44 protein-coding genes and 2 riboswitches (1 of these 46 cut by a window edge) are annotated in these 57,671 nt (G+C 39.5%); of the genes, 23 read left to right on the top strand and 21 right to left on the bottom strand.

The genetic code is table 11. The annotated features are described in order from the left end of the window. Both lysC and nhaD read right to left on the bottom strand, forming a co-directional pair. Nucleotides 1-403, bottom strand: partial view of a lysine-sensitive aspartokinase 3 gene (gene lysC / locus GQR52_RS09520; protein ID WP_165728260.1) — the 5' end (the start) only. Its footprint begins 1,001 nt before the window's first position; 403 of the gene's 1,404 nt are visible here — the first part of the coding sequence; its start codon is at nt 401-403; its stop codon lies beyond the left edge, outside the window. Nucleotides 404-478: 75 nt separating this feature from the next. Next, a riboswitch (Lysine riboswitch) is annotated at nt 479-651 on the bottom strand. A 101-nt stretch (nt 652-752) separates the two neighbouring features. Further along, nucleotides 753-2,000 carry a sodium:proton antiporter NhaD gene (nhaD, locus tag GQR52_RS09515; RefSeq protein WP_007375803.1) on the bottom strand — a complete coding sequence of 416 codons (1,248 nt, stop codon included), beginning with the start codon at nt 1,998-2,000 and terminating at the stop codon, nt 753-755. 222 nt (nt 2,001-2,222) lie between these two features. Between nhaD and GQR52_RS09510 the strand changes: the two genes are divergently transcribed. From GQR52_RS09510 to GQR52_RS09495, 4 genes are all read left to right on the top strand, one after another. Next, the gene (locus GQR52_RS09510) at nt 2,223-3,494 is read left to right on the top strand and encodes a hypothetical protein (protein ID WP_165728259.1); all 1,272 of its coding nucleotides are present in this window, start codon (nt 2,223-2,225) and stop codon (nt 3,492-3,494) included. A 3-nt stretch (nt 3,495-3,497) separates the two neighbouring features. After that, entirely contained in the window at nt 3,498-4,046 is a 549-nt protein-coding gene (locus GQR52_RS09505) for a hypothetical protein (RefSeq protein ID WP_165728258.1), read from the top strand. Next, the gene (locus tag GQR52_RS09500; RefSeq protein WP_165728257.1) at nt 4,043-6,820 is read left to right on the top strand and encodes an ATPase; all 2,778 of its coding nucleotides are present in this window, start codon (nt 4,043-4,045) and stop codon (nt 6,818-6,820) included. The genes GQR52_RS09505 and GQR52_RS09500 overlap by 4 nt, the downstream gene beginning before the upstream one ends. 108 nt (nt 6,821-6,928) lie before the next feature. Then, nucleotides 6,929-7,480, top strand: a complete 552-nt coding sequence (locus GQR52_RS09495) for a DUF4136 domain-containing protein (RefSeq protein WP_007581899.1) — start codon at nt 6,929-6,931, stop codon at nt 7,478-7,480. A 236-nt stretch (nt 7,481-7,716) separates the two neighbouring features. On the opposite strand, the gene GQR52_RS09490 is transcribed toward GQR52_RS09495, so the two are convergent. After that, nucleotides 7,717-8,205 carry a peptide-methionine (S)-S-oxide reductase gene (locus GQR52_RS09490; protein WP_165728256.1) on the bottom strand — a complete coding sequence of 163 codons (489 nt, stop codon included), beginning with the start codon at nt 8,203-8,205 and terminating at the stop codon, nt 7,717-7,719. A gap of 187 nt (nt 8,206-8,392) precedes the next feature. Here GQR52_RS09490 and GQR52_RS09485 point away from each other — a divergent pair, with 187 nt between their 5' ends. Then, a complete protein-coding gene (locus GQR52_RS09485) occupies nt 8,393-10,258 on the top strand; it encodes a TonB-dependent receptor (protein WP_165728255.1) in 1,866 nt (621 codons plus the stop codon). Between the two features lie 108 nt (nt 10,259-10,366). On the opposite strand, the gene GQR52_RS09480 is transcribed toward GQR52_RS09485, so the two are convergent. Continuing rightward, a complete protein-coding gene (locus tag GQR52_RS09480; RefSeq protein WP_165728254.1) occupies nt 10,367-10,837 on the bottom strand; it encodes a hypothetical protein in 471 nt (156 codons plus the stop codon). Between the two features lie 204 nt (nt 10,838-11,041). Further along, nucleotides 11,042-11,305, bottom strand: coding sequence for a YkgJ family cysteine cluster protein (locus GQR52_RS09475; RefSeq protein ID WP_007581895.1), 264 nt, complete (start codon nt 11,303-11,305; stop codon nt 11,042-11,044). A 169-nt stretch (nt 11,306-11,474) separates the two neighbouring features. On the opposite strand from GQR52_RS09475, the gene GQR52_RS09470 reads away from it, so the two are divergent. From GQR52_RS09470 to GQR52_RS09460, 3 genes are all read left to right on the top strand, one after another. Beyond that, nucleotides 11,475-12,653, top strand: coding sequence for an efflux RND transporter periplasmic adaptor subunit (locus GQR52_RS09470; protein WP_165728253.1), 1,179 nt, complete (start codon nt 11,475-11,477; stop codon nt 12,651-12,653). A 2-nt stretch (nt 12,654-12,655) separates the two neighbouring features. Further along, entirely contained in the window at nt 12,656-15,805 is a 3,150-nt protein-coding gene (locus GQR52_RS09465) for an efflux RND transporter permease subunit (RefSeq protein ID WP_165728252.1), read from the top strand. A gap of 230 nt (nt 15,806-16,035) precedes the next feature. Beyond that, nucleotides 16,036-16,926 carry a dienelactone hydrolase family protein gene (locus tag GQR52_RS09460; protein ID WP_165728251.1) on the top strand — a complete coding sequence of 297 codons (891 nt, stop codon included), beginning with the start codon at nt 16,036-16,038 and terminating at the stop codon, nt 16,924-16,926. An 81-nt stretch (nt 16,927-17,007) separates the two neighbouring features. Here GQR52_RS09460 and rhlP read toward each other — a convergent pair whose 3' ends face one another. Both rhlP and GQR52_RS09450 read right to left on the bottom strand, forming a co-directional pair. Further along, entirely contained in the window at nt 17,008-17,832 is an 825-nt protein-coding gene (rhlP, locus tag GQR52_RS09455) for a rhombotarget lipoprotein (RefSeq protein ID WP_165728250.1), read from the bottom strand. Nucleotides 17,833-17,916: 84 nt separating this feature from the next. Further along, on the bottom strand, nt 17,917-18,852 hold the full coding sequence (locus tag GQR52_RS09450; protein WP_165728249.1) for a LysR family transcriptional regulator: 936 nt from the start codon (nt 18,850-18,852) through the stop codon (nt 17,917-17,919). Between the two features lie 175 nt (nt 18,853-19,027). Between GQR52_RS09450 and GQR52_RS09445 the strand changes: the two genes are divergently transcribed. Next, nucleotides 19,028-19,681, top strand: a complete 654-nt coding sequence (locus GQR52_RS09445; protein WP_165728248.1) for a nitroreductase family protein — start codon at nt 19,028-19,030, stop codon at nt 19,679-19,681. Nucleotides 19,682-19,804: 123 nt separating this feature from the next. On the opposite strand, the gene GQR52_RS09440 is transcribed toward GQR52_RS09445, so the two are convergent. From GQR52_RS09440 to dapB, 7 genes are all read right to left on the bottom strand, one after another. Beyond that, complete coding sequence (locus GQR52_RS09440; protein ID WP_165728247.1) at nt 19,805-20,191, bottom strand: hypothetical protein; 387 nt, start codon at nt 20,189-20,191, stop codon at nt 19,805-19,807. A 279-nt stretch (nt 20,192-20,470) separates the two neighbouring features. After that, entirely contained in the window at nt 20,471-21,124 is a 654-nt protein-coding gene (ribB, locus tag GQR52_RS09435; protein ID WP_165728274.1) for a 3,4-dihydroxy-2-butanone-4-phosphate synthase, read from the bottom strand. A 140-nt stretch (nt 21,125-21,264) separates the two neighbouring features. After that, nucleotides 21,265-21,450: riboswitch (FMN riboswitch) on the bottom strand. Nucleotides 21,451-21,526: 76 nt separating this feature from the next. Further along, nucleotides 21,527-22,585 (bottom strand): S66 peptidase family protein, encoded by a 1,059-nt coding sequence (locus GQR52_RS09430; RefSeq protein WP_165728246.1) that lies wholly within the window; start codon nt 22,583-22,585, stop codon nt 21,527-21,529. Nucleotides 22,586-22,921: 336 nt separating this feature from the next. Then, a complete protein-coding gene (greA, locus tag GQR52_RS09425) occupies nt 22,922-23,398 on the bottom strand; it encodes a transcription elongation factor GreA (RefSeq protein WP_165728245.1) in 477 nt (158 codons plus the stop codon). Between the two features lie 48 nt (nt 23,399-23,446). Then, nucleotides 23,447-26,665 (bottom strand): carbamoyl-phosphate synthase large subunit, encoded by a 3,219-nt coding sequence (gene carB, locus GQR52_RS09420; protein WP_165728244.1) that lies wholly within the window; start codon nt 26,663-26,665, stop codon nt 23,447-23,449. Nucleotides 26,666-26,681: 16 nt separating this feature from the next. Continuing rightward, nucleotides 26,682-27,818 (bottom strand): glutamine-hydrolyzing carbamoyl-phosphate synthase small subunit, encoded by a 1,137-nt coding sequence (gene carA / locus GQR52_RS09415; protein WP_007375827.1) that lies wholly within the window; start codon nt 27,816-27,818, stop codon nt 26,682-26,684. A 362-nt stretch (nt 27,819-28,180) separates the two neighbouring features. Then, on the bottom strand, nt 28,181-28,984 hold the full coding sequence (gene dapB / locus GQR52_RS09410; protein WP_165728243.1) for a 4-hydroxy-tetrahydrodipicolinate reductase: 804 nt from the start codon (nt 28,982-28,984) through the stop codon (nt 28,181-28,183). Nucleotides 28,985-29,347: 363 nt separating this feature from the next. Between dapB and GQR52_RS09405 the strand changes: the two genes are divergently transcribed. From GQR52_RS09405 to GQR52_RS09395, 3 genes are all read left to right on the top strand, one after another. Then, the gene (locus GQR52_RS09405; RefSeq protein WP_165728273.1) at nt 29,348-30,661 is read left to right on the top strand and encodes a Na+/H+ antiporter NhaC family protein; all 1,314 of its coding nucleotides are present in this window, start codon (nt 29,348-29,350) and stop codon (nt 30,659-30,661) included. A 133-nt stretch (nt 30,662-30,794) separates the two neighbouring features. After that, nucleotides 30,795-31,583 (top strand): nucleoside-binding protein, encoded by a 789-nt coding sequence (locus GQR52_RS09400; RefSeq protein WP_165728242.1) that lies wholly within the window; start codon nt 30,795-30,797, stop codon nt 31,581-31,583. Nucleotides 31,584-31,757: 174 nt separating this feature from the next. Continuing rightward, complete coding sequence (locus GQR52_RS09395) at nt 31,758-32,774, top strand: alpha/beta hydrolase (protein ID WP_165728241.1); 1,017 nt, start codon at nt 31,758-31,760, stop codon at nt 32,772-32,774. 67 nt (nt 32,775-32,841) lie between these two features. Here GQR52_RS09395 and GQR52_RS09390 read toward each other — a convergent pair whose 3' ends face one another. Beyond that, nucleotides 32,842-33,639 (bottom strand): M48 family metallopeptidase, encoded by a 798-nt coding sequence (locus GQR52_RS09390; RefSeq protein WP_165728240.1) that lies wholly within the window; start codon nt 33,637-33,639, stop codon nt 32,842-32,844. A gap of 196 nt (nt 33,640-33,835) precedes the next feature. Here GQR52_RS09390 and GQR52_RS09385 point away from each other — a divergent pair, with 196 nt between their 5' ends. Further along, nucleotides 33,836-35,038, top strand: coding sequence for a Bcr/CflA family efflux MFS transporter (locus GQR52_RS09385; RefSeq protein WP_165728239.1), 1,203 nt, complete (start codon nt 33,836-33,838; stop codon nt 35,036-35,038). Between the two features lie 34 nt (nt 35,039-35,072). On the opposite strand, the gene grpE is transcribed toward GQR52_RS09385, so the two are convergent. Continuing rightward, a complete protein-coding gene (grpE, locus tag GQR52_RS09380) occupies nt 35,073-35,684 on the bottom strand; it encodes a nucleotide exchange factor GrpE (protein ID WP_007375833.1) in 612 nt (203 codons plus the stop codon). A 58-nt stretch (nt 35,685-35,742) separates the two neighbouring features. Then, nucleotides 35,743-36,708, bottom strand: a complete 966-nt coding sequence (locus tag GQR52_RS09375; protein WP_165728238.1) for an HrcA family transcriptional regulator — start codon at nt 36,706-36,708, stop codon at nt 35,743-35,745. Between the two features lie 154 nt (nt 36,709-36,862). On the opposite strand from GQR52_RS09375, the gene nadK reads away from it, so the two are divergent. The 3 genes from nadK to recN all read left to right on the top strand — a co-directional run bounded on the left by nadK (nt 36,863) and on the right by recN (nt 40,131). Then, nucleotides 36,863-37,747, top strand: a complete 885-nt coding sequence (gene nadK, locus GQR52_RS09370) for an NAD(+) kinase (RefSeq protein ID WP_004335384.1) — start codon at nt 36,863-36,865, stop codon at nt 37,745-37,747. Nucleotides 37,748-37,824: 77 nt separating this feature from the next. Further along, a complete protein-coding gene (locus GQR52_RS09365) occupies nt 37,825-38,382 on the top strand; it encodes a hypothetical protein (protein WP_007584558.1) in 558 nt (185 codons plus the stop codon). A gap of 75 nt (nt 38,383-38,457) precedes the next feature. Beyond that, on the top strand, nt 38,458-40,131 hold the full coding sequence (recN, locus tag GQR52_RS09360; RefSeq protein ID WP_007584560.1) for a DNA repair protein RecN: 1,674 nt from the start codon (nt 38,458-38,460) through the stop codon (nt 40,129-40,131). A gap of 371 nt (nt 40,132-40,502) precedes the next feature. Here the strand turns inward: recN and GQR52_RS09355 are convergent, their stop codons facing one another. The 3 genes from GQR52_RS09355 to gltB form a co-directional block, all read right to left on the bottom strand. Further along, entirely contained in the window at nt 40,503-41,525 is a 1,023-nt protein-coding gene (locus GQR52_RS09355; RefSeq protein ID WP_240914467.1) for a GGDEF domain-containing protein, read from the bottom strand. A gap of 921 nt (nt 41,526-42,446) precedes the next feature. Continuing rightward, the gene (locus tag GQR52_RS09350; protein WP_007584567.1) at nt 42,447-43,862 is read right to left on the bottom strand and encodes an FAD-dependent oxidoreductase; all 1,416 of its coding nucleotides are present in this window, start codon (nt 43,860-43,862) and stop codon (nt 42,447-42,449) included. Nucleotides 43,863-43,871: 9 nt separating this feature from the next. Next, entirely contained in the window at nt 43,872-48,329 is a 4,458-nt protein-coding gene (gltB, locus tag GQR52_RS09345) for a glutamate synthase large subunit (protein WP_165728237.1), read from the bottom strand. A 698-nt stretch (nt 48,330-49,027) separates the two neighbouring features. On the opposite strand from gltB, the gene GQR52_RS09340 reads away from it, so the two are divergent. From GQR52_RS09340 to GQR52_RS09315, 6 genes are all read left to right on the top strand, one after another. Continuing rightward, nucleotides 49,028-50,281: an HlyD family efflux transporter periplasmic adaptor subunit gene (locus GQR52_RS09340; protein ID WP_165728236.1), complete on the top strand. Its 1,254-nt coding sequence runs from the start codon at nt 49,028-49,030 to the stop codon at nt 50,279-50,281. 42 nt (nt 50,282-50,323) lie between these two features. Next, complete coding sequence (locus GQR52_RS09335; protein WP_165728235.1) at nt 50,324-51,034, top strand: ABC transporter ATP-binding protein; 711 nt, start codon at nt 50,324-50,326, stop codon at nt 51,032-51,034. Nucleotides 51,035-51,037: 3 nt separating this feature from the next. Then, nucleotides 51,038-52,351: an ABC transporter permease gene (locus tag GQR52_RS09330; RefSeq protein WP_165728234.1), complete on the top strand. Its 1,314-nt coding sequence runs from the start codon at nt 51,038-51,040 to the stop codon at nt 52,349-52,351. An 11-nt stretch (nt 52,352-52,362) separates the two neighbouring features. Further along, a complete protein-coding gene (locus tag GQR52_RS09325) occupies nt 52,363-53,571 on the top strand; it encodes an FtsX-like permease family protein (protein ID WP_165728233.1) in 1,209 nt (402 codons plus the stop codon). A 121-nt stretch (nt 53,572-53,692) separates the two neighbouring features. Beyond that, a complete protein-coding gene (locus GQR52_RS09320) occupies nt 53,693-55,024 on the top strand; it encodes a sigma-54 dependent transcriptional regulator (protein WP_024590831.1) in 1,332 nt (443 codons plus the stop codon). Next, on the top strand, nt 55,024-56,337 hold the full coding sequence (locus GQR52_RS09315; RefSeq protein WP_024607682.1) for an ATP-binding protein: 1,314 nt from the start codon (nt 55,024-55,026) through the stop codon (nt 56,335-56,337). Before GQR52_RS09320 ends, GQR52_RS09315 begins: the two co-directional genes overlap by 1 nt. Before the next feature lie 90 nt (nt 56,338-56,427). Here GQR52_RS09315 and GQR52_RS09310 read toward each other — a convergent pair whose 3' ends face one another. Continuing rightward, nucleotides 56,428-56,766 carry a Grx4 family monothiol glutaredoxin gene (locus tag GQR52_RS09310; RefSeq protein ID WP_004335359.1) on the bottom strand — a complete coding sequence of 113 codons (339 nt, stop codon included), beginning with the start codon at nt 56,764-56,766 and terminating at the stop codon, nt 56,428-56,430. A 266-nt stretch (nt 56,767-57,032) separates the two neighbouring features. On the opposite strand from GQR52_RS09310, the gene GQR52_RS09305 reads away from it, so the two are divergent. Further along, entirely contained in the window at nt 57,033-57,614 is a 582-nt protein-coding gene (locus GQR52_RS09305) for a Fe-Mn family superoxide dismutase (RefSeq protein ID WP_002960323.1), read from the top strand. Nucleotides 57,615-57,671: the final 57 nt, after the last annotated feature.

The raw sequence follows: 57,671 nt of genomic DNA, 5'->3' as shown, positions 1-57,671 counted from the left end.
CACCAAAGCTAAGTAGCTCGTCGTGTTGCTGATCGGTTGTTAGTGACTCTTGAGCCAATGTTTGAAATGCTTTTAGGGTTTCGTTAAAGCCAACCGCTAAATCGGCATCTAGCGATAACTCATCTAAAATAATGTGTTGAATAGCAAGCACGCCGTTTATATGCTCTTGGCGCTCACTTGAGGTAATACTTGGTTTGCACAGTGCAACTAAGTGGTTAGTTACGCCGGCACTAGCGCTCACGGCAACAATACGTACGCTTTTATCTGCAACAATAATTTCGCTACAGCGACTCATCGCTTCAAAGTTGGCAACACTTGTTCCGCCAAATTTGGCAACGATGTAATCTGATTTTGCGCTTAACTCTGTTTGAGGCACTGTTTGTGGCGCTGATTGGGTAGTCATTTAGTCTCCTTTCGCGATATCCAAATCGCAATAAAACAAGAAGAACTTGGCAAAGGAATGCTTGAAGATAAGTCCACTGCCAGAAGCTCTCCACCTATATTGGTGACAGTTTTGAGGATTCAGCCCCATAAACCGAAAAACAATGACGACGTACCATTATTTTCCTCGGCGAGTACTTCCCTCCTTAATGATCATCGGCATTCGTCGCCTAACATTAAGTACCTAAGTATCGCACCTCTTCTGAATGCTTTATTAACCAGTGGCTAATAAAACAAAACCCCACTAAGTAGCGGGGCTTTGAAAGTTATCGTTTAGACGTCTAGCTGTCAAGCATTTAATAATTTATGCATCAAATAAAACTGCCCATGTAATACGAGCCTGCATAACCTACGGTGTAGCAAATTAATAAATGCAGCGATAAACGCAAGTAGCTCATAAAGGTAAGCGCTTTAACTTTGCTCATGGCAATAATGCCCGCAGCCGACCCAATGATAAGCATTGAACCGCCCACGCCCGTTGCATACGTAAACGACAACCAGTGTTGTTGGCTCATTACTATATCGGCTTTTAATAAAGCAGCAGTAAGCGGTACGTTATCGACCCCTGCTGATAATATGCCCATTAAGTAGTTTGCGTACTCGGGTGCCATTACCGTATATAGGTCGGTAAATTTACTCAACATACCAATTTCTTTAAGTGCGCCTACAAGTAAAAGTACACCTACAAAAAACAATAATGTGTCGTATTCTATATCGCGAACAAAGTCGATTATGTCTTTGTTAATGTCTTTTTTGCGCATTAAAAATTGCGCGACTAAAAACATCACTGATAAGCCAAACAAAAAGGTGAGTAAAGGCGGTACGCTGTAAACTACACTCAGCATAAGTGTGCTCACTACGGTAGATAAAAATATAACAGCAATGGTAATGTCGGTTTTTTCGATGCGGGTTTTACCTGCACCAGCAAACTCAACACGCCCTTTCATACCGATAGATAGTAACGCGGCTAGCAACATAACGCTTGCAAGAGCTGGCGCTATAAGTAGTAATAAATGAGCAATGGTTACTTTGCCGTCTAAAAATATCATCAGTGTGGTTACGTCACCTGTTATTAGCGATACCCCACCTGAGTTAACCCCAAACACAATAAGCGTGGCGTATTTAATGAGCTTTTTAGGTTCAAGTTTTAACGACATAACAACCGCGAGCGATATAAGCGTAGCTGTTACGTTGTCTGAAATCGACGAAAACAAAAATGCAAAACCACCCACCAAAAACATGAGCTTTTTTTCGCTAATACTTTTTGGCATAACACGGTGCACAATATTTTCTATAAACCCCTTTGAATTTAAATACGCTACAAAGGTCATCGCAGCCATTAAAAATAGCCATAACGAGGCGATTTCTAAAATATTTTCATTTAAAAGGTGTTGAATCGTATCGGGGCTTTGCCCGTGTAGAGGGTATATAAAAAGAAGAATCCAGCAAAGCGTACCAAAAAACAGCGTGGTTTTAGCTTTATTAACATGGATTATATCTTCTATAACGATCAGTAAAAATGCAATCGCTATCAGGGTTAGAATAATCGAGGAAACCATGGTAGTTAAACAACCTTTGATATAGTTTTAAAGAACACACAAATAACATTCCATTTCATGTGCCTATTTTCGGCGCGAATTTTAGCACTGCCTCTATGCAAAAACTATTATTAAATGGTCTTAAAAACGAATACTATATACAGACAAGGTTAATTAAAAATACGTAATAATGAGTCTTCTAAAAGAACTCAATAATAAAATACTAGGATGTTGTAACCTCTTATGATCCCAGCTAAAAAGCTACTAAACACCATAACTGAACATTGGGGTGTACTAGAGCTATTATTTAAACGTTTTAAAATGGCTGACTTTAGCCTGAAAGACGTACAAAACGCCATTAAACAAAAACAGCCTACTTGGTCAAACGAGCGTATTTATAAAGAAACAAATCGTTTGTTAAACCAAGATATTTTAATTCCACTGGCTAAATCATCGCAGCTTGAAATAAATCGTGCTATTGCCGACTTTGCTACGTTTTTACTGCAAGAAGAACATTTAGGCTTAGCGCAAGAAATTAGCGTATTAGTCGACGACCTTGCACGTTTAGGTAATCGCCTAGATAACGCTGGCGAAATAGAAGACTTTGACGATTTACGCCGCTATAGCCGTATTATGGATGATCGGGTGCGTAAAATAATGAAGCTCTATGCGCACAACGAAAACGCCATTTTAAATATTGTTGAACAAGCTAAATCTAATAATGCGGTGCAATCGCTGCAAAAGCGTTATAAAGCGGTAATAGAAGCCTTTGACGAATACATAGAGCCAATGCTTGAAATGGTTGATATTCGTGGTGAGTTTCATGCATGTTTTACCCTCATTGAAGAGCAAATAAGTAAACAAATACTGCACATTGAGCGCTCAGGTAAAGCCTACAACGACAAACGCATGCTGGAGCAATTACGTACACGCATATTAGAAATGCATTTAGTGGGCCGAGAAAGCTTACGTAAAAGTGCCGATATGCTTATGCCGCTGCGCGAAGAGTTACGCCGTAATAACTTAATTACTCGCCAAGCAGCCAAAGTACTTGGGCTTGTGCGTAAAAATGGCGTAGACAACATGCTAAGTGCTGTGCAGCCACATTTTGTAAGCGACGCACAGCGATATTCGCTTGGTCAGCAACGCCATATTGTGGCTTACATGGCAAGCTTGGTTGAATTTGAACACGAAGAATACCAATTGCCTGACCAGCAAGACGTGCCTGCATTTGTTACGCCTAATATTCCTGACTACAACGATGTTAAAACCAGCTTTGCTAAGCGCTTTAATAAAAAACGCAAAAAACCGCAGCCCTTGCTGCAATTTTTAGACGAAAGCTACCCAAATCTCGATGCCGACGAAATGCTATTTTTGTATCAAAAATTAGTCAGCGACAGCGATATTAAAATAATTCAAAGCGATGAAAAAGCCCGCGTAAAAATTGCCGGTCAGCACTTTTCTTTATATCCATTTAATTCAGAGCCTCAGCCAGATTCAAAGGCAGGTAAATAAACCATGACACACATAAACTTAGACGAGCTAACCCATCTACAAACCATTAATAAAAAATTAGTAGCGGGTTATCACATTTGCGAGCAAGACAACGTAATGTGGCAAGAGCTTGACCAACACATAGAAGACTACACCGCCCTATTTACAGCCCTAGGTAACGATTTAAAACGCGACAGCCGTGGATTTTATTATTTTGGTAGCGACGAAAGCACACCAAATATGGGCAAGATATCTCGCGCTATCGCGCTCACTATTTACATTTTAATTGAACACTACGCCAATACGGGTAAAGACCCAATGCGCGCATTGTTTGACGACGTAAACGATTTAGAACTTATGCAAACGCTGGTGCAAATTAACAAACATTTGTTTGATCAGCTTGAGATATTTTCGGGATCGGACCTGCGTAAAGACGTATACCTGCGCATGGTGCGCTTAGGTTTAGCCCGTGAAGTAGAAGGCGGCTTTATGCTACAAGCGCCAATTCACCGCTACATAGATGCACTCATGGAAGTAAACGAAGAAACCTATATTACAGAGGACGAGGAATGAAAAATCTATACGGACTAAGTAAACTCGCCCTACTTAACACCGCAGGCTATGCAAAATGTGTGATCCCGCTTGATAAAAGCAGCTCTATTTGCGCGCCAAATAACACAGGTAAAAGCTCGGTTATTAACGCCCTGCAGTTTCCACTTATTAACGATTTACGCTTAACAGAATGGGACGGACACGATTTAGATGAAACCCGAAAGTTTTATTTTTCATCCGATCAGTCGTACATTTTACTAGAAGCTAACTTGCCTCATGGCTCGGTAGTAATAGGCGTTGCGGGACTTGGTAAAATTGCCGGTTACGCGCATCAGTACTTTTGTTATCAAGGAAAGCTTGATTTAGAGCAGTACACGCAAGGTAAAACTATTATTAAATTTACCAAGCTGTTCAACCATTTAAAATCGCTTAATTACAATCCTATTGAGCTTAAAGCACAAGAGCTCAACGCGCTATTGACTGGCGGCGCAACGCCTTTTGACGGCGACATAAACCTAAAAATGATCCCGCTTAATAATGTGCAAGACTCTTCTATTTATAAAGAAATATTTAGACGTATTCTTAACTTACACAAATTAGGCGCAAGCGACGTAAAACGCTTTATGCTACGCGTGTTTGAACGCCATATGTCGAACTCTAAGGTCGACTTTTATGAAGTATGGCGCCGCTCGTTTGATAAAGTAAATCGCTCAAAACGCGAACTAAAAGCCCTTGAGTCAATGCAAGAGCCAATAGCCGCGCTTGAATCAATGCTTGAAAACCAAACCGTGCTTAAAGGTAAATTAGCGGCGTATGCACCTAAAATTGACCAAGCACTGATTGATTTTGATACCTATCAAGAGTCGCAACTTAATGAGCTGGGTATAGCGCTTGAAGATATAGAGCACGAAAAACACGAGTTTGAGCAAAAGCAAAGCCTATACGTACAGCAATCGCGCGACATAGAGCGCAGACAAACACAAATTGAGCAGTGGTTTTTAGATTACGATGCGCTTAAAAGCGAATTTGAACTGGTAAATAAAGCCACCCTTAAAACCAGCCTGACTCAGTTAAAGCAAGATTACGAGTCGCTTTCGCACTCTATAACCAGCGCACAAGGGCAAAGCCTACACACGCTTGACTACCGCATTAGCGAAACACAAAAACAAATTAAGAGCTTAAAGCTGCAACTTAAAAACCTTGAGTTTAATTTGTTTACCCGTATGCGCGAAGATCTCTCGTTAAAAGAAGTAGAAGAAATATCGCGGATTTTAAACCCTGATATTCTCTCATTTGCGACCACCACTAATGGCGATATAACCATTGATGACGAAGATGCGTTTGGTGAATTTTTATCGCTACTTAGCGAAAACGTTAAAGGCGGTGTACTAACTCTGCCAGGTGCGAGCATTAAGCTTAAAAAGCTCTCGCCTGTGCAAATGCAAAGCGGCGAAAACAAAGAGCAATTAACCGCTCAGCTCAGTGCACTTGAGCATTCACTTAAAGAGTTTAAGCAACAGCGCGATGTTGCAGCAAACGTTGCCGACAAGCAAAAAGAAAAAGACGCGCTATACGATGAGCTTATGAGCGCAGAGAGCGCCCTAAAACGCTTAGAACAGTTTGATATAATGCAGCAGTCGGTTGAAGCGCAAGCCATGCTAAAAGAGCAGTTATTAGCTGAGCGCGAACAAGTTGACGACTACCTGCAAGATATTCAAAAAAATAGTGGCTCAATTGCCGATCGCCGCTCGTTAATTAAATCGAAACAAGAGCAAATTAATCGCCAAACTGAGCGCTTACGCCAAGTTAAGAGCGAGCGAATTGATCACACGCTTGATTTATACAGCGGTAAAGTAACTCCATACATGATTGATATTACAGTCGACTTTGATAACTTAAGCGATCTTGTTCATCATTTTAATAAAGACTGCCAAGAGCTGCGTAATTTTGACATAAACGTGCGCAACACCTATTTGCATGTATATAACGCGGGTATTACTAAATTCGACAACGAAAACGACGAATATACTAAGTACCAAAAGCTAATAAGCGCCTTTCATAATATTGATAACGAACGCGATGCGGTTGAACGCCAAGCACGCGTTGCGCTTACCGAAGTGGCTGCGACCATTAAAGGCTTGCGAGAAGATTTAGACCGACTTCGCCGCGAAATGAACAGCTTTAATAAAGGCATAAGCCAGCACCGTATTTCAAATCTGCAAGCGTTTAAAATTAACGTCATACCGCGCAAAATGCTGGTTGATAGTATAGATACCATTATCAGCACGTCGCATCAGTTTGAGCAAGGTGACACACTTGATTTACTGAGCCAAGAACCGTACAGCGAAAGTGCGGTAAACGAAGCGAAAGATCACTTAATTAAACTCGCCTCAGATAAAGCGGGTTTAACGCTTACCGATTTATTTGATATTCGATTTGAAGTGGTTAACCGCGCAGGTGAAACAGAACACTTTGAAAAAATAGATTCGGCGGGTTCAAACGGCACACGTATTACGATTAAGTTATTGTGTGGCATGTTGTTTATTCGTTACTTATTGAGTGACCAGGAACAAAACCTATACCGTATACCTATTTACATAGATGAAGCGGCCGACATTGACCCACAAAATCAAAAAGCAATTATAGAAACCGCACTAAGCTTTGGTTTTGTGCCTATATTTGCCTCAGTTAAGCCACAAATAAGTTGTGACTACATTGTGCCTATTCGTTCAGTAAAAGACGGTGCACAAAACTGGGTAGATGAAAAAGATTGGATTGAAGTTGAACACAATTAATTGGCCGTTAAGGCAAACCAACTAAACTAAAATATAGGACGTTTAAATAATACACATTTAAACTATGTGTGTTATTTTAAATTAATGCATTTTATTGGAGCAAACGTAATGAAAAATATACTTATTGTTGCAGCGCTAGCACTTCTTACAGCCTGTACACAAACCCCAGATTGGGATTACGATAAATCAGCTAACTTTAGTAATTTTAAAACATTTGCTTGGGTAGAAAACGCCAGCCTAACTAAAGACACAAATAACTATCAAATTAATGGCCTGATGGAAAAGCGTGTTCGCACTGCCGTTAACGCAGAGCTGAGCCAAACATTAGGTATGAGCTTAGTTGATGCAGCGCAAGCTGATGTACTTGTTAACTATCATGCATCGGTAGACAAAGAGCTTGAAGTAGACAACTTCAATATAAACTACCGCCCGCATTGGGGTTATTGGGGTACTGGTTTTCAACGCGATACAACTGCGCGTGAATACGAAGTGGGTACACTGATTATTGATATTGTAGATCGTGAATCTAACCAGCTAGTATGGCGCGGCGCAAAAGAAGGTCGATTAAAGAAAAATCAATCGCCAGAAAAGCGTGAAGCATCAATTAATAAAACAGTCAGCGAAATATTAAGTAACTTCCCGCCACAAAAGCAGCAGTAAGTTAAAATTAGCTACAAGTAAGTTTTAAAAGAGCTCACAGTACGTGAGCTTTTTTGTGGGTGTGTATTTTTGGAACTTTTAAAATAAAGTAATTACGAGCTACGCCCGTCACGTCAGCAAGCTGCACGTCTACAAAATAAACACCGGATTAAACTTTACCTGTAGGCGCTAAGCTTGCTTGCGCGAGAAGCGATAGCTTCTAATTATTTATCTTTGTGCGCTTACCCTACTCTAAGTTACGATTTATACTTATGCAGTAACTCAAGCGGTATATGGCAATAGTCATCAGGATGATTAGTTAACCGGTCTTGATGCTCAGGATCGCTTGGCACGTAGTTAGTTAGCAGCTCTACCCCTACCACAATTTTATCGGCATCACTTCGCTGGCTTATATAATTGCTAGCAACCTTTAAATGATCTTGGCTTTTGCTATAAATGGCAGTGCGATATTTAGGGCCTACGTCATCCCCTTGTTTGTTAACGCTATACGGATCAATAATCTCAAAAAAGAAGCCAAACAGCTCGTTTAAGCTAACCGATTTTGTACTAAATATTACTTTTACACACTCAGCATAACCGTCGTATTCGCCTTGTGTATTATCATTTGTTCCATTAGCCCGCCCTGCTTCAGTACTTATTACACCAGGTAAGTGCTTTAAAAACTCTTGCACACCCCACAGGCAGCCACCTGCAAAGTAAATAGTATCTTGCTGTTTTATATTCATAATAAATGTGACCAAATTTGTTAGATGCATTAACTTTGCAAATGATTATCAAATGCAGTTTTTAATGAATTAATGTACAATCGCGCCAAAATCGCAGTTGTTTAATTGAATTATTTTATCACGCCTTAAAAGTGTGTTCTGAATTTAATTGTTACCGTAATTGCATATAAAAAATGAGACACACAACATGAAATGGTCACCGCACTTTATACTCCCTGCACTGCTATGCAGCGCGAGCAGTTTTGCCTACGGCGAAGCTATAACTGATAAAACTGAAGCATCACCGGCAATCGAGAAAATAACGGTTGAGGCATCGCCCACTGCAAACACATTACCTGTAGGTACATTTGACTCTCCAGTATCTAATTTAGAGTATGACCCACGTGTTGATTTACAATCACGTAATATGGCTGAAGCGCAAGCCGATGTAACTATACGCGGTGGTATTTTTGAAAATACCGGCTTTAGAGTTGGTAGTGCTACTTTACTTGACCCACAGTCTGGGCATTACTTTGCTGAAATTCCTATTGCACCGCAAATGCTTACCGGCCCTTATATTTTAACAGGCGCAGACAATGCACTTAATGGTGCTAATAGCTCTGTAGGCACTGTATCGTTTGGCTGGAAACCAATTAGCACGGGCGGCAGTGTATCGGTAGGTACTGGCACAAACGATTTTAACTTACAAAGCTTACATGCAGGTGTAAGTATGCCCCTTGAAGGCGCAAAGGATTGGAAGCTTGGTTTTGAAGGCGAGATTTCTCACTCACAAAGCGATGGCACTATTGATAACGGCGATCACGACTTTACGCGTGCATCGGGTCGCGTTCAATTAGCTGGCGCTGATTCTCAAACCGATTTGTTTTTTGGCTCACAAGATAAGTTTTTTGGCTGGCCAAATTTGTACACACCATTTGGCGTTAACGAAACAGAAGAGCTAGAAACCCGCTTATTAATGCTAAACCATAAGCAAAATTATGCGCAGGATAGTAACTTTGAAGTATCGGCTTATTACCGCACACACGACGATCATTATATTTACTCTCGCGAAAATCCAAGCGCTTTTGAAGCGTTCCACAAAAGTGAAGTTAAGTCGTTAGCGCTATCGGGGCATCATGCTCAAAGCGATGTATTTGCTGTAAATTATTCAGCACAGTTTATTGACGACTCAATTGAATCTACCACGCTTGAAAACAACTTTACCTCTCGTAAGTATTATAAATTAAGCGTATTGCCTGAATACAAAATGGCGCTTGAGGATAATAAACAACTTACATTTCGTTTAGGTGCTGCGTTTGACGATACAAATAGAGACGACTCTGAACTGTCACTTATTGGTGATATAACGCTTAATACACAAAACAGCAAAGGTTTTGAGCGCACGTTTTATTTATCGTACGCAGAGGCAAGCCAAGTGGCAGGCTATACCGCCATTGGCGGAAGTGATTCAGGCGGGTTATTTAGAAGTAATTACACCCTTGAGCGCGAAACGACTAAAAGCCTAGAGCTGGGTTTATTAGTTGATGAGCAAACTTGGCAACTTAATTCGGCTATTTTTTATCGCAAAGATGACAACTTAACCGATTGGACGTTTAATTTTGATTCAAGCTCTGCGCGCTTTGCAAACCCTGTAGATATAAATACGACGGGCATTGAGTTCTTAGCAACTAAACACTTTGAAACCACCGAAATTGTAGCGAGTTACACCTACCTTCATAAATCAGAAAACTACGGTGCGGCAGATATTGACGCTAGTTTTTACGCATTAAACTTCCCTGATCACCGCCTAACACTCGGCGCAGTGTGGAATCCTACTGATATATTGCAGTTTAGAATAGATAACGAGTGGCGCAAACAGCACGAAAATGCGCTACGCGGTAGTGACGACGATGCTTTATTTACTCATTTAACGTTAAAAATTACACCACCTATGGTGAAAAACTTATTTATTACGTTAGCAGCAGATAATTTATGGGGTGAATCGTTTGAAGAGATACCTGGTACACCAGGGCGAGGTGAGCAATATACGTTAAGCGCAACGTATAGTTGGTAGAATTGAGCTATCACATTCAAAGACCTGTTTATTTAAAACAGGTCTTTGAATAAATATTTAGCAAAGAATAAACGACATACTAAATATTAAGAGCTTTGATTACTCAGCTTATATTGAACCAGAACGACATTGTCTTTTTCTTAGTTCATTATCAATTTGTAAAGGGCGACTAAGCTCATCTGTAAGAACCTGCGAAACAACCGTACCGGTTTCAACTTCTTGTATCCAGATTGATATTTTATCCCCTTCCCTTTTTCTATTTAGCATGTAGCTTTTATCAGAATCTAAATTAACGTTAAAATTAACAAAAGCTTCTTTTTGACTATTTAAAACATCAGGGTTTGAAACACTCGCCTTTACCCATAAATCATGCTCACCACTGATATACTGCTTTGGTTCAGCCCATTGTGTAGGTTTTTTGTTAAAGCACATCAAGTGGACATATTCTAGATCTACTCCCTGCTCTCTTTTAAAGTTTTCGAGTCTAAAATGGTCTTCTTTAATATCGGTTTTAATGGGTAAGTTTGAACAACCTAATAAAGTCACACCTAATGTAAATGCTGTAATTAAATTTTTCATTTTTCTTTCCTTTTAAAAATTAAGATTGAACGAAATCACCTATAAATGAGATTTATAAAAAGTATCTTACAATTTCCTATATTAGCAACAAAATTAAATATGTCTAATATTTCGCCATTAAATAAATTAACGACTGCTTTTAATAACCTTGTGAAGATTTTTATTAATAATATATTGTAAATAGATGTGTATTAAAAACGAGGATTAAGTTAGCTCTTCAAGCTCTGTAATAAGTGCTAAAGCTTGTGCATTTGTTGACCCGCACACATCAAGCGTGGCGCTAAAATCACTGCATACTTTAGGTCGGCTTGAATCACCAAATAACTTACATAAATTACGTTCGTCCAGCTGAATACAGCGCTCTCCGGCCTTTTTACCATTTGGCATACCTGGAATAGGCGAACTAATACTTGGCGCGATACAACATGCGCCGCAGCCTAGCCTGCAACTCATCGATTCGGTTTTCATAATATCCTCTGAATAAAACACACTTACTTTAATCCCTTTTTAGGAACGTAATTAGCCGCATGTTGAGTTGTAATGTACATATGTAATGCTTTGTTACATCTTAAAACGCCTTGTAAACACTTTATTGCGTATTATTGCTCTGTCACCACCAATTATGAAGGAATGCCTTGTGGCTACTACAAAACAAATAATACTCCCAATTGCTGTTTTAGCAGGCGGTATTGCTTTAGCTTTCGCCTTTATGGCAATGAAAAAACCACCCGAAGAAAAGCCAGAGCAAGATTTACGCCCTTTAGTTGCAACACAAAGCATACTTTTAGATTCTATAACGCTCGATGTTAAATCGTACGGCATTGTTAAACCAAAGGACCGTACCGAGCTGATAGCACAAGTTAGTGGGCAAGTTATTTCAGTATCAGATCAATTTGTTGAAGGCGCGTTTGTAAAGCAAGGCGATATTTTAGCACGAATTGATGCAAATGATTACGAGGCAGACTTTATTGAAGCGCAAGCAGGTTTAGCACAAGCAAGCTCAGCACTTGAAATAGAACGCGCACAAGCACATGTAGCAAAAGCTGAATGGGAGCGTATTAAATCGGACTCAAGCGAAGCTATTGCCTCAGAACTTTATTTACGTAAACCACAACTGGCCGAAAAACTAGCGCGTTACCGCTCTGCTCAAGCAAGTGTTAAACGTGCTAGCCGCAATCTTGAACGTACTTATATTAAAGCCCCATACGATGCCATTATTAATGAACGCACAATTAGCTTGGGTTCAGTAGTAAACCCAGGTAATAGTTTTGGTGCATTGAGTGCAACCTCAGTTGCAGAGGTACGTTTACCCGTTGCCGACCAAGAACTACAATATTTAAAAAATGGCGGCTTAGGCTCAAATGTTACATTTAACGCAGAATACGCGGGTAAGCAAACAATGTGGCAAGCCAAAGTAATTCGCACCGAAGGTGTGGTTGATCAAACAAGCCGTATGAGCTACTTGGTAGCACAACTTGCAATACCTTATGGCGATAAAACACGCCCACTTCGTTTTGGGTCATACATTAACGCTACAATTGAAGGTCGCCCGCTTGATAACGCGATTATTGTTGCGCACCATTTAGTTAAAGATAATAAAATTGTAATTTTAAATGACGATTTAACATTGTCGTTTAAAACCCTCAATATTATACGCGAACAAAACGGCATGATTATAGCCAGCCAAGGGTTAAAAAATGGCGAGCAAATTGTTACCTCAGCACTTGAGTATCCTACTGAAGGTATGGCAGTAAAAGTTGAAGATATTGTGCCAAATAAAACTGATGTAACTCAACTTGCGCTGAAAGAGGAATAATCATGAGCACTCGTGAAACAGGGTTAATAGCATGGTTTGCCCGAAATCCCGTTGCTGCCAACCTACTAATGATATTTATATTAGTGGGCGGTATTTTAATGGCGATGACCATTCGCAAACAAATGTTCCCACAGTTTGAAAGTAACTGGATAAGCGTACAAGCAGTTTACCCAGGAGCTGCCCCGCAAGAGGTTGAAGAAGGAATAACCATAAAAGTTGAGGAAAACCTCGAAGGTATTGAAGGTATTAAACGCCTAATTACTTACTCTAACCGTGGTTTTTCACAAGCGTGGATTGAAATAGAAGAACAATACAATCCACAAGAAGTACTTGATGAAATTAAAGTACAAGTTGATTCAATAAATACCTTTCCTGCTGGAATGGAACGCCCTGTTGTTCGCCGTGATAAGTTTGAGCAAGAAGTAATGATACTCGCGCTTTATGGGGACATGAGTAACTACCAGTTAAAAGAGCTTGGCAACGATATAAAAGATGAACTGCAAGCGCTGCCTCACGTTAACCTTGTTAATTTTAACGGCGGCTTAGAGTACGAAATTGGCATAGAAGTTAGCCCCGATAAACTGCGCGAATATGGCTTAACATTTAGAGATATTGCAGGCGCGGTGCAAAACTTTTCGGCCAATATGTCGGCGGGACAAATACGATCTGAAAACGGTTATATTTCGATGCGTGTTGAAAAACAAGCCTACCGTGGCTTTGAGTTTGAAAAACTCCCCCTTATTACCCTTGCTGATGGCGCACAAATTTATTTAGGCGATGTAGCAACCATTAACGATGGCTTTGAAGAAGGCCTGCAGTATTCAAAATATAATGGTAAAAACTCATTATCGTTTGAAGTTAATGCATCAAAAGATCAAGATATTACCGATGTAGCAAAAGTTCTTAAAAGCTACATGGCCGCTAAAGAGCCACTTTTACCTGCAGGCGTTAAGCTATCTCCTATTGTTGATTTAACTTACTACCTTGAAGGTCGACTCGATATGATGGTCGATAACATGATTTGGGGTGGCTTGTTAGTAATGATAGTGCTGGCACTATTTTTACCACTACGCTTGGCATTTTGGGTAATGATGGGTTTACCGGTGTCTTTTCTAGGTGCCTTTTTGTTTATGCCCATTGGCTTTTTAGATGTAACAATTAACCTAGCCTCACTTTTTGCCTTTATACTTGTGCTCGGGATTGTTGTTGATGACGCCATAGTTGTTGGCGAATCAGCCAGTGCCGAAATAGAAAAATACGGTCATACACTTGATAACGTAGTACGCGGTGTTAAACGTGTTGCGATGCCAGCAACCTTTGGTGTACTAACTACCATTGCTGCATTTTTACCACAAACACTCGCAACCGGCCCTGGTGCTGCTTTTTCTAAGGCCATTGGTGGCGTTATTATTTTATGTTTGATTTTTTCACTCATTGAATCAAAACTTATTTTACCTGCACACATTGCAGCAATGAACCCGCGTAAACCAAACCCTAAAAATCCATTACATCGCTTACGTATGGTAATTGATAGTGGCTTAAAAGGCTTTGTGAATAACTACTACCTTCCTTTTGTTAGCCGCTGTATTCACTACCGCTATACAGTAATTGTTGGCTTTATGTGTTTGCTTATTGTAAGCGCAGGTATGTTTGCAGGTGGTTTAGTTAAGTTTGTACCAAACCCAAAAATACCGCACGACTTTCCACGTATTGATATAGAGATGAACCTTGCCTCATCTGAGCAAGCAACGCTTGAAACCGCACGTAAAATAGAAAGCGTGTTGTTAAAGGTCGATCAGCAATTACAAGAGCAATACGGTAAACCGATGATCCGCGATTTATCGGTAAGCCTGCGCGGACGAACTGAAGCAAATATTATGGCCATTTTGGTAGAGCCTGATTTACGCCCTATCGACACCTTTGCCCTAAGTGCATTATGGCGTGAGCAAATGCCCGCCCTACCAGGCATTAAAACCATGACGATTCAAGACAGTATAATGAATGGCGGTCGAGATGATGGCGACGTTAGCTTTAAACTTGAAGGCAAAAATGCTGACGAACTAAAAGAAGTGGCTGGTAAATTAAAAGCCAAATTACAAACAATGGAAGGCGTTGGCGACGTAAACGATTCAATGCAAAGCGCTACCGACGAAGTGCAACTTGATTTAAAACCACTCGCTTACAGCATGGGTTTAACGCTTGCTGATGTCGCATCGCAAGTTAGCTTTAGTTACTACGGCTTAGAAGCGCAGCGAATATTGCGTGAAGGCGAAGAAATTAAAGTTATGATCCGCTATCCAGAAGACGAACGTAACTCAATTAGTGACATAGCAAGTGTGCGTATTATCACGCCTACTGGCGCTGAAGTACCGCTAAGTGAAGTAGCCGAAGTTAAGCTGGTTGACGGTGTAAACCGTATTCGCCGCGAAAACTCTAAACGTACTGTAAACGTATGGGCTGCGGTAAATACCGACCAAGCCGAACCATTTGCAATTGCAGAAGAAATTCGTGATGAATACTTACCAACATTACTTAAAAGCTACCCTGGCGTTACAAGTGATGTAGCTGGGCGCATTCAAGAAGAGATGGATAGCGCTTCAGAACAGCTTCGTGACTTTGGTATATCAATGATGATTATATTTGCTTTATTAGCGATTCCACTTCGCTCTTACTCGCAGCCACTTATTATTATGTCGGTTATTCCGTTTGGTGTAGTGGGCGCTATGTTTGGCCATATGATTTTAGGTATGACCATGAGTAGCTTATCGATGTTTGGCATTATTGCTGTAGCGGGTGTGGTCGTAAATGATTCCCTCGTTATGGTTGATTTTGTAAACAAAGCCCGCGCTGAAGGTGTTTCGATTAAGGATGCTGTAATGCAAGCCGGTGCTCGTCGCTTTAGAGCAATATTACTCACCTCAATCACTACCTTTATTGGTGTAATGCCAATTATTTTTGAAACGAGTTTACAAGCTAAAATTGTTATCCCGATGGCTGTATCACTTGCTTTTGGTGTGTTATTTGCCACAGTAATTACACTGATACTTATACCGTGCCAGTATGTTGCACTAGAAGATGCTAAACGATTAGTACGTAAAATGCGTGGCAAGCCACCACTAGTAGATGCCCAACCAGCGCCTACTAATAGCTAAATTAAGTAACATCCCAACCAAAAAAGCTCGGCATACTATATGCCGAGCTTTTTATTTTTATCTTAAAAATGATATTCAACTATTTACTAATATTACTTCTACTACTCATTTTTTAACACATAGACTCCATCAACAGTCCTAATAATTGAAAGAAATATTGCTCGTTTTTCATTTCGAATACGTTATGGTATTTAAATAATAAATAAACATAATAAAATTAAGGAGCAGCCATGAATACCTCACAATCAAATCACATCCCGCAAGAAGCCTTTGATTGGTATGACGAATACGCACACGGTTTAATGGACCGCCGTACGTTTATGAAAAAACTCGGTGGTTTAGCTGCACTTGGTTTTTCGATGGCTGTACTTACATCAGCGCTATTACCTAATTACGCGTTTGCTGAGCAAGTCTCGTTTAATGATGACGATATTACGGCAACGTACGAAGAATTCGATTCGCCAGACGGGCACGGTAAAGGCAAAGGTTACTTAGCAACCCCTAAAAACATAGAAGGTAAGCTTCCTGTTGTTCTTGTGATACACGAAAACCGTGGATTAAACCCATACGTAAAGGATGTAGCAAGACGCTTAGCGAAGGTAGGCTTTATTGCATTTGCACCCGATGCGCTATTTCCACTGGGTGGCTACCCTGGTAATGATGATGAAGGACGCGCTATGCAAAAAACCATGGATCGCGCTAAAATTCAAAACGATTTTGTAGCCGCAGCACACTTTTTAAAATCGCATGCTAACAGTAACGGTAAGTTAGGCGCTGTCGGTTTTTGTTTTGGCGGCTACATTGTTAATTATTTAGCGGCAGTAGATAGCAACTTAATTAGCGCCGGAGTGCCTTTTTACGGTACTCCAGCCAGCGAAAGTTTACGTAAAAATATTAAAGCACCATTAATGATTCAATTGGGCGAGCTAGATAAACGTGTAAACGCGTCTTGGCCACAGTACGAACAAGACTTAAAAGCCAATAACGTTGAATACACTATGCATATGTATAAAGGAGCTAATCACGGTTTCCATAACGACTCTACAGGTCGGTATGATAAAGACAATGCTGAACTTGCATGGCAGCGTACCGTTGAGTTTTTTAATAAAAAGCTAAGTTAAGTTACTTAACGATTAAAAAATAATGCCACCAGCGTAAAGCCGATGGCATTATTTAAAAATACTTGGTTATTTTTATCAACTTTATGCTTTTTTGCTACGCATAACTAGTAACGATAAAAAGACGAGTAAATAAATATTTAAAGAACCACCACTGCTAGAGCCATCTTTATTTTCAACTTTCGCAATTCTCTCTTCTTTAACACGTGTTTTAAATCTTGCTAGTTCGGCATCTAAATTAGCGGTCATATCTGTAACAGCAAGATCAAAACCCTCTGCCGACTTTTTAGATAATGTTTCATCAATACCTATTGCGGTTGTTCTTTTTTCAAGCTTGCTTATACCAGGCGCTCTAAACAGCATTTTTCTACTTTTAATGTCAAAAACGGCCGTATCAACAAAGGTTTGAATTGTATTTTCATTCCCCGGAATAACGTACATACCCACTATCGTCCAATAAAGTAAGGCGGCATTATTTTCATAAGATTGTGTAACTTGATCATAAGAAACCAGTGCCATTACATCTACATCGTAAAGCCTCCCGACTTGCTCGAGTGTTGCAAAACCTTCACCACCCTTTAAATAGGTGCTTGGTATAACTTCAATGCGGTCAATATAATCATATTGTAAAAATGACTTTTTTACTTTTTCGAGCAGTTCGACTTGGTTTTGGGTCTCTAACCCGTCTGGCTGCCAGTTTTTAGAAGGTACAAATGCAATTCCGACGGTAACAGGGAGTTTTAAAACAGGTATTTCAGGTTTATAGGTAGAGCGGCTTTGTTGATCAGGATATAAGAAGTCCATTAAGCTACTAGATTGCGTATTTTTACCTGTATTGTTACTCACAAACGAACTACAAGAAGCAAGTAAGACCGCCATCAAAATGATTATATATTTATTAAATTTCATATTTATTCCTTTTTATTTTTAATTTAATTCAGTTACACGCCAAAGCATATCTAAGGCCTAGGGAAGTAAATAATCTTTCCTTAATTAGCTCAGTACGCTTTTATCAATAATTCCTTTATTTACCAACTGCTGCAGAATAGCTTGGGATTTTGCTCTGCATGCATCACGTAGTAAACGTACCGCAGGCGTTATTGACTGCCTACTTGGGCAAATAAGCCATAATTCGCCATTAGTGTGTTGATAACCTGGCAAAGCAGTAACCACCCTATCATTGAGTAAATCATCGGCTATATCGAGTGCTGACTTTACTGCTAAGCCTTTACCCGCAACACACCATCGCCTCACTAGGTCACCATCGTTAGACGCGCGCCGACCATCCATTTTAACTTTATATTTTGTCTCGCCATCGGTGAATTCCCACGTGTTATTTATAATATCTTGCAGTTGATAAAATAAGCCTTGGTGATTAGCTAAGTCGTCTGGATGTTCAGGAGAGCCATTTTGTAATAAATATTCTTGAGTTGCACATAATAAGCGCGGTACGTTGCAAATTTTAAAACCGTAAACGCTAGCGTCACTTGGCGAGCCATAACGAAGTGCTATATCAACTGAATCACGATAAAAATCAATATTACTGTCACTTATATGCGCTCGGAGGCTTAACTTAGGATAATTATCCATCAGCTCATCAATCCATGGGATAACTAAATTTCGCCCCAAATCGGATGAAAGAGCAACACGTAATTCGCCTTCAATTTCGTCATGCTCACCTTTAAGGTTATACTTAGCTTGCTCAAGTATTGCTAAAGCTTGTTCGCACTGAGGTATATAGCGCTCCCCAGCAGCTGATAATCTTAAATGACGTGTAGTACGTACAAACAGTTCACTGCCCAGTGCTAACTCAACACGCTTAATTACCGCGCTCGCAGTTGCTGTGCGCATATCTAACTTAGCAGCAGCAAGCGTAATACTTCTAAATTCTGCTACTTTTAGAATAAGTTTTAAATCTTCTATGTTCATATTATCTATATATATTTGATAATGTTTCAATGATTATGATGTTTATTAAATGCAAAGCAAGCGCTATTATCAAATCCGTAAAATATTGTTATTTAAAACTGATTGGTCACTATTGAATTATTTAAATTCAAACCAATTAATAACAACTCGTTCAATTTATTTATTTGGAAAAATAATGACTCACCCAATTATTAGTGATTTAGAAAAACGCTACACAACTAAACGTTACACAACCAAGCGTATTCCTCAAGATGACCTAGACGTAGTATATGAAGCTATGCGTCTTTCTCCTTCATCAATTAACTCGCAGCCTTGGAAGTTTGTTGTAATTGAATCTGATGAAGCAAAAGAGCGTATGCATACTACCTTTGCTAATAAATTTCAGTTTAATCAACCACACATTAAAACAGCTTCACATATTATTTTATTTGCTTATAACCCTAAATATACACGTGACGATTACGCACAAGTAATTGATGCTGACATTAAAAATGGTCGTACAAAAGCAGAAAATCGCGAACAATCATTTGGTGCTTTCGCGTTTGTTGATATGAATACTGATGAGCAAGGCAATAACGCAACGTGGACTAAAGCGCAAACTTACATAGCGCTTGGTAACACAATGCATGCAGCAGCACGCTTAGGTATTGATTCAACTCCTATGGAAGGCGTTGATGCTGAACTTATTGGTGAAGTTTTTGAAAAAGAGCTAGATGGTTACATTTGTGATGTAGCATTAGTACTTGGCTACCATGATGACGCTGAGGATTATAATGCTAAATTACCTAAATCTCGCTTAGCAAAAGAGCAAGTTATTCAGGTTTTATAATTTTTCAAACCAAGCAGCTGGTGTATGTCAGCTGTTATTTTTCGCTTATACATTTATAAATACAAATCATATTCAGTCAAGGATCTAAGCATATTACTCTGTACTAATGTGCTGCAATAACTGTTAAGGCCACCTTAATATGGTAAGAAAAAGTATTAAACAAAAAATACAGCTATAAAACAATTGCATTACAGTGAAGGAAAACACATCGTCGGTTACAGTCACTATACCGTATCTAGATAGTGTCCAGCCATAACGAAAAGAATGCAATAAAGGCAACCCCACCATAAGTAAAAGTACCACGCTGTAAAATTGATTAATCGTGCTTAAAATCGACAGTTCAGCGAACAACATTAAGGGTAAACTGATACACAAACCAAATAAAAACACACCCGCTATTCTTTTATTAGAGCAGCTGGTCATTCGTAATATTTTTTTAGCCTCAGCCTCTTTTTCTATCGCATCATTATAGTGTTTTAATTCGTTTTCTCTTTTTAAAAATTCAGCCATTAATGCATTGAAATTCTCTGTGTATTTATCTTTATCTATATTAGCTTTTACATCGAACAATTCTTCAAGTGTATAGTTAGAATAATCTATTTTAATGGGGTAATTCCTTATAGAGTACTGTTTATAGCGGCTACAGAAAGTGCAATTCCTTCGCTAACCTTCTTAAATAACGTCAATAAAAACAAGTGACTATTACATTTAAAGTGCAAGTTAGACCCATAAAAAAACACGCAACAGATGCGTGCTTTATAATATATCTAAGGCTGACAAAATAGTAATTTAACCTACTTTAAGCTGCGCAGCTTGAATGTATTGCACGAGATCTTCAATAGAAACCACGGTCATATTATGCTTATTAGCATAATCACTCACTTCAGGTAAACGTGCCATTGAACCATCGGGGTTGGTAAGTTCGCAAATTACACCAAATGGTTTTAAGCCTGCAAGTTGCATTAAATCAACCGATGCTTCGGTATGACCACGGCGAACTAGCACCCCGCCAGTTTGTGCTTTTAAACCAAATACATGGCCAGGGCGCGATAAATCACTTGGTTTTGCATTATCGGCTGTAGCAGCTTTAATAGTAGTCACTCTATCAACGGCAGATACGCCGGTTGTAACACCGTGCTTAGCTTCAATAGTGACAGTATAAGCGGTGTTATTTTGACTGGTGTTATTGGTTACCATTTGCGGTAGGTCGAGCTGTTTAATACGCTCCTCTCCCATGCATAGGCATACAATACCACTGCCTTCGCGGATCATTTCGGCCATTTGTGGGGCCGTTAAATGCTCAGCTGAAAAAACAAAGTCGCCTTCGTTTTCGCGGTTTTCGTCATCAACAACAAGTACGCCTTGCCCTTGCTGTAATGCAGCAATTGCGCTTTGTACACGGATATGGCTTTCGCCGAATTGAGTAAGTAGAGACTGAATCATCATTATATTCCAAATAAAAAATAATAGATTCAGGACACAGAAAGGCATGGCAAAGCCATACAAATAAAATCGTATGGATTAAACCAAAACAGCATTAAAAATGCTCACCAAAAAGCTACGTTTTGGTGTACATAAATAAGCTATATTCTCTTTCATCCGGACTCTAACCGTCGGCTCTGGCATCTCACCAGATCTGCTTGACCTTTACTTAACCTATTTAAACACTGTAAAAACAAGTTAAATAAAGCGCTCGCGGGCTCATTTAAGTTACGAATAACATTAAACATACCGCCGGTGGGGAATTTCGCCCCGCCCTGAGAATTAACAGTAAGTGTTAGCACTTACTGCAAGCATATTATACGCCTGTATTTACTTGTTTTTCAAAACTAAATACCATAAATACTACGAAAGTTGAATATTTACCGATGCACTGTTTACTATACCTTCATTTATATCAGCAATAAGCGAACACATAGCACCGTTAACTAAATTTAAGTTAGGTTGAACGTGCCCTATGTCAGCATCAAAAATAACGGGAAATAAACACCCGCCCAACGCAACATCAAGCGCATGTCGATAGTCAAATGCATCATAATGACTTTGTGTAATTTCACTTCGCCCTAAAATCAAGCCATTAATGTCGTCAAATATGCCCGCTAGTTTTAATGACAGTAAAAATCGTGCAACAGTGGTAGGTGTAAGCTCTGAGTTTTCGAGGTATAAAATAAGCCCTTCTGGTGCACTGTCCTTTTTAAATTCATGCAGTGCTAAAAATGGTGAGTCGAGCAATAAGCCGACTGTATCTAAACATCCACCAAATAAACGGCCTGACATTTCTATGGTGCGTTTATCTGTATAGTTTAAACATTGCCATTTTGTGGGCTCACTAGGGCTTAGTAATTCATTCGGGTTTTGTGCGTAATTTGGCTTGTTTTTTTGATATAAAGAAGAAGGCCCTTGCTCAAATTTACTACCGGCTTCGTAAGTAAGAGTTTCGAATATTTGTAGGCTATACGCGTTTTTTTCATCTGGATGGAGCTGCATAAGATTAGCGCTGTGAAGTGTTGCCCATTGGCACTTAGCGGTGAGTGCACATGCAATAGTACTTACATCAGAAAACCCAACTAGCCATTTAGGTTTGGCTTGTTTAATCGCGTTAAAATCAAGTAGTGGCAATACCTCCATTGCCAGCTCACCACCCATTGGCGGCATAATGGCATCTATTTCATCATCTAGTAATAAACCCATTAGTTGCTCGGCATGGGCTTTAGCATTAAGCTCATTACGTGGTCTGTTTTGACGTAAAAACTCCCCCTCTACAACCTCATAGCCACGGTACTTTAATCCGTCTATTACAATATCTAATCGCCCGTGGTACTTCTCTTTTAGGCCTGATGACAGCGAGCAAATTGCAATTTTAGAGCCTACCTTTAAAGGCGCTGGGTAAAGAATATTAGCCATGAGTGTTCCTTTTTAATAATACCAACCTGCATAAATCTTTGATCAATTTAACGAATTAAATTGCACTATAACGTCGTTAAAAGTTTTTTATTTAGAACAACTAGATATAAAAACTTTTGCCTAGTTCTAGCGTAATTTTCTTAACGTTAAATAGACCCCATATATAAGCAGATTGGTATAAAGTGATTATGTACCTATATCATCATGCTTACTCTTTATGCAATATGAACACCCTGAACAGTATAGTGGTTAATTGTTATAGTGATTTATTTCAGGCATAAAAAAACCGATGTAATTACATCGGTTTTTATTTAAAAAGTTAAAGTGAGTTATGCGTTAAAGATACTCAACTTCAATGATTTCGAACTCAACAATACCTTTTGGCGTTTCAATAGACACAGCATCGTCCATTTGTTTACCAATTAAGCCACGCGCTATAGGAGAGTTAACAGATATTAAGTTATTTTTAATATTTGCTTCATCATCGCCTACAATACGGTATTTAACTTCAGCATCGGTTTCTACATTTACAATAGTGACCGTTGTACCAAAAATAACTCTACCGGTATTTGGCATTTTAGTTACATCGATAATTTGAACATTTGAAAGCTTTGCTTCAATTTCTTGAATACGACCTTCACAAAAACCCTGTTGCTCACGCGCAGCGTGGTACTCAGCGTTTTCTTTTAAGTCACCATGTTCACGTGCAACCGCAATATCACTTACGATTTTAGGACGGGTAACTGTTTTTAATTCGTTAAGCTCTTTACGCAGTAAATCTGCGCCACGAACTGTCATCGGAATTGATTGCATACTTTTCTCACTTAACACCAAGGCCCTAGTTGGCCTTGGCACATGTCCTTAGTTCAATCGCAGGTGTAACTCTTGAACTGACGTCACTTTACTACGGTCATCTGCTTTGTTAGCAGTACAGTTAGCGAATGCCGCGTTCAAGGTTGTCGTATAGTTGGTTTTATTTTGCAATGCACCACGACGTAACACCTTCGAATCTTCGATCGCTTGGCGACCTTCGGTGGTATTGACGATATAGCTGTACTCTTTATTCTTGATATAATCAAGAATATGCGGGCGGCCTTCATATACTTTGTTTACACGTCGTACTTCAATGCCAGCTTCTTCAAGAGCCTCTGCCGTGCCACCAGTTGCGTCAATTTCAAAACCTAAGTCGGTCATGATTTTGGCTAATTCAACAATACGTGGCTTATCGCTATTACGAACAGATAATAACGCGCGACCACCGCGTGGTAAAGTATTGCTTGCACCTAATTGTGCTTTTGCGAATGCTTCGGCGAAAGTATCGCCAACACCCATCACTTCACCTGTTGAACGCATCTCAGGGCCTCGGATTGGATCCACACCTTGAAACTTAGCAAACGGCAGTACAACTTCTTTAACACTGTAGTAAGGAGGAATCACTTCTTTAGTAATGCCTTGGCTTGCTAAAGACTGACCCGCCATACAACGCGCAGCTACTTTTGCAAGCGCCACACCGGTTGCTTTAGAAACAAACGGTACAGTACGTGCAGCACGTGGGTTAACTTCAATTAGATACACTTTGCCTTCTTTTACTGCAAACTGTGTATTCATCAAACCAACAACACCAAGTTCAAGCGCCATGTCGGTAACTTGCTTGCGCATTACGTCTTGCACTTCTTGTGATAAAGAATGTGCAGGTAATGAACATGCTGAGTCACCCGAGTGAACACCCGCTTGTTCAATGTGCTCCATGATACCGCCAATGATTACCTGCTCACCGTCACAAATTGCGTCAACGTCAACTTCAATCGCATTATCTAAGAAACGATCCAGTAATACCGGTGCTTCATTCGATGCTTGTACAGCTTCGGTCATGTAGCGACGTAAATCGTCTTCATCGTATACAATTTCCATTGCACGACCGCCTAGTACATACGAAGGGCGTACAACAAGTGGAAAGCCGATTTCAACTGATTTAAGTAGTGCTTCTTCTGTTGATGTTACCGTTGCATTTTGTGGTTGAAGAAGGTCTAAACGTTCTACAAGTTGTTGGAAACGTTCGCGGTCTTCTGCACGGTCAATCGCATCTGGTGAAGTACCAATTACTGGCACGCCGTTTGCTTCAAGCTCACGCGCTAGTTTAAGTGGTGTTTGACCACCGTACTGCACGATAACGCCTTTTGGCTTTTCAACACGTACGATCTCAAGTACGTCTTCAAGTGTAATTGGCTCGAAGTATAAACGATCCGAAGTATCGTAATCGGTAGATACCGTTTCAGGGTTACAGTTAACCATGATGGTTTCATAACCGTCTTCACGAAGCGCAAGCGAGGCATGTACACAACAGTAATCAAACTCAATACCTTGACCGATACGGTTAGGACCACCACCAATAACCATGATTTTATCACGATCTGTTGGGTTAGCTTCACACTCTTCATCGTAAGTTGAATACATGTAAGCGGTATCTGAACTAAACTCTGCGGCGCATGTATCAACGCGTTTATATACTGGCACAATGTTTAATAAATGACGTTTTTTACGAATTTCAGCTTCTGATACACCAGCAATTTCTGCTATACGCGGATCTGCAAAGCCTTTACGTTTTAACTTACGTAGGAAGTCAGCATTTAAACCCGCCATGCCTACTTTCGCAATTTTTGCTTCGTCTTTTAAAATGTCTTCTATTTGTACTAAAAACCAGCGGTTAACTTTAGTCAGTTCGTAAACATCGTCAACGCTCATGCCATGGCGCATTGCATCTGCAATGTACCAAATACGCTCAGCGCCTGGCTCGCGTAGTTCGCGGATGATTTTTTCTTTTGCTTTAGGGTCATCAAGCGCAACTATTGGGTTAAAACCCGTAGCGCCCACTTCAAGACCGCGTAATGCTTTTTGTAGTGACTCTTGTTGATTACGACCAATCGCCATTACTTCGCCAACTGATTTCATTTGCGTAGTTAAACGGTCGTTTGCACCAGCAAATTTTTCAAAGTTAAAGCGAGGAATTTTTGTTACTACATAGTCGATTGAAGGCTCAAAAGACGCAGGTGTTTTACCACCCGTAATGTCGTTTTGAAGTTCATCAAGCGTGTAACCTACAGCTAATTTTGCAGCAATTTTAGCAATTGGGAAACCCGTTGCCTTAGAAGCAAGTGCAGATGAGCGTGATACACGTGGGTTCATCTCGATGATAACCATGCGACCATCTTCAGGATTAATACCAAACTGTACGTTAGAGCCGCCAGTTTCTACACCAATTTCACGAAGAACCGCCATAGAGGCATTACGCATTAATTGGTATTCTTTGTCTGTTAATGTTTGTGCAGGTGCAACGGTGATTGAATCACCTGTGTGCACACCCATTGGGTCAAAGTTTTCAATGGTACAAACAATAATACAGTTGTCTTTTTTGTCGCGAACAACTTCTGTTTCGTATTCTTTCCAACCAATCAGTGATTCATCAATCAGTAATTCGTTCGTTGGCGATAAGTCTAAACCACGTTCACAAATTTCTTCAAACTCTTCTAAGTTATACGCTACACCGCCGCCGGTGCCGCCCATAGTAAAAGAAGGTCTGATAATACAGGGTAAACCAATGCGCGTAATGATGTCTTTGGCTTCATCCATAGAGTGAGCAATCTCAGCACGTGGACATTCTAAACCAATGTTTTTCATTGCAATATCGAAACGTTCGCGGTTTTCTGCTTTGTCGATTGCATCAGCGGTTGCACCAATAAGCTCAACGCCATGCTTAGCCAGTACACCGTGCTTATCTAAATCAAGTGCACAGTTTAATGCAGTTTGACCACCCATTGTAGGTAGTACTGCATCAGGCTTTTCTTTTTCAATAATTTTTTCTACCACTTCCCAGTGAATTGGTTCGATGTAGGTCGCATCGGCCATTTCAGGGTCGGTCATAATAGTGGCTGGGTTTGAGTTAACTAATATAACTCGGTAGCCTTCTTCTCTAAGTGCTTTACACGCTTGAGCGCCAGAGTAGTCAAACTCACACGCTTGACCAATTACAATTGGGCCTGCGCCTAAGATAAGAATGCTTTTTATGTCGGTACGTTTTGGCATTATTACTCCAGTTAAATTAGTGTTTACGCGCTTGCATCAAATCGATGAAGTGGTCAAATAATGGTGCTGCATCGTGCGGACCAGGGCTTGCTTCAGGGTGACCCTGGAAGCTAAACGCAGGTTTATCTGTACGATGAATACCTTGAAGCGTTCCGTCAAATAACGATTTGTGCGTGGCACGAAGCGTACTTGGCAGGCTTGACTCTTGAGCTGCAAAACCATGGTTTTGAGCCGTGATCATAACTACATCGCGGTCTAGGTCTTTAACTGGGTGGTTAGCGCCGTGGTGGCCAAATTTCATTTTTTCTGTTTTAGCACCTGAGGCAAGGGCTAATAACTGATGACCTAAACAGATACCAAAAATTGGTGTGTCGGTTTCTAAAAAGGTTTTAATTGCATCAATAGCGTAAGTACATGGCTCAGGATCGCCAGGGCCATTAGATAGGAAGATACCATCAGGGTTTAAAGCCAGTACGTCAGCGGCAGAGGTTTGCGCTGGTACTACTGTAAGTTTACAGCCACGGTCTACAAGCATACGCAAAATATTACGCTTTACACCGAAGTCGTAGGCAACAACATGAAACTTTTCATCAGCAGCATCAAGGGTTTTAAATCCTTCGCCTAATGTCCAGCTTGATTCGCGCCACTCAAAATTTTCCTTGGTTGAGACAACTTTTGCTAAATCCATACCTTTTAAGCCTGGGAAGGCTTGCGCGGCTTGTAGCGCTTTATTTTCGTCTAGCTCGTCGCCAGCAATAATACACCCGTTTTGTGCGCCTTTATCACGCAAAATTCGAGTTAACTTTCTGGTGTCGATGTCCGCAATACCTAAAATATTACGTTCTTTTAAGTAATCATCTAACGATTGCTCGTTACGAAAATTACTTGCTAGCAGTGGCAAATCACGGATCACTAGGCCTTTAGCCCAAATTTGATTCGCTTCTTCGTCTTCGCTGTTGGTACCCGTATTACCGATATGTGGGTACGTCAAAGTTACGATTTGTTCCGCGTATGATGGATCAGTCAAAATTTCTTGATAACCAGTCATAGACGTATTGAATACTACTTCACCGACTGACATGCCGTCAGCGCCGATTGCAGTACCGCGAAACACTGTGCCGTCTTCTAGGACTAACAGAGCGGATTTAGTCAAGTTAAACCTCCTAACAGTAAAAAACGGGAGTAAGCAATTGCTTAACACCCCGCCAATACCCAGAGGGATCGTCAAAACTAGATTTTTGTGAGCTTAAATAGTTTTACGCAGTCTTAAATGATGCCGATATAAAACACTAAACCTTCAATCATTTTTTCTTGCCTAAAACTATTTTTATTCCCACTGAAACCCAGGATTTACTAGCCATTTGGGTATAATTGGAAACACGCATTTAGTAATTTTTGGCAAATTGGCTGCATATTACATGAAGTTGCTATTTAGGTCTAACACTTTTTAGTAAATTGTTACAAACAAGTCACTGTAGGTGAAATTAGACCCAAACAGTTAAAAAAGTAACTAAACTACTTAAGATCTAGCACATCTTGCATATCATAAAGTCCTGCAGGTTTGTTTCTCAACCAGCTTGCAGCCCTTACAGCACCTAGAGCGAACGTCATTCTTGAACTTGCTTTGTGGGTTAATTCAAGCCTTTCGCCCATTGTAGCGAAGTATGCAGTGTGTTCACCTACTATATCGCCCCCTCTTAGTACCGAATAACCAATCTCATTTTGCGATTTAGCTGTTTCCACTTGGCTGCGGTTGTATACAGCAACTTCGTCGTGATCCCAGCCTTTAGCTTGTGCAATTGATTCGCCAATGGCTAATGCTGTGCCCGATGGCGCATCGATTTTATGACGATGATGCGCTTCAAATATTTCAATATCTAAATCGTCACCAAACTTAGTTGCCGCTGTTTGTACTAGGTTTAATAGTACATTTACGCCAACACTGTAGTTTCGGGCAAATACAATTGGAATATGTTTGGCTGCATCGTGTAGTAGCACCATATCCTCGGTTGTTAAACCCGTTGTACCAATAACCATAGGAATTTTTTGTGCTACAGCGGTTTTTAAATGATTTTTCATACCTGCAGGAAGCGTAAAGTCGATTAAAACATCTACATTATCTATTGTGGTTTCTTCGCTAAAGCTAACACTGTTGTCGGCTGCGCTATTTACTTGATTTACATTAATGCCTAATAACGATGAACTACCACGAACGTATGCACCTGTAAGTTGTGTTTGCTCTTTAATTGTCACTGCTTCTAATAGAGCTAAGCCCATTCTGCCATTAGCACCAAAAACGCCTATTCGATTTGTAGTCATTGTTTTTACCTAATTTAATTTAAATCCATTTTTTACTAATCTGAGTATATATCCGAAGCATTGCAAATACGCGCTTGGGCATTTTTATGCAGTTGGACAAATATTAATCGCTGAAAATAGCGTTACTTTGTAGATATTATCTAAAAGTCATGCAATAGTCAGGTGACCTTTTAATTTAATAATAATAACAATACCAGTTTACTTTAGCCATCTATACATTTAAACTTCTCTTTCGCGTCGATTTGGTCTTTGGCTTGCGGGCGCTGCGGTCTTCTTAATTAATAAAATAAGAGTGACTCGCTAAATTCAGCTAAAAGAGGAGTTTTTGGCTGTTGTATTACTAAACTGTTTACGAGGAATATGATGCAGCCATCATTTAATAAAAACAAAGCTATACTTTCTTTACTTCCCCTACTGACCTTTGTAGCACTATTTTTAGGCTCTGGTTTGTACTTGCAATCGCAAGGGGTTGATTACGCTTTTTATCAACTTCCTGCTCCCGTAGCTATACTACCTGCCATTATGCTTGCGTTTATTTTAAACAAGGGCACGGTAAACGAATGTGTTGAGACTTTTATTAAAGGTGCTGGGCACAATAATATTATAACCATGTGTTTAATTTACCTACTTGCAGGTGCGTTTTCAGCCGTGGCTAGTGCAACCGGTGGTGTTGACGCGGTAGTAAATGCAGGTTTATCACTTATTCCTCCCGCTTTGTTGCTCCCAGGATTATTTTTAATTGCTGCTGTTGTATCTACAGCTATGGGAACGTCAATGGGTACTATTGGTGCTATTGGCCCTATTGCTTATGCGGTGTCTATTAAAACAGGTATAGATCCAGCATTAATGGCAGGTACGATTGTATCAGGTGCTATGTTTGGCGATAACTTATCAATTATTTCAGACACGACTATTGCAGCCACACGTACACAGGGCTGTGAAATGAAAGATAAGTTTAAAGAAAATCTTAAAATTGCAGTCCCTGCTGCAATACTAACTATTGGCTTGTTGTTTTATTTAACACCCGCAGCGCAAGTTGTTGAAACCAAGGATTACGATATTTGGTTAGTACTTCCGTATGCCTTTATTTTAGTGTTAGCAGTTGCTGGCCTAAACGTATTTGTGGTGTTGTTTAGCGGTATTATTTTTGCTGCATTAATGGGCTTTACAGGAAGCTATGAAGGCGCAAGCTTTGTAAAAGATATTTACAAAGGCTTTACCGATATGCAGGAAATATTTTTACTATCAATGTTTATTGGTGGCTTATCTGAATTCATTCGTATTAATGGTGGCCTTGATTACATTGCTCAAAAAATTCAAGCGATTACTAAAATCATTGCAAAATGGCATCGTAAAGTAGCCGATCAATTAGGTATTGCCGCACTCGTTATGACAAGTAATATGTGTATTGCTAATAACACCGTATCTATTATTGTTGCTGGCCCTATTGCTAAAAAGCTTGCTGACGACGGTGAAATAACCGGAAAACGCTCTGCAAGTTTACTTGATATTTTTGCTTGTGTAACGCAAGGCTCACTGCCTTATGGCGCTCAAGCACTATTGTTAGGTGCAACCTTTAAAATTAGTCCGTGGGAAGTATCAACGTCTTCTTATTACTGCTTTATTTTAGCCTTTACTGCAATTGCTATCATTTGTTTACGTCGCAATAAAGCATAATAAATTGATTTAGTGCATGTTGCAGCTTATTAAGTAGGCTGCAACATGTGTTAAATTAGCGATCAACAAATCAATCTCTTCTGCTATAATCTTTGCTTCCGCGTGTCACTAAAATTATAGTTATTAAACAGTTATGAAATTTAAAAAATTACTCCCTTTTATTACCCTTACTTCTCTTGCTTTATCATCATCTGCTTTTGCTGCCAATTGGAGCAGTACAGCAGTACATATAAATAATGGTAGCCAAAAAAATCCATTTTCTAAGCAAGAGTCTGATACTACTGTGTATTCAATCCAACATGCCTCTGGTTATGACTACGGCGATAACTTCTTTTTTATTGATTACAGTAAAGACGATACAACTGATGGCTACCAAGATAGTGACTTTTATGGGGAGTGGTACTCAACCGTTAGCTTGTCTGCCATTACTGGTAAGCAAATTGGCTCTGGCGTATTATTAGATGTTGGCTTAACGGGCGGTATTAACGTTGCTGGTGATGCAAAAGTAATGAAGTATCTACCAGGTGTAAAATTAAGCTGGGATGTACCTGGGTTTAACTTTTTTCAAACTTTAGTAACTGCCTACATTGATGACAGTGAAGGTGTGGCTAAAGGCGGCGCACCTATTGAAACAAATAGCTGGATGCTTGATGTAGCGTTTGAATACCCTTTTACCATTGGCTCGCAAAAGTTTAGCTTTAAAGGCCACGCTGAGTACATTGCTGAGCGTGAAGATGAGTTTGGCAACGATGTAGAAGCTTGGATACTCGCACAGCCTATTTTAGTGTGGGATATTGGCCATGCCATGCAAATGAAAGAAAACACCTTACTGTTGGGTATGGAGCTTCAGTATTGGCACAATAAACTAGGTACTGAAGTTACTGAATCGGTTCCGCAAATACATGTTGAGTGGACTTTTTAAACACCTCGTATCCATTTTAAATAATGTGAATTTTAAGCGGAGCTATACTTTTAGCTCCGCTTTTTTGGTTAACCTAAAACATTCAATTGAACAGGTTTAAATACTTAGTTATTGTTGTACTTCTTTTTAAGCCAACTTTTAAGCCAAGCGCTCGCCTTTAATAGGAGTTACTGAATGTCGTCGATTAAAGTGATTTGTTTTTCTACTTTATTGTTGCTAACCAATAATGCCTTAGCAGGTACCTCACAAGATACATCCGCCCTTTCCTATGATGCACTTTTAAGTAATTACCAGTATGATTTTAAAGTAAATTACTTTGCACTTGAGTCGCAAAAACAATCATTAAAAATGGCTTATATTTACTTAAAGCCAACCAAAGCCGATATGCCTGTTGTTACACTTATGCATGGTAAAAACTTTAACGCCGATTACTGGACTACAACAGTCCAATACCTGCAATCACTTGGCTTTGGGGTATTAATCCCTGATCAAATTGGTTTTGGTAAGTCGTCTAAACCAACAGATTACCAGTATTCATTTGCGGCGCTTGCTCATCATACGCACGCATTAATGGACTCGCTTAATATTAAAGAGTCTGTTGTTCTTGGGCACTCGATGGGCGGAATGTTAGCAAGTCGCTTTACGTTAATGTATCCAAATACAACTACAAAGCTAATTTTATTAAACCCTATTGGGCTTGAAAACTACCTACAATATGTTGATTATAAAGATACTAATTTTTTCTATAAAAACGAGCTATCAAAAACACCTGAAGGTGTTAAACGTTATCAACAAAAAAACTATTACGATGGCAAGTGGAATGCTACATACTCAGCCTTAACCGACTTTATAACAGGGCAGATACAAGGCCCAGATAAAGAAAAAATGGCGTGGGTAAATGCTAAAACATACGACATGATTTTCACCCAACCTGTAATAACCGAATTTAAAGATTTGACTGTGCCGGTTAAATTAATTATTGGCACACGAGATAGAACCGGTCCTGGTCGTAACTGGAAAAAAGACGGTGTAGATTACGAGCTCGGCCGTTACGATAAGTTAGGCAAAAATGCCGCATCACTTATCCCTAATGCTAAATTATATGAGCTTGATAATTTAGGGCATTTGCCGCAAATTGAAGATTTTGATCGTTTTAAAGATGTATTAAAAAAGGCGCTTACAACTAAATAGAAGTGAGTGCTGAATATAAAAACCCTGTAAGTAAACTACTTACAGGGTTTTTATTATAGAAGCTAAATTACAACTTACATTGTGGGTTTTTACCCTGTGCCTTAGCAGTGCTTTGCTCACTAAGTGCTTTACTCATTTGTGCTTGTAAGTCTTTAATACGACTACTTGGCGCTGGGTGAGTTGATAAAAACTCAGGTGTTGTACCACTACCTGCTGCACTCATATTTTGCCAAAGCGTTACCGACTCTTCTGGATTAAAGCCAGCTTCAGCCATTAAATCTAAGCCAATTTCATCAGCTTCTGACTCGTGAGAACGGCTAAATGGTAAAACAACACCGTATTGCGCGCCTAAGCCTAAGCCTTGCATAATTTCGTTACGGTATTGAATGTTACCCATTTCAAGTGCTGCACTACCAAGCTGCATGCCTGTATCTAAAATAGAGCTTTGTGAAACTCGCTCATTTGAATGCTCAGCAATTACGTGCCCTACTTCGTGCCCTAACACTGTTGCTAATTGGTCTTGATTGGTGGCTATTTTTAATAATCCCGTATGAACCCCAATGTAACCGCCAGGTAGTGCAAAAGCGTTAGCAGATTCATCTTCAAATACAACCACTTCCCAATTTTGCGACGCGTATTCTTTTGGTAATACAGCCACTACTTTTTCAGCAATGCAATTTACATATGCATTTGTTTTTGCATCTTTATTAATTGGCTGAGATGCTTTCATTTCGGCAAAACTAGCAGTGCCCATTTCACTCATTTCTTGGTCTGAGTAAAGTGCTATTTGTGTGCGCCCTGTTGGTGACGTTTTACAACCGGCCAAAACGGCTGTCGCTAATACTGCAAGTACTAGTTTTTTCATGATAATTCTCTTAAGTAATTAATTTTTTATTGCTTATAGAATAGCAAACACAGTGCCAGTTTAAAATCTTTGCTTTATATACACTATATTAAAAAGATGAGATAAGACGATAAAGTTAGCAGGCAAACTAAGTTTATCCAAATACAATGCCCTGTTACACTATAGGCCTTGTTTTTAGTGATTGTTGAGTTTACACATGGACGCCTCAGCCTCGTCTTTTAATACCCGTATTTTATTACCCTTATTAGCCAGTATTGTGGCAATTACTCCATTGGCTATTGATATGTACTTGCCTGCTATGCTGGTAATTGCAAACGATTTACAAACTAATATGCCAAATGTTCAAATATCGTTAAGTATTTACTTAGCGGGCTATTCTTTAGGTATGTTATTTTTTGGCCCAATTGCCGATCAAATTGGCCGTCGCAAGCTTGCACGTATTGGCTTAACCCTATTTGGCGCAAGCTCACTTGCTTTGGCATTTACAACCGAAATCCATGCGTTTTGGACTCTTAGAGCAGTGCAAGCATTTACCGGAGCGGCAGCAACCGTAGTCGTACCGGGTATTATTCGCCATATTTATCAGCAAAATACAGCTAAGGGAATGTCGTATGTGTCGATGATCATGATGGTAGCACCGTTAGTAGCCCCCTCTGTTGGTTCGTTTATTTTAGGATTTTCTGTTTGGTCAACCATATTTTTGGTTCTTGCTGGATATAGCTTTTTAATATTAGCGTTTGTACAAGTGTATTTAATAGATATACCTATTCATAAAAATGAGAAAAAAGGCCTCGCTCTATTTTTTGACAGCTATAAAACAGTACTGAGTAATAAAGACGCACGTGCGGATATACTCAGTTCTATGTTTGTATCCTTTGGATTTTTTTGCTTTTTGACCTCAGTACCATTTATTTATTTAGATTTATATGAAGTGTCAGAACAGTTATTTGGTGTGTTATTTGCGTTTAATGTAATGGCGCTTATGTTTGGTAACTTTTTAAATACGCGAATTGTACCAAGGCTGGGCTCTCGAAAAATGCTCTATATTGGGCTTGTATGTGGGTTTGTATCGGGGCTTGCGCTGTTAACATTTAGCTTATTGCACTTATCACTTTATTATATTGTGGCTGCTATTGCGCCATTAATGATGAGTTTAGGTGTCACTGCAAGTAATGCTGATTCGCTAATATTAATGAAGTTTGAAAGAAACACAGGTACAGCAACGGCCGTAATTGGCACACTTCGTTTTGGTAGTGGTGCATTAGTTGGCCCGTTACTCGCCATTATGCATGCAAAAAGCGCAGTACCATTTTCAAGTTTAATGTTTAGTGCTGTGTTACTCACTATGCTCGTACAGCTAATTCACTATAAAAAAGACAAAAAAAATGCCTCAATATGAGGCATTTTTATCAAAGCTAATAACCTTAAATTAATTAAGCGTCTGCAGCTTTAGAAACCATAACCATTGCAGGGCGTAATAAACGACCATTCAATGTGTAACCTTTTTGCATAACAGCAAGTACTGTATTAGGTGTTACATCGTTACTTGGTTGAATTGACATTGCTTGATGAAAATCTGGATTAAACTGCTCACCTTGTGGGTTTACAATTTCAACACCAAATTTAGAAACAGCGTCATTAAAGCTCTTAACCGTCATATCGATACCTTCAAGCAACGGCTTTAGTGTCTCATTTTCTTTATCAGAAAATTCAATAGCACGTTCAAGGTTATCAATTACAGGTAGTAATTCGTTAGCAAATTTTTCTAGTGCAAATTTATGCGCTTTTTCTACATCTTGTGCTGCACGACGACGAATATTATCTACATCTGCTGCGGCACGAACAACACCGTCTTTTTGATCAGCAATTGTTTGCTTTGCAGCTTCAAGCTCTGCATATAACATCGCAATTTCTGCTTCAGGGCTTTGTTCTTGTTCTGCATGCTGATCAGCGGCTTCTACTGCTGCTTCTACATCAGCCTGCATTTTAGAAATTTCTTCGTTTAATTCTACTTCTTGCTCAGGGTTTTGTGTCTGCTCAGACATAAAATACGTGCTCCAATTCTTTACAACTGCGGTAATTATGGGGATTGAATAAAAAGATTCAAGAGTTAGATACCTCAATTAATTTAAATTCTTGAATTATTTCTTCAATCTGCGCTGATTTAGGACAAATTATACAAAAACGGCTTTGATATTCTTGATTTTTAAAGTACGGCACGCTTATTACAATTAATTCATCGCACTCAGTAAAAGGTAATTTTTCGCTATTAAGTACCGATACACCATTTTTAAAAGCAAGCTTATCTTCTACATAATTTAAAAACGAAACACCAATATTTAAACTTTGTTCGCAGTCTATTTGTTTGTAGAGGTAATTTTCACCAACAACAATACTATTATCTGAGCCTAATTTTTGGCTTAGTTGTCGCGTCCATTGATTAAGCGAATCATGACAATTTCGAGGCGCTGTATTTGCCATAGCTTGCATACGGTACAAACCTTCCATTAAGGTTTGTTGGCTAAATACAGTGTTCAACCAAGTGGCAAATTGATAACGAACAGAGTCTGACGAATCATGAGGTTTATCAATACAAATATTGTGACTCTGCCCTGCCCTATCTATTAATAAAATAAGCCAGTCGGTAGAATCAAAATCAAGCACTTCTACTCTAAACACTTGCTGTGAACTGGCTTGAGGTAAACCAACACAACAACATACTTGGTATTTTTGGCTCAAACCATGCGCTAGCTCAACGAGTTGTGACTGCTGTGGTTGCCAATAATTAGCAATATCAGCAAGCACAAAAAATTCGTCAAACCAATAATCAAACCCTTCATTTGTCGGCACTCGCCCTGCGGATGTATGAGGTGAATACAATAAGCCCACTTTTTCTAAGCGAGCCATAGCATTACGAACCGTAGCCGAACACACAGCCATGCCTTTGAGCTTGGCAATTTTTGTTGATGGAACAGGCAAGCCTTCACCATTACAGTACATGTTCATAACAGCTGAAAAAATTTGCTGATCTCGTGGGTTTAGTTTCATGGTATCTACATCTTGTTGCATGAAAGAGATATCGGGGCGTTTAGTTCTTTTTCAAGTCGTGCGGCTAACTCACAGTGAATAAAACTGATGGTTTATAATATTGCTATAATCTGTATTTTCAAACACTTCTGTTTTGAGTTACTCTACAATTATTAAATCTCTTTGTGCGTACATTATGGACTCTCCTTTTAACACCATAGGCCTAATTGGCAAACCTAATCATCCGGGAGCAGCGGCTACTCTGCAGCGTTTACATACCTTTTTACTTGCGCTTGGCTTTGAGGTAATAGTAGAAAAACGCACAGGGAGTCAGTTAGACGATATTCCGCATGACAAACTTGTTAAGTTAGTCGACTTAGGTGAACAAGCCGATTTAGCCATTGTTGTAGGCGGTGACGGTAACATGCTTGGCGCAGCTCGCGTACTTGCGCGCTTTAACATTGCTGTAATTGGTGTAAATAGAGGCAACCTTGGCTTTTTAACTGATTTAAACCCCGAAGGGTTTGAAGCGAGCTTAGAGCAAGTACTCAGTGGTGAGTATCTTGAAGAAAAACGTTTTTTATTAGAAGTAGAAGTATATCGCCACAACGAATTAAAAAGTGCAAACTCAGCCGTTAACGAAGCGGTACTTCATGCCGATAAAGTAGCGCACATGATTGAATTTGAAGCTTTTATAAATAATGACTTTGTGTTTTCTCAGCGCTCCGATGGTTTAATAGTATCAACCCCGACAGGCTCTACGGCGTATTCACTTTCAGGTGGCGGTCCAATATTAACGCCAGAACTAAATGCTATATCGTTAGTACCTATGTTTCCTCATACCTTATCTAGCAGACCTTTAGTGGTAGATGCCGATAATGAAGTTCGTTTAAAGCTAAGCCTAGAAAATACAGATAGCCTACAGGTAAGCTGCGACAGCCACGTAGTGCTAGCCGTATTACCCGGCGATGAGGTAGTAATTAAAAAAGCCGATAAACAATTGCGCTTAATTCATCCAAAAAATTACTCTTACTACAACGTTTTACGTACAAAACTGAATTGGGGTAGTCGTTTGTACTAATTTTATTGCCAAATTTAGTACTATAAAGCAAAATGGCGACTTAAAATAATAATCAACTAATTTAGGAACGAGTAGCAATGACTTATGTAGTATTCTTTGCTTTACTGCTATTAATTACACTTTTATACAGTTACCTCAAAATTGAGAGTAACCGTAAAAAAGCGATAGAAGCTAGAAAAAAGCTATTTAATGAACGTGTTTCGCATGTAAATACGCGCCTTAAAGCAAAGCTTAATGATCTACTTGATGCTAAAATAATTCGCCCAAAATACGTTCCTCGCATTCAAGCTATTGTAAATAATTTTTTTGTTGTTCAATCACATACAGACGAGAACTTGCAACAGCTTGAAGATACCGCCGACCTACTAATTAATACGTTGTCCAACGAGTTAATTAAAATCAATCAAACAAATATAATTCAACCATTGATTGATAATATACAGTACTTTGTATCTGAGTTGCCCCAGCAAGGCATTTTATACAATAAGAGTTTTTATATTAATACATTACCTCCCCTCATTGCTCTGCTTAAAACCGAAGAGAGTATACAACCTACTGATATTGTTGATGATCAAATTGATGCATCTTCCCAAACTTCCGATACACAGTTTACTCAAGATGTAAGTGTTGCTTAAATAATAAAAAATTAATTTGCAAAAAACCAAAACACTGTATAAATTAACAGTTAATTGACTGGATGGATAAACAGTATGTTAATTGGTTTAGAAGTTAAAAATTTTGCAATCGTAAGTAATTTAAGCACAGAATGGCGCAGCGGTATGACTGCGATCACAGGTGAGACAGGTGCTGGTAAATCTATTGCTATTGATGCCTTATCGCTATGCTTAGGTGAGCGCGCTGAAGCATCAGCAGTTCGCCCAAGCTCTGATAAAGCAGAAGTATGTGCACAATTTGACTTAACAGATCTACCGCTTGCTCAAGCATTTTTAGAGCAACATATGCTAAGCACTTCTGACAACGAGTGCTTATTACGTCGTGTTGTTTGTAAAAATGGCCGTAGTAAAAGCTATATTAATGGTAGTGCAGTTACCGCATCACAATTAAAAGAACTTGGTCAATATTTAATATCTATTCATGGACAACATGCCCACCAATATTTATTAAAAGCTGAGCATCAGTTACAGCTTTTAGATGCCTATGCAGGGCATCACCACTTAGTAAACTCAGTAAATAAAAACTATAAACAGTTTGCTAACTTACAAAAAGAATTTAAACACTTAGAACAACAACAGCAGCAACAAGCAGCGCAAAAACAATTGTTAGAGTATCAAGTTGCTGAGCTTGATGAATTTGCATTACAAGAAAATGAGTTTGATTTAATTGAGGCTGAGCATTACAAACTAAGCAATAGCCAAACAATATTAGAATCGTGCCAACGTGAGTTACAACACTTATATGAAAGTGATGAGCAAAACGCTTGCTCATTACTACAGCACAGCGCTCAACAATTTACCGAACTGGCTCAATATGACGAAAGTTTAGCAAGCGTAGCTGCTATGCTTAGCGAAGCCGCTGTACAAGTTGAAGAAGCAAGCCGCGAAGTGCGCAATTACACTGAGCAAGCAGATTTAGACCCGGCACGCTTAGTTGAAGTAGAAAATAGGCTAAGTGGAGCGATGGATTTAGCGCGTAAGCATCATATAAAACCACAGCAGTTAGTTGAGTTTCATCAATCGATTGCTCAAGAACTTGAGTCAATAAGTAATAATAGTAATCGTCTGGAGCAGCTTGAGTCAGAAATAGAAAGCGCGTTACTTAGTTACAAGCAAACTGCTGATGAATTAAGTAAAAGCCGCTGCGAGTATGCTAATACACTTAACACACTAATAAGTGAAAGCATGGCTAACTTATCAATGGAAAACGGTGTTTTTGAAATAGCCTTAACTCAAGAGAGTAATCGTACACCAAACAGCCTAGGCTTTGATAATGTCTCGTTTTTAGTATCAACTAATCCGGGACAACCACTTCAACCATTAGCTAAAGTAGCATCAGGTGGTGAGCTTTCTCGTATAAGTCTTGCTATACAGGTAATTATTGCCCAAAAAGTAACAACCCCAACGCTTATTTTTGATGAAGTTGATGTAGGTATTTCTGGCCCAACGGCATCTGCTGTAGGTAAGTTATTACGCCAATTAGGTAAATCAACTCAAGTAATTTGTGTTACTCATTTACCGCAAGTTGCCAGTAGTGCACATCAGCAATTTTTTGTAGCTAAAGAAATAGCACAAGGCGAAACGTTTACTCATATGCTGCCTTTAAATAAAGATGGCCGTATTAATGAAATAGCCCGTTTACTTGGCGGCGATAACATAAGCAAAACAGCTAAAGCAAATGCTAAAGAACTAATAATGGCTCACGCCTAATGTGTTAGTAAATAACGTCTTCAAGGATTAAATAATGCACAGTACTTTAGTTGATTTTTGTATAATTTTAAGTTGGTTGTTATTAGTACTAAGCACCTGTTTAATTATATTTAGTAAATATAAACATACTTGTTTTAAACAACGTTTATTTAAGTTTTTAAATAGTTTTTTAGTTTTTCAACTAATCGTTGTGGCCTATTACTTTACTAGCGAAAAAATAAATGGACTAAGTGATTTAGGTGTTAGTTATTGGGTTTTAATTACAATGCAGATTGCGTGTATTGTAATATGCTACATGAGCTTAAAACGTAGAAAGGCTAAAATAAGGCCATCCCTTGATTCGTTTTCAATGGATTAAAGTAAATAAACATTTAAAAAGAGCACGTTCTGTTTTTACCTTGCTCTTTTGCTTTATAAAGTAGTTCATCAGCATGCTTAATATCTAGGTCAATTGAGCGTTCAGCGTTTGCAGCTGTGATGCCAATGCTTAGCGTTATATTTACACTATCTGAAAATAAGCTTACAGCTGAAGCTTTAAGGGCATTATGGATTTTTTCTGCAACGAGCTCGCCATCATCAACGGTTACATTTGGAATCACAATTAAAAACTCCTCACCGCCCCAACGTGAAGCAATCGCATTTTGCGGAATATTATTTTCAAATGTTTTGGCTAAATGGATAAGAGCTTCATCGCCAAAATCATGGCCGAATTGATCATTAATTTTTTTAAAATTATCTACATCAGCTAATAATATTACAAACGGAATATTATTATTTTTAAGCTCATTTTTAAAAGCTATAAGCTTATTCATAGTGAAACGACGGTTTGGCAGATTAGTGAGTGGATCTATAGTTGCTAAAAATTCATTTTTTTGGCTTAAAGCAATTAATTTACTGCTGTATTTTTCTCTTGAAAATTCGTAATAACCACTCAGCGATGCAACAATTATAAAAGCGAGTATGATTCTGACTGGAAACTGCTCAGGATTGTAGTCATATATATTAAATGTATCAGCGCAATAGAAACCGAGAACAATTGCCGATAAAAATAAAACAATATCAAACGTCCCTCGTTTAAGCCCTCGAATTGAATAAGTAACAGGAGAAACTATAAATATCCATATAGGCCCTGTACCTTGTGCTCCTCCTGTAAGTACCAGATAAAACATCAATGCATACAGGTTATATAAAACTACAGTTGCAGACTTCTCTACACCTCTGCCTATATTAAACGCCGATAAGTAAACAAACGAAGAAACAACCAAAGTAAATGCTAATAAATAGCTGCTGTTAATAAATGCTAAGCTAGCCATCGAAAACGTTGCTATAAAGCCTATTGAGGAAAAGAACCGAACAATGAGCTTCCTTTCTAAATTGTTTGAATATTCGTACATAATTTCTATTTATTTATTAATGTATAAAAGCAAACTTATAGATATAAAGTAAGCAAACCGTAAACAGCGTGCAATAATGAACCTACTTTATATTTAAATCAACTATTAAGGTTAGTAATTAGCACTGACAATTGTGCACATATTTTTAGCCTCTTGCATTTATCTCAGGTAAGTACATTTTTACGATATTAAATTGCTTGGCACTAATACCATTTGCTAAATTATATAAGTACGCCCTTTTATTCCTGCAATAATCGAACTGACTGGTAGTCAAAAAATAATATAAACCTGCACAGTTAAAGATGGTAGTAACTATTCTATGAATTGTGCCTGGACCGAGTCAACAACACATTAATCAATAAAAGTGCCGCTACAAAAAATACACGCACTATACAAATCCGCGATAATACTCAATCAATTTCAAGGATTGAACTTGGCGCTAACTGCGTTAAAACTTTCGAGATACGACTGCATGAATACAAAGCAATGTAGAGGTAATTGCCGAGAACACCTAAGTAGCGAAACTTTAGCCTCATTATCGACATAATTTTGTTATCTCAAAATAGATCACTTAATTAAGCGAATTGGTATTAGAGTATATAAACGACATAGAAGAAAGAAGTGTCGATAACGTTTATATATATGAAACGAGTCCTGAAAGCCGCTTAGTAGATACCTAAAGAAATCGCATTTGGCTTATAAAGAACAACCCATAATGGCAAAGCAGTTTCTTTGAAAGTTACTATATAAGGTTTCTACATGAAGTTACTAACAAAAGGTGTTGTTCAAGAAAGCCATACAAAAGGTGGTATAAATATAGCCCCATTTGTCACTAATTATGTTGACATTACATTTGGATAAAAAAAATAAAAAAGCAAGCCACTTGGCTTGCTTTAAATATCGTTATTTTAACACGAAAAATTAAACTTTTAAGTAATCCATAATACCTTCTGCAGCGTTACGTCCTTCAAAAATAGCAGTTACCACTAAATCTGAACCACGTACAATGTCGCCACCAGCAAATATTTTAGGGTTAGTAGTTTGATGTGTAAACTCACCTTGTTCTGGTGCGTTAATACCGCCCCAGTTGTTTATTTCTACATCGTATTTTTCTAACCAATCCATTTTGTGAGGCTGGAAACCAAACGCCATAATAACTTGATCAGCTTCAATAACATGTTCTGAACCAGGTACTTCTTCAGCACGGCTTCTGCCTTTTGCGTCAGGTTCACCTAATTTAGTTTTAACCATTTTAACGCCGGTCACTTTACCTTTATCGTTCAGTACAATGCCTTTAGGCTGAACGTTATACGTAAATATAACGCCTTCTTCTTTCGCGTTTTTAACTTCACGTTTAGAGCCTGGCATATTTTCTTTATCACGACGATAAGCACACGTTACTTTTGCAGCATTTTGTCGAATAGACGTACGCACACAGTCCATCGCTGTATCACCACCGCCAAGTACAACTACTTTTTGATTAGCCATATCAATACACGGTTGTTTTGTCTCGTCGTAGCCCATTACACGGTTCGTGTTACCAATCAAAAACGGCAATGCATCGTGAACACCCGCTGCATCTTCATTTTCAAGACCTGCACGCATACTCTGATACGTACCAACCCCTAAAAACACAGCGTCGTAATCAGCTAAAATTTGGTCAAGTGTAATATCAACACCTACTTCAACATTTAACTTAAATTCTACGCCCATTTCAGTGAAAATTTCACGGCGCTTTTGCATTACTGATTTTTCAAGTTTAAAAGAAGGAATACCAAATGTGAGTAGTCCACCTATTTCTGGGTGACGATCAAACACCACTGGTTTAACACCGTTACGCACTAAAATATCAGCACACCCTAAACCTGCAGGGCCCGCACCAATAATGGCTACTTTTTTGTCAGTCCATGTTACATAAGACATATCAGGCTTCCAGCCCATTTTAAATGCCTCATCAGTAATGTATTTTTCAATATTACCAATTGTAACCGCACCAAACTCTTCATCGAGCGTACACGAGCCTTCACACAAGCGGTCTTGTGGGCAAACACGCCCACAAACCTCTGGTAAGCTATTTGTACGATGAGAAAGCTCTGCCGCCTCTATAATACGGCCTGTGCGTATTAACTTTAGCCATTGTGGAATGTAGTTATGTACTGGACATTTCCACTCACAGTATGGGTTACCACAATCTAAACAACGGTCAGCTTGTGAGTTAACCTGATTCTCTGAAAAGGGTTCGTAAATTTCTACGAAAGATTTTTTACGTGACGAGATTGGTTTTTTGCGTGGGTCTACACGCTGCACGTCTATAAATTGATATACATTTTCGCTCATACTGCCCCCTTATTGCGCCTGAACACGTAGTTCGGCACTACTGCGAGCGCGATGCCCGAGTAAACTTTTTACGTCACTTGATATTGGTTTTACTAATTTGAACATAGGTAAGTACAATTCAAAGTTAGCCAAAATACTTTCTGCTCTGCACGAACCCGTAAGCTCTAAATGCTCAGCAATTAAGCCGCGTAAATGTTCTTGATGCGACGTTAATTCGTCTAGTGTTACTATTTCGACAAGCTCTGGATTAATGCGTTTTTCAAAATCATTTCGCTCATCTAAAATATAAGCAAAACCACCTGTCATACCCGCACCAAAGTTAACGCCTACATTGCCCAGTACACATACAACGCCGCCCGTCATGTATTCACAACAGTTGTCACCTACACCTTCAACAACCGCTTGCACACCTGAGTTACGAACTGCAAAGCGCTCGCCTGCACAACCTGCAGCAAACAGTTTGCCGCCTGTTGCACCGTATAAACATGTGTTGCCTGCAATTGTGGCTTTGTGACTTTCGAACGACGAGCCAAGTGGCGGACGAATAACTAACTTGCCACCCGCCATGCCTTTACCTACGTAATCGTTTGCATCGCCAACCAGTGTCATTTCAAGGCCACCGGCATTCCAAACACCAAATGATTGACCCGCAGTACCATGTAGCTCAATTGCTACAGGATCTGCCGCCATACCTTGGTTGCCATATTTATCAGCAATATAGCCAGAAAGCATTGCACCTACCGATCTGTCCGTATTACAAATACGACTTACTAGTGAAATACCGCTTGAAGCATCAATTGCGTCTTGCGCCTTAGCAAGTAGGCTCTCATTAAGTTTTCCTAAATAATGTGAGCTATTAGGCGCACTACAATAAAGCGTTTCGCCAGTTGGGTTATTAGGCTGAGCAATTACTGAAGATAAATCAATTTTCTTCTGTTTTGCTGTTTTGCCTTCAATTGCTTCAAGCAAATCTAAACGACCGATTAAATCAGTTAAGTTTACAACACCCAAGCTTGCCATGATTTCACGTGCTTCTTGCGCTATAAACTTAAAGTAGTTCATCGCCATTTCTGGTAAGCCGTGGTAATGCTTTTGACGAAGTGTTTCGTCTTGTGTTGCAACACCGGTCGCACAGTTGTTTAAATGGCAAATTCGTAAGTATTTACAACCAAGCGCAACCATTGGGCCGGTACCAAAGCCAAAACTTTCTGCACCTAAAATTGCCGCTTTAATTATATCTAAACCCGTTTTTAAGCCACCATCTGTTTGCAAGCGAATACGATGACGCAGTCCATTTTCAACAAGGGCTTGCTGCGTTTCTGCAAGTCCTAGCTCCCATGGGCTACCTGCATATTTAACTGAAGTAAGTGGGCTTGCGCCTGTACCACCATCATAGCCAGAAATAGTAATTAAATCGGCATACGCTTTAGCAACACCCGTTGCAATGGTTCCTACGCCTGGTTCTGAAACCAGTTTTACAGAAATTAGCGCTTTAGGGTTTACTTGTTTCAAATCGAAAATTAGCTGCGCTAAATCTTCAATTGAATAAATATCGTGATGTGGTGGTGGCGAAATTAACGTAACACCTGGAACAGAATAACGAAGTTTAGCAATGTATGGAGTTACTTTTTCACCCGGTAATTGACCGCCTTCGCCTGGTTTTGCACCTTGCGCTACTTTAATTTGAATAACGTCAGCACTGCGTAAATAATGCGGCGTTACGCCAAATCGACCTGAAGCAACTTGTTTAATACGCGAGTTTTTCTCGGTACCATAACGCAGCTTATCTTCGCCGCCTTCACCAGAGTTTGAACAACCGCCTAAGCGGTTCATTGCAATTGCTAGAGCCTCATGCGCTTCTGGCGATAATGCACCAATACTCATTGCTGCTGAATCGAAACGCTTGTATAGGTTTTCTGCAGGCTCTACATCATCGATGCTAATGCCTTGCTCTGGAATTTTAAGCGCAAGCATGTCACGTAAAGTGGCAATAGGACGCGTATTAACAAGTTTTGCATATTCACTGTAATCACTATATTCACCAGAACGAACTGCTTTTTGCAGGGTTTGGATTACATCAGGATTATAAGCATGATACTCGCCGCCATGTACGTACTTAAACAAGCCGCCGTGGCTTAATAATTTACGCTTACTTAGAGCGAGTTTGTGTAAGCCTTGCTGATCGTCATCAAAGTCGGTAAAGCATGCGCCCTGTATGCGACTTGCCACACCTTTAAAGCACATTTGTACAATAGCGTCAGATAAACCAACCGCTTCAAACAACATTGAGCAGCGATATGACGCAACCGTACTTATGCCCATTTTAGACATGATTTTGTATAAGCCCTTGTTAATGGCTTTACGGTAAGCAAGAGTTACTTCGCAATACGACTTATTAATAATTTTGCTGTCGCTCATCGCAACTAACGATTCATACGCAAGGTATGGATAAATTGCCGTAGCACCAAAGCCTAATAACACAGCAAACTGATGCGCATCACGCACGCTACCGGTTTCAATGATAATGTTTGATTCACAGCGAAGATTGTTATCAACTAATCGTTTTTGTACCGCACCTACAGCCATAGCTGCTGGAATCGGCAAATTTGCTTCATTAAAGTTACGGTCAGTTAAAATAAGCATGATACAACCAGCGGCTGCTTTTTCTTGTGCTTGGTCACAAATACGCGTTACCGCATTTTCTAAACCTTCTTCAACTGTGTAGGTAATATCAATTTTACAGTAGCTGTAATGCGCTTCATCAGCATTTAATAGCTGCTGCATGTCTGCGTACATTAAAATTGGCGTATCAAACTGTAGGCGCTTAGCGTGGCCTGTTGTTTCGTTAAATACGTTTTGCTCACTACCAATACATGTCGCAAGTGACATTACATGATTTTCACGCAGTGGATCGATAGGTGGGTTTGTTACTTGCGCAAATTTTTGGCGGAAGTAATCATAAAGCGAACGATGCCCTTCACTAAGCACTGCAAATGGCGTGTCATCACCCATTGAGCCGGTTGCTTCTTGGCCGTTTTCACCCATTACACGAATAACGCTATCAAGCTCTTCGTTGGTATAACCAAACATTTTTTGATATTTAGCTAGCGTTTCGTCATCAAATGAGCGATTACCCGCGTCTTGCTCAGTCAGCTCTTCAAATGGGACTAAACGTTTAACGTTCTCTTCAAGCCATGACTTGTAAGGATGGCGAGACTTTAAATCTTGATCGATTTCATCTGAGTGCCAAATTTTGCCTAGCTTAGTATCAATAACTAATAATTCACCTGGACCAACACGGCCTTTTTCAACTACTTCATCGGCAGTGTAATCCCAAATACCCACTTCTGATGCAAGCGTAATAAAGCCATCTTGTGTAATTACATAACGCGCTGGGCGAAGTCCATTACGGTCAAGGTTACAAGCCGCAAAACGACCATCAGACATTACAATACCTGCCGGGCCATCCCATGGTTCCATATGCATAGAGTTAAAGTCGTAAAATGCACGTAAATCGTCGTCCATTGCACGGTTTTTCTGCCATGCAGGTGGTACGAGCATACGCATAGCGCGGAATAAATCCATGCCACCAGCTAAAAATAGCTCAAGCATATTATCTAGGCTTGATGAATCAGAGCCGGTTTCGTTTACAAACGGCGCTGCGCTTTGTAAATCAGGAATAAGTGGTGACGCAAACTTATATGAACGTGCGCGTGCCCACTGGCGGTTACCTTCAATAGTATTAATTTCACCATTGTGTGCTAAATAGCGGAAAGGTTGAGCTAAAGGCCAACGCGGCTGAGTATTAGTAGAAAAGCGCTGATGGAAAACACAAATCGCACTCGTCATACGAATATCAGCTAAATCTAGGTAAAAATTTGGTAAATCTGCAGGCATCATTAAGCCTTTATAGATAGTTACCAAACCAGATAGACTTGCGATATAGAAAGCTTCGTCATCAACAATGCGCTTTTCAGCGCGGCGGCGTGCTACATATAAGCGACGCTCTAAGTCTTTAGAACGCCAACCTTCTGGCGCGCTAACAAAAATTTGTTCAAAACCTGGTAATTGCTGTACAGCAATAGGACCGAGCATTGATGGGTCGGTTGGCACAACGCGCCAACCTAAAATATTTAACGTTTCTTTTTCTAATTCTTCGCTAAGTATTTGTTTTGCAGCTTGCGCTAAAACAGGGTCTGAATTTAAAAATATCATACCCACTGCGTAGTTTTTGCCTAAGTGCCAGTTATGTTCACTAGCAATAGCACGGAAAAAGCTATCTGGTTTTTGTAATAATAAACCACAGCCATCACCTGTTTTACCATCGGCAGATATACCACCACGGTGCTGCATGCGATCAAGCCCCGTAATAGCAGTACGAATAAGCCTATGACTAGCTTGACCATTAACTTGAGCTATTAAGCCAAAGCCACAATTTTCTTTTTCTAACTTTGAGTCGTATAACATAGACCCCTCCCCTTGCTGCACTGTTAGCGTGGATGAACTGCTCGACGATTTGCTAACAGACGGACAAAACTAGCCTCTATCTTAAATAGAGTCAATAGCACTTTGAATACATATTCACATTCTTGAATATTTCTCACTTCATAGCAAGATTTCTTTTTATCATTATTTTTAACATTTAGCGTTATTTTAACCACTATTTTTTCATGACACTGGTGTCAAGTTTAACATATTGTAAAAAACACAAGCATTCAGCGTGCCAGCTTACGTAAACGTAAAGGCAACCGAAAGTGAATAAGTATTCAGCACTAGAGGGGCTATTCAGTTAACATTTAGATAGTTTTATGCTATTTCATTACTTTAATGGCTTAACATCCCCGATTATTGCTGCTCATTAGTATAGTTATGAAAGTTCATGTCATTTTTTGTACGTTAATAGTGAATTTTTATTTAAAACTATGTCCGATGCGGACACATAAACTGTCCGCGGACATGAATTTCAATAACAAAAAAATAAAATCACTTAAATATCAATAAGATAATAGTTGGCATATTAATCGTATAGCTTTATATATAATCGCTAATTGGAATTACTATGTTTACTCTAAGCTTATTTTTACTCTCTCCTATTGCCGCTATTTGCACAGCAGCTTTATTACTGCTGTGCGAAAAATACATAAAAGCAATTTAGGGGAAATTAAATGATTAAAGATACCAGCGCACAAGACATACAAGTAAAGGCACCTATAAGCTATAAAAAATACGCGATAATCACTGCGATTGTTTTCATTGTGGTCTCTGCAATTGCTTATATTTTTTTAACGAGCCATAGCGCTAAAAGCTCTATTAGCCGCTCAAAAGTACAGATTGCAAAAGTACATGTTAAAGCGCTCATTCGAGACATTGCCGCCAGTGGTAAAATTGTTGCTGCTAATGCTCCTAAAATCTACAGTCCAGAACGGGGATTTATAGATTTAAAAGTAAAGGCCGGCGATACAGTAAAGCAAGGCAACACACTTGCCCTGCTGCAAAGCCCTGAGTTAACTAATGAATTAAAGCAACAGGAGTCTGTACTTAAAAGACTTGAAGGCGAGCAGCAAAGGCAGCATTTGCAAGCAAGACGCCAAACACTCACTTTAAATAAAACACTCGATATGGCAGAGGTTGAGCTTAACGCCGCTGAGCGCGAAAATCGTCGCGCACAGTTATCAATACAAAAGCACTTAATTAGCCAAATTGATCTAGAAAAAGCAGTTGATGATTTATCCCGAGCTAAGCTCTCCTATAAGCATGCGCAGCAAGAGGTATTGCTTGCCAAAGACACGCTCGCTTTTGAACTACAAGCTGCTAAAAGTGATGTGACCCGCCAACAACTTATTGTTGATGACTTAATCCGAAAAGTAAGCAACCTATCTATTAAGGCTACCGTTACAGGGATCGTGGGTAACCTATTAGTGCAACAAAAAGCCGCAGTGACGCAAAGCCAACCTCTTATGACTCTCGTCGACTTAAGTAATTTTGAAGCCGAACTCCAAGTTCCTGAAAGTTACGCAAACGAATTAGGGCTCGGTATGGAAGTAGAGCTTAAGTTAGGCAATGAAACAGTGATGGGGAATTTATCCGCCATATCACCAGAAGTTAATAATCGTGAAGTAACAGCACGCGTCCGGTTTAAAGGTGTTACTAACAACATTCGTCAGAACCAACGCTTAACTGCACGTATTTTACTCGACAACCGAGAAGGTGTAATGCAAGTAAAGCGTGGTGCATTTATGCAGCAAGGCGGAATTATAGCTTATAAAGTCGATGGCAATATCGCAAAGCGTATACCTATTACAATAGGCGCCACCAGCATTAATGCGGTTGAGCTTTTAAGTGGACTAAAAGAAAACGATGAAATTATTATTTCAAGCTACAGCGACTTTAAGCAAGCCAACACGATTTTATTAAATTAAACAGACGTTCTCAACCAACGCTAAAAATAATTAGGAACAACGATGTTACAAATGAACAATGTAAGTAAAGTATACCAAACAGAAATGGTACAAACCCATGCGCTTCGAGATTTTAATCTGCAAGTAAACGAAGGCGAATTTATTGCTGTTACTGGTCCTAGCGGCTCAGGAAAAACAACCTTTTTAAATATTGCAGGTATGCTCGAGCCTTTTAACGAAGGTGAATACCTGCTGGATGGCGTTAATGTTGGCAGCCTAAACGATAACCAACGTGCTGATTTACGTAATCAAAAAATTGGCTTTATATTCCAAGGCTTTAATTTGATCCCCGATTTAAATTTATATGAAAACATAGAAGTTCCTCTTCGCTACAGAGGGATTAAAGCAAATGAGCGAAAACGTCGAATTGAGCAATGCCTTGAACAAGTTGGTTTAGCATCTCGCGCTAAACACTTACCTCAACAACTCTCTGGTGGCCAGCAACAACGTGTGGCAATAGCCCGTGCGCTTGCTGGTGAAACTCGTTTTTTACTTGCCGATGAGCCAACAGGTAACCTTGACAGCTTAATGGCTCGCCAAGTTATGGAGTTACTTGAACAAATCAATCGCGACGGTGCCACTATTGTAATGGTAACTCATGATAGCGAATTAGCCCGCCGTGCTCCGCGTAATATTCAAGTAGTTGATGGACAACTTGCCGACTTTACGCTTTATCAGGGCGCGCAAACTATAAAAACAGCATCGGGGGTTTAACTAATGTTTATTCATTATTTAGATTTAAGTTGGCGCAGCTTCAAGCGCACCCCATTGGTTAGCTTTTTAATGGTACTTGCCATTGCGATAGGTATAGGCATAACAATGACCAGCCTTAGTGTTTATCACATGATGTCGGCCGATCCTATTCCAGAAAAAAGCAGCCAACTTTACAGTGTGCAATTACAAACAATGGACGATGGTAGTACGTGGTGGACAGAAGATAACATGCCACTGCAATTGACCTATCAAGATGCAGAGAACTTATTAAACGCACCCACGTCAGAGAAAAAAGTGGCTATGATGCGTACCGGCTTTTCAGTTTATTTAGACTCCGACAAAATAAAACCTTTTATAGGTAATGCACGCATGACAACGCCTGACTTTTTTAGCATGTTTAATTTGTCATTTCTATACGGAGGGGCTTGGAGCAAAGAGCAAGAAAACTCAGCCGCACCTGTGGTTGTTATTACCCAAGAGATAAACGATAAACTATTTGCAGGACAAAACTCCGTCGGAGAACTGATTTACTTAGATGATGCAAGCTATCAAGTAGTTGGTGTTATTAACCATTGGCCTCTCAATATTAAATATTATGATTTAAATAACGGTGCATTTAATCAAGTAGAAGAATTATTTATGCCCTTTAGCTTAATAAAGGCAAAAGAGCTCGTAAGTTGGGGCAATAGCAATGGATGGAAACACGAAAACACACCAACCTTTGCAGATAAACTGCAATCTGAGCAAGTATGGATCCAGTTTTGGGTAGAGCTAAATACGCTTGAACAAAAACAAGCCTATCAAAATTACTTATTAGCCTATATGCAAGAACAACAAAAACGTGGTCGATTTAATCGTAAAGAACTTGAGTATAAACTTCGCGATGTAAACCAATGGATGCAATACAACAACGTCGTCACCGAAGACAATAAAATTTTAGTGGGCCTGAGCTTTATGTTCTTAGGTGTCTGCTTAGCCAATATTTTAGGTTTACTTTTAGCCAAGTTTTTACGCAGAGCGCCAGAAGTAGGTGTAAGACGCGCATTAGGCGCTAGTAAAAGGCAAATATTTTTACAGCACTTAGTTGAGGTCGCCATGCTTGGCTTTATAGGTGGCATGCTAGGAATTGTACTAGCACAACTTGGCTTAATGGGCGTAGTGCAAAGCTACGACTACTATGAAAACTTAGCAACAATGGATTTGACCATGCTATTGAGCGCCCCATTGATTGCAATTACAACCTGCATTTTGGCTGGTTTGTACCCAGCTTGGTTAGTGTGTAAAACCAATCCTGCTATTTATCTTAAGAGCCAATAAGGAATTTAACAATGTTAGAAATAAAACCTATATTTAACGCCTTATGCCGCTCAAAGGTGGGCGCTGTATTACTGCTAATTCAAATTGCAATTACCACAGCTATAGTCAGTAATGCTGCATTTATCATTCAAGACAGAATTAGCTATTTAAATCAAGAAACGGGCTACCCTGAGCAAGATATATTTAAGTTTAATGTAATGACCTTTGGTACTGATATTAACTTAAGCCAGCAGTTTGAGCTTGATGAAAGCATGCTTAGAAAAATGCCAGGCGTAGTTGATGCCGCATTAAGCAGTAGTATCCCGCTATCAGGCAGTGGCAGCGCTTCGAGCTTTAATTTACAACCCGCTCCACAAGAAGGCCTAAGTGTAAGAACTGCTTATTTTTTTATAGATGACCACGCAATTAATACCTACGGCGTTAACTTAATTGCAGGGCGAAACTTTACCGAAGATGAAGTGCTAGTTACAAACGAAATTACACAAAAGCGCACCAACGTCACTATAGTCACTAAAGCCTTACTTGATGAGCTCTACCCTGATGGAGATGGTTTAGGAAAAATAGTTTATTTTGGTGACCTACCACTTAAAGTTATTGGCGTGATCGGAAACATGAAAGGCCCGTGGCTCAAAGACAGTAAACCCGATAATCTTGCGTTTATTCCTTATATTAAAGCAGCAAGTTATGCACAAGTTGCCGTTCGTACAGAGCCTGGTCAGCGAGCAGCTGTAATGAAAGAAATAGAAAATGCCATGCTCGAAAATTACAGCAAACGCGTTATTAATAACATTAAAGGACTTGATGAGTTAAAAAATGAGTATACCGCTAAAGACCGCCTCATGATGCGCATGCTCATAGTATTAATCACTATTTTAGTGCTTATAACCGCTCTCGGTATTTTTGGCTTAACCTTATTTAATATTAGCAAACGTACTAAGCAAATTGGCACACGCAGAGCACTTGGTGCAAGAAAGTCAGCTATTGTTAGCTACTTTTTAGTAGAAAATGCATTAATTTGTAGCCTAGGTTTAGCCTTAGGTGTGGTAACAGCAATACTACTTGGGAGAATGTTAATGCAGTATTTTTCTGTAGCCGCACTACCGCCAAGCTATATAGCCGTTACCGCCATTGTCGTATTATTAATGAGCTTACTTGCGGTATTAGGGCCGGCTAAACGCGCTGCTAATATTTCGCCCAGTATCGCAACTCGCACAATTTAACCTAGAATCCGCTTGAGGTAGATTTATTATCCAGAGTTTAGGTTACTAAATCATGTAAAAATCACTATGCTACACTGATTAGTAAGGCAGTGTAGCCATTAAAAAATTATAAAAATAACCTATGACTCATAAAATACTCATTGTTGATGATAACCAAGCAGTACTCGATGCACTTTCATTGTTGCTCGAGATCCACGACTTTTCGGTAGTGACTGCAACAAACCCGTTTGATGCTCTGCAAATAGTTCGCTATCAGCGAATTGAGCTTGTAATTCAAGACATGAACTTTACCAGCGACACAACCTCTGGCGAAGAAGGTAAAACGTTGTTTTATGAACTACGAGAAATAAACCCACACCTCCCTATTATACTTATTACAGCCTGGACCGAACTTGCTACCGCTATTGAGCTTGTAAAAGCCGGTGCTGCCGATTACTTACCAAAACCCTGGGATGATGCAAAACTACTAGTTTGTATCAGTAACTTAATAGAGCTAGGCAGTGCTAAAAAAATAGTGGCGACACATAATCGCCATCAACAAGAGCGTGAAGGTACATTTAAAAGCGCAGACCTTGCCGGGCTAATATTTAAAAGCACGGCTATGGAACGACTGGTCACTATGGCGCTACAAGTAGCTAAATCTGATATATCTGCATTAATTACAGGCCCTAATGGAAGTGGTAAAGAGTGCATTGCGCATATCATTCAAAAAAACTCCCCACTTGTATCGCAACCTTTTATTAAGGTAAACGCAGGCGCACTACCACAAGAACTTATAGAAGCCGAACTTTTTGGCGCTGAAGCTGGCGCATACACGGGGATAACTAAACAACGTATTGGTCGATTTGAAGCAGCTGATGGCGGTACGTTATTTTTAGATGAAATTGGTAATTTACCACTCTCAGGACAAATAAAATTACTACGCGTAGTACAAACCGGCGAGTTTGAACGTTTAGGCTCAACACAAACACAAAAAGTAAATGTGCGAGTAATATCGGCTACTAACGAAAACTTACTACAAGCAATTGAACAAGGTCGATTTAGGGAAGACTTATATTATCGCCTTAATGTAATTGAACTCAATGTGCCTGCCCTTAGCGAAAGGCAAGATGATGTTTTAGCACTTATTAGCCATTTTTTACCTCACCGAGAGCTGACTATAAACACAGAGCAAGCACTTCAACATTATAAATGGCCAGGTAACGTTCGAGAGCTAGAAAATGCTTGTAAACGTGTAGCGGTGCTAAAACCAACAGGTGCGCTTACAGTCGATGACTTTGCACTTTCGTCATCGGTTACTGCTCAACAAGAAGCAAAAGCAGAACCGACCAAACAGGAAATAGAACACGCAATGCGCGCTCATCAAGGTGTTATAGCCAAAGTGGCCCGTGAATTTGGTTTAAGCCGACAAGCTCTTTATCGTCGATTACAAAAAATGGGTATTGATTATTAATGCCAAACATTATTAGCCACTTTACCCTAAGCCAAAAGGTTGTGTTAATTTGCGCACTTTGTAGCGCGCTGCCTGTTTTTATTATTGCCGCACTTAGTGGTTTTGATATGTACTACACTCTGTTTTTAATATTACTAACGCTTGCATTTAGCACCTTGCTTTCAAGAGCTCTCACCAAACCAATAAAGCTTGGCATGCAATCGCTCGAAACCGGGTTGCTTAATTTTAAAGATGGTGAGCTCTCCAGCTTACTAGCGTATAAAAGTAATGATGAACTTGGAAAACTATGCCGACTTTATAATCAAACCGCTAAACAGCTTCGCCAAGAAAAACAATGGATTTACCAGCGCGAGTTAATGCTTGATAAAGTATTGCAAAGCTCGCCGCAAGCGTTATTACTGGTCAATGATAATAATACGGTGGTATTTAGTAATTTAATTAGCCGTAGTTTATTTAATAGCGCAACCCGCCTTGAAGGTATGCAGCTAAGTAAATTGCTCGAAAATTCGCCCCTGCAATTAATAGCAGCTATAGAGCACGGTGTTGATGGCCTCTTTAATATAGAAATAGAGAATCAAGACTCGCAAACTTGGCATTTAGCCACCGGGGAGTTTTTACTCAATAACCAAAAGCATCATTTATATATATTTAAACAATTAACCCGTGAGCTTAGTCGCCAAGAAGTTGCCGTGTGGAAAAAGGTAATACGCATTATCAGCCACGAATTGAATAATTCACTCGGCCCTATGTCGTCCATGTTACACAGCGCACAATTGCTCGCAAATAAAGTTGATGAGCCCCGCCTTGCCCGTGTATTTGCAACTATTGATGAGCGAATTAGTCATTTAACTGAATTTGTACAAGGCTATGGCAAGTTTGCTAAATTACCTCAGCCACAAAAAACACGGATTAACTGGCAAAACACACTCAATAATTTAAAAAATCACTGGCAATTTAGCTACGAAATAAAAAATCCACACAATGAATTACAAGCTGATCAAGCCCAACTCGAGCAGCTGCTCATAAACTTATTAAAAAATTCACACGAGTCAGGCTCCAACTCCAATGAAATACATATTCAGGTCGAATTTGTACCCCAAGCTTGTGTTATAAATGTGAGCGACTGCGGCAAAGGTATGAGCGAGCAAGTAATGGCAAATGCTTTAGTGCCCTTTTATTCTACAAAAAGTACGGGAAGTGGTTTAGGGCTAGCCTTATGCAGAGAAATAGCAGAAGCGCACCAGGGGCATATAAGTTTACATAACAAAATAGAGGGCGGCTTAAACGTACAAGTGAGCCTTCCTTATTCGTAAATTCACAAAAATTAAAAACAACAAAGCCACTTAAAAAGTGGCTTTGTGTTTAAAGAGCTTAATAACCTGAGTTCAGGTTGAGTAATAAAATTACTCTGCGTCAGCTTCTTTATATTTAGCAGCAGTTTCTGTAATTAACGGCTGTAATTCACCGCGTTGAAACATTTCGATAATAATGTCACAACCACCAACTAATTCGCCATCTACCCATAATTGCGGGAATGTTGGCCAATTTGCGTATGCTGGAAGCTCAGCACGAATGTCTGGATTAAGTAAAATATCAACGTATGCAAATGGTTCACCACATGACATTAACGCTTGCGATGCTTGTGAAGAAAAACCACAATTTGGTAATTTTGGTGACCCTTTCATGAAAAGGATTATTGGGTTTTCTGAAATTTGCTGTTTAATTTTATCAATGGTTTCCATCTACAACCTCAAAGTAACGATAGCTAAATATATTTAGGTCTTGAAAATAACTCATCGTGACCACAAATATATAACTTAAAATGGGCAAATAAAGCCGCAATTGAAATAGTCTTTCGCAATAGCATTGCTGTTTGCTTAAACTTGAGTAAAATACTCAACAATTATAGTAACACTATATTACCGCTTGGTATAGGTAACTGCTCTGTTTCAACAGGCATTACGTATTACCAAATGGACTATCAACCAAAGAAGATGGAGATAAAAAAATGGCATTTGAACTACCGTCACTACCATATGCAATCGACGCACTTGAGCCACATATTTCAAAAGAAACACTAGAGTTTCACCATGGCAAACACCACAACACTTACGTGGTTAAGCTTAATGGTTTAATCCCTGGTACTGAGTTTGAAAACAAATCTCTAGAAGAGATCGTATGTTCATCAGAAGGCGGCGTATTTAACAACGCAGCACAAATCTGGAACCATACTTTTTACTGGAACAGCTTATCTCCAAACGGCGGCGGCGAGCCTACTGGCGCAGTTGCTGATGCAATCAACGCCAAATGGGGTTCTTTTGATGCGTTTAAAGATGCATTAAATGACAAAGCAGTAAATAACTTTGGTTCAAGCTGGACGTGGTTAGTTAAGCTTGCTGATGGTTCACTAGACATCGTTAATACATCTAACGCTGCTACACCATTAACTGATGATGGCGTTACTCCAATCCTTACAGTGGATTTATGGGAACACGCTTACTACATTGATTACCGTAACGTTCGTCCAGATTACCTTAAAGGTTTTTGGTCGCTTGTTAACTGGGAATTCGCGAACGCTAACTTCGCTTAATTAGCCTTTAAACGCTAATGTAAAAAAGACGCTTAGGCGTCTTTTTTTGTTTCTTGT

Source organism: Pseudoalteromonas sp. 31A1, assembly GCF_011378815.1.
GTDB classification, from domain to species: Bacteria; Pseudomonadota; Gammaproteobacteria; order Enterobacterales; family Alteromonadaceae; genus Pseudoalteromonas; species Pseudoalteromonas arctica.
This window is presented reverse-complemented; position numbering and strand designations above follow the sequence as displayed.

Coding starts and splice junctions, on each gene's coding strand:
- nadK (WP_004335384.1), top strand. CDS start 36,863: ATGGACTCTCCTTTTAACACCATAGGCCTAATTGGCAAACCTAATCAT.
- GQR52_RS09400 (WP_165728242.1), top strand. CDS start 30,795: ATGAAATTTAAAAAATTACTCCCTTTTATTACCCTTACTTCTCTTGCT.
- GQR52_RS09325 (WP_165728233.1), top strand. CDS start 52,363: ATGTTAGAAATAAAACCTATATTTAACGCCTTATGCCGCTCAAAGGTG.
- GQR52_RS09505 (WP_165728258.1), top strand. CDS start 3,498: ATGACACACATAAACTTAGACGAGCTAACCCATCTACAAACCATTAAT.
- GQR52_RS09405 (WP_165728273.1), top strand. CDS start 29,348: ATGCAGCCATCATTTAATAAAAACAAAGCTATACTTTCTTTACTTCCC.
- GQR52_RS09490 (WP_165728256.1), bottom strand. CDS start 8,205: ATGAATATAAAACAGCAAGATACTATTTACTTTGCAGGTGGCTGCCTG.
- grpE (WP_007375833.1), bottom strand. CDS start 35,684: ATGTCTGAGCAGACACAAAACCCTGAGCAAGAAGTAGAATTAAACGAA.
- GQR52_RS09495 (WP_007581899.1), top strand. CDS start 6,929: ATGAAAAATATACTTATTGTTGCAGCGCTAGCACTTCTTACAGCCTGT.
- GQR52_RS09335 (WP_165728235.1), top strand. CDS start 50,324: ATGTTACAAATGAACAATGTAAGTAAAGTATACCAAACAGAAATGGTA.
- GQR52_RS09350 (WP_007584567.1), bottom strand. CDS start 43,862: ATGAGCGAAAATGTATATCAATTTATAGACGTGCAGCGTGTAGACCCA.
- GQR52_RS09385 (WP_165728239.1), top strand. CDS start 33,836: ATGGACGCCTCAGCCTCGTCTTTTAATACCCGTATTTTATTACCCTTA.
- GQR52_RS09330 (WP_165728234.1), top strand. CDS start 51,038: ATGTTTATTCATTATTTAGATTTAAGTTGGCGCAGCTTCAAGCGCACC.
- GQR52_RS09445 (WP_165728248.1), top strand. CDS start 19,028: ATGACTCACCCAATTATTAGTGATTTAGAAAAACGCTACACAACTAAA.
- GQR52_RS09480 (WP_165728254.1), bottom strand. CDS start 10,837: ATGAAAAATTTAATTACAGCATTTACATTAGGTGTGACTTTATTAGGT.
- GQR52_RS09375 (WP_165728238.1), bottom strand. CDS start 36,708: ATGCAACAAGATGTAGATACCATGAAACTAAACCCACGAGATCAGCAA.
- greA (WP_165728245.1), bottom strand. CDS start 23,398: ATGCAATCAATTCCGATGACAGTTCGTGGCGCAGATTTACTGCGTAAA.
- GQR52_RS09440 (WP_165728247.1), bottom strand. CDS start 20,191: ATGGCTGAATTTTTAAAAAGAGAAAACGAATTAAAACACTATAATGAT.
- GQR52_RS09390 (WP_165728240.1), bottom strand. CDS start 33,639: ATGAAAAAACTAGTACTTGCAGTATTAGCGACAGCCGTTTTGGCCGGT.
- GQR52_RS09340 (WP_165728236.1), top strand. CDS start 49,028: ATGATTAAAGATACCAGCGCACAAGACATACAAGTAAAGGCACCTATA.
- GQR52_RS09315 (WP_024607682.1), top strand. CDS start 55,024: ATGCCAAACATTATTAGCCACTTTACCCTAAGCCAAAAGGTTGTGTTA.
- carB (WP_165728244.1), bottom strand. CDS start 26,665: ATGCCAAAACGTACCGACATAAAAAGCATTCTTATCTTAGGCGCAGGC.
- GQR52_RS09430 (WP_165728246.1), bottom strand. CDS start 22,585: ATGGCTAATATTCTTTACCCAGCGCCTTTAAAGGTAGGCTCTAAAATT.
- recN (WP_007584560.1), top strand. CDS start 38,458: ATGTTAATTGGTTTAGAAGTTAAAAATTTTGCAATCGTAAGTAATTTA.
- GQR52_RS09355 (WP_240914467.1), bottom strand. CDS start 41,525: ATGTACGAATATTCAAACAATTTAGAAAGGAAGCTCATTGTTCGGTTC.
- dapB (WP_165728243.1), bottom strand. CDS start 28,984: ATGACTACAAATCGAATAGGCGTTTTTGGTGCTAATGGCAGAATGGGC.
- ribB (WP_165728274.1), bottom strand. CDS start 21,124: ATGATTCAGTCTCTACTTACTCAATTCGGCGAAAGCCATATCCGTGTA.
- GQR52_RS09450 (WP_165728249.1), bottom strand. CDS start 18,852: ATGAACATAGAAGATTTAAAACTTATTCTAAAAGTAGCAGAATTTAGA.
- gltB (WP_165728237.1), bottom strand. CDS start 48,329: ATGTTATACGACTCAAAGTTAGAAAAAGAAAATTGTGGCTTTGGCTTA.
- nhaD (WP_007375803.1), bottom strand. CDS start 2,000: ATGGTTTCCTCGATTATTCTAACCCTGATAGCGATTGCATTTTTACTG.
- GQR52_RS09320 (WP_024590831.1), top strand. CDS start 53,693: ATGACTCATAAAATACTCATTGTTGATGATAACCAAGCAGTACTCGAT.
- rhlP (WP_165728250.1), bottom strand. CDS start 17,832: ATGAAATTTAATAAATATATAATCATTTTGATGGCGGTCTTACTTGCT.
- GQR52_RS09310 (WP_004335359.1), bottom strand. CDS start 56,766: ATGGAAACCATTGATAAAATTAAACAGCAAATTTCAGAAAACCCAATA.
- GQR52_RS09500 (WP_165728257.1), top strand. CDS start 4,043: ATGAAAAATCTATACGGACTAAGTAAACTCGCCCTACTTAACACCGCA.
- GQR52_RS09465 (WP_165728252.1), top strand. CDS start 12,656: ATGAGCACTCGTGAAACAGGGTTAATAGCATGGTTTGCCCGAAATCCC.
- GQR52_RS09485 (WP_165728255.1), top strand. CDS start 8,393: ATGAAATGGTCACCGCACTTTATACTCCCTGCACTGCTATGCAGCGCG.
- GQR52_RS09460 (WP_165728251.1), top strand. CDS start 16,036: ATGAATACCTCACAATCAAATCACATCCCGCAAGAAGCCTTTGATTGG.
- GQR52_RS09510 (WP_165728259.1), top strand. CDS start 2,223: ATGATCCCAGCTAAAAAGCTACTAAACACCATAACTGAACATTGGGGT.
- GQR52_RS09475 (WP_007581895.1), bottom strand. CDS start 11,305: ATGAAAACCGAATCGATGAGTTGCAGGCTAGGCTGCGGCGCATGTTGT.
- GQR52_RS09395 (WP_165728241.1), top strand. CDS start 31,758: ATGTCGTCGATTAAAGTGATTTGTTTTTCTACTTTATTGTTGCTAACC.
- GQR52_RS09365 (WP_007584558.1), top strand. CDS start 37,825: ATGACTTATGTAGTATTCTTTGCTTTACTGCTATTAATTACACTTTTA.
- GQR52_RS09305 (WP_002960323.1), top strand. CDS start 57,033: ATGGCATTTGAACTACCGTCACTACCATATGCAATCGACGCACTTGAG.